We start from the raw sequence: 57,671 nt of genomic DNA, 5'->3' as shown, positions 1-57,671 counted from the left end.
TAACTTCACGTTCCTCGGATACCGCGAGTACGACCTCGTCAACGTCAACGGCGAGGACGTCCTGGAATTGCGCGAGGACAGCGGGCTTGGCCTGCTGCGGGATAAGGCGGGCGCCCCGCATCTGCAGCACCTGACCGAGGCCGGCCGGAAAAAAGCCCGCGAGAAGCGCGCGCTGGTTATCACGAAGGCGAACTCGCGGTCCACGGTCCACCGCCCCGCCTACCTTGACTACATCGGCGTCAAAAGCTTCGATGCTGCAGGCAACGTCAACGGCGAGCGCCGCTTTATCGGCCTGTTCGCCACCAGCGCCTATGCAGGGTCGGTCCGGGACATTCCCATCGTGCGGGAAAAGGTAGCTGCCGTGCTGGGAAGCGCCGGGTTCCCGCCGGATTCGCATTCGGGCAAGGACCTGCTGGGCATCCTGGAGACGTATCCGCGCGATGAACTGTTCCAGATCGAAGTTGAGGATCTGGCCGCGACTGCCGCCGGTATCCAGAGGCTGCAGGAGCGGCGGCGGACGCGGCTTTTCCTCCGCCCGGATATTTACGGACGGTTTATGTCGGCGGTGATTTACCTGCCGCGTGACCGGTACACCACCAATGTCCGGCTCCGCATCGAGGAGGAACTTCGTTCCACATTCAAGGCGGAAAGCATCGACTATGAGGCCAGGATGACGGAGTCGGCCCTCGCCCGGCTTTTCTACCGGATCCGCCTGCCGAAGGACGCCGACGTAAGCCACGTGAACACTGAGGAGCTCGAACGCAGGCTGGTGCGTGCGGCGCGTTCATGGAGCGAAGGCGTCGCGGAAGTCCTGCGAAGCGGTGCCGCCGGCCCGGAGTCGAAGGAGCTTGCGGGCATCTGGTCCGAAGCTTTCCCGGCAGGCTACCGAGTGGACTACGAGGTGGAGGATGCCCTGGAGGACATCGTCCGGTTCGAGAAATACGGTGCCGAGGCGGAGCGTGCCGGCGGTGCCCGGCAGGAACACCCCGGAGTCCACGTCTACTTGCCCAAGGGTGCGGGGCAGGACCTGGAGGAGGATGCCCGCGTCAAGCTGTACATGCTCGAACCCAAGAGCCTGAGCCAGATTCTGCCCTACTTCCACAACCTGGGCCTCGAAGTGCTGGACGAACGGCCGTTCGAAATCGAAACGGCAGACGGTCGGGACTTCTTCCTCTATGACCTCGGACTGAAGTACCCGGCAGGTGTCAGCCCGCTCGCCACCGGTGAACTGCTGGGGGACTCGTTCGGGGCAGCCGTCTCCGGCGCCATCGAGTCGGACAGTCTTGACCGGCTTGTCCTGCGCGAGGGGATGCATTGGCGCCAGATTACGGTGCTGAGGGCATACGCGCGCTACATGCGGCAAATGGGGAGCACCAACTCAATGGGCTTCGTGGCGGACACCCTGCTGGCAAATCCTGAGGTCACGAAGGCACTGACACGACTCTTTGCCGCGCGTTTCGATCCGGCCCTCTCCAGCGCGGACAGGCCCACCGCCCAGGAAGGGGTCCGTGCGGAGCTTTCGGCCGCTATCGACGAGGTGGCAACGCTCGACGCCGACCGTGTCCTTCGGACTTTCGCCAACCTGATCGAGGCCACGCTCCGCACGAACTTCTACCAGAACAAGCCGCACCTGAGCTTCAAGCTCGACCCCGCGATGATCGAGGGACTGCCGTTTCCGCGGCCCATGTTTGAAATCTGGGTCTACTCCCCGCGGGTTGAAGGAGTGCACCTGCGCTTCGGCAAAGTGGCCCGCGGCGGGCTGCGCTGGTCCGACCGCCGCGAGGACTTCCGGACGGAGATCCTCGGCCTGGTCAAGGCTCAGACCGTCAAGAATGCCGTGATTGTTCCTACCGGTGCCAAGGGCGGCTTCTTTGCCAAACGGCTTCCTGACCCCACGGTTGACCGGGCCGCGTGGCTGGCCGAGGGCGTGGAAAGCTACAAGACGTTCATCCGTGGCCTGCTGGACCTCACGGACAACCTCGTGGCCCGCGGTGGTTCGGAAACCATCGTGCCGCCGTCGGATGTGGTGAGGCACGACGACGACGATTCCTACCTTGTGGTCGCGGCGGACAAGGGGACGGCCACCTTCTCCGACATCGCCAACGGGCTGGCCGCGGATTACGGCTTCTGGCTCGGTGACGCGTTCGCCTCCGGCGGCTCCGTGGGGTATGACCACAAGGCCATGGGCATCACGGCCCGCGGGGCGTGGGAGTCGGTCAAACGGCACTTCAGCGAGCTGGACGTGGACACCCAGACCCAGGATTTCTCCGTGGTGGGCGTCGGTGACATGTCCGGGGACGTGTTTGGCAACGGCATGCTGCTGTCCCGGCACATCCGTTTGCTCGCCGCGTTCGACCACCGGCACATCTTCCTCGACCCGGCGCCGGACCCGGAAGCCTCGTTTAAGGAACGGCAGCGGCTCTTTGAGTTGCCGCGCTCCTCCTGGGACGATTACAACAAGTCCCTCATCAGTGAGGGCGGCGGTGTTTATCCCCGCCAGGTGAAGTCCATTCCGGTTTCGCCGCAGGTTCGGGCTGCCATCGGCCTGCCCGAGGGAACCAGCGAAATGAGCCCGCCGGAGCTCCTTCGCGCCATCCTGCTGGCTCCCGCCGACCTGCTCTACAACGGCGGGATCGGCACGTACGTGAAGGCAAGCACCGAAACCAACGCATCCGTGGGGGACAAGGCGAATGATGCCATCCGCGTGGACGGCAAGGACCTGAGGGTCAAGGTGGTGGGGGAAGGCGGCAACCTCGGCATGACGCAGCGCGGCCGCATCGAAGCGGCGCTGCAGGGTGTCATCCTGAACACCGACGCCATTGACAATTCAGCCGGCGTGGACTGCTCGGACCACGAGGTCAACATCAAGATCTTCGTGGACCGCATGGTGGCCGCGGGCAAGCTGTCGGCGGAGGAACGGGCCGGGTTCCTCGCGTCCATGACCGACGAGGTGGGGCGGCTGGTCCTTGAGGACAACGTCGACCAGAACATCCTGCTGCTGAACGACAGGCAGCGGGTTGCCGAATGGAGCCCCAGTTATGAGCGCCTGATGGACTGGCTGGAGAAGTCCGCGGACCTCAAGCGCGACCTTGAAGCGCTGCCGAGTACGGAGACCTTGCACGAGCGGCTGAGCCAGGGCCAGGGGTTGACGTCGCCGGAGCTTTCGGTGTTGGCTGCCTATGCAAAAATTGAGCTGGCTTCTGCGCTTCGCGACAGCAACCTGGCCGATGATCCTTGGTTCAGGGCCACACTCCGGGCGTACTTCCCGTTGCAGTTGCGGGAACGGTTCGACGCTGAACTGGACACCCATCCGCTGCGGCGCGAGATCATCGCCACGGTGGTGGCCAACGACATGATCAATTTGGGCGGCATCACGTTCGCGTTCCGCACCATGGAGGAAACCTCGGCCACGGAGGTAGCGGTGGCCAAGGCCTTCGTGGCACTCCGCGAAATTTTCGAACTGAACGTCATGGTGGACCAGTTGAACAGCCTGCCGGCGTCTTTCCCGACTGAACACTGGAGCGCGGTCCACCTGGACATCCGCCGCATCCTGGACCGGGCGGTCAGGTGGCTGCTGGCCCAGGGGGACAGTTCGCGTCCGATTGCGGAGACTGTCGCCGAGTTCAAGCCACTGTTGGATCCGATGCGGGGCAGGCTGCTTGATTACCTGCGCGGCGATGACCGCGAGCGGGTGGCCGGCTGGCTGGAGAAGGGACTCGGGTGGGAACTCCCGGAAGACCTCGCGATGCGGTGGGCCGAGCTCTTCGAGAGCTTTGTCCTGCTGGACATCGCCAAAATCGTGCACGCCCGCAAGGAGTCGGTGGAGGAGATCGCGGCGGTCTATTACACGGTGTTCAACCGGTTCCATGCCGATGCTCTTCTGGAACGGATCAGCAACCTTCCGCGACAGGACCGCTGGCAGGCCCTTGCGCGGGCAGCGCTGCGCGATGACCTGTACTCCACCGTTACGGACATGACGACGGCGGTGCTGGAGTCGACCGCGTCCGGGGACTCTGCCGAGAACCGGCTGAAGGACTGGGAGGGCCAGAACGCCGAGCAGTTGGGCAGGGCAAAGAGCATGTTCGACGAGGTTAACGCACTCGAGGCCGACGACATGGCCTCACTGTCGGTAGCATTGAGGCTCTTGAGGTCAATCGTCCGACGCTAGGAATCCTGGCGTCGCAACTGGAGGTGCAGTGGCAATCTTTACGGACCCTATCAGGGAACATGCTGATTTCGGGCCGGGCGATGCCGAATGGCTGCACCTCCTGGTGGGTGACTGGCAGATGGTTGCGGACCTGGCGTTCGCGGACCTGGCCCTGTGGTTCCCGCACCCGGACCATGGTTATGTTGCGCTCGCGCATGTGCGGCCCTCAACCACGCACACGGTGTTCCACGGTGACTTTGTGGGCGAACCTATCCGGGCCGACCTTCAGCCGCTGGTGGACAAGGCCTGGGCAAGCCGCGCCATCGAACGGTCCAGCGAGACCAACTGGAGCTCGGACATGGCGTTGCGGGTAGAGGCCGTGCCCATGGTCCGCAACGGCCGCACCCTGGCCGTGGTGACCACGCACATGGATCTGTCCAGTTCGCGGATGCCCTCCCGCCTGGAACTTACTTACCGCCAGTGTGCCTACGATCTTCTCCGGATGGGAACCCTGGGGCTGTGGCCGGACTTCGCGTCGCCTACGGGCTCGCGGCGCGGTGCTCCGCGCGTGGGGGACGGCCTGATCAGGCTCGATGCGGAGGGGATTGTGCAGTACGCGAGTCCTAATGGCGTATCGGCCTTCCGACGGCTCGGCGACGGGGAATCGCTTGAAGGAAGGTCACTGGCCGAAGTGACGGCGAGCCTGCTTAAGGACCGGCGCATGGTCGACGAAACGCTGCCGCTGGTGGTCACCGGGCGCATGCCGTGGCGGAGTGAGATTGAATCCCGGGGTGTGAGCCTGTCCTTGCGGGCCATTCCGCTGCGTGATGAACAGCAGCGGTTTGGTGCGCTGGTATTGTGCCGGGACGTCTCGGAACTGCGCCGCCGGGAGATGGAGCTGGTGACCAAGGACGCCACTATCCGCGAGATCCACCACCGGGTGAAGAACAACCTGCAGACGGTGGCGGCCCTGCTGCGGATGCAGTCGCGGCGGATGGTCAGCGATGAGGCCAAACAGGGGTTGGAACAGGCGATGCGCCGTGTGGCTACTATCGCCTTGGTCCATGAAACTCTTTCCCAGGGCCTGGCGCAGAGCGTGGACTTTGACGAGCTCATCGGCCGCCAGTTCAGGCTTTCGGCGGAGGTCGCGTCCCCTTCCCAGCAGGTCAAGACCGAGCGTGCCGGGCTATTCGGCGAACTGCCCAGCGATTTTGCCACGCCGCTGGCACTGGTGATTAACGAGCTGGTGACCAACGCCGTCGAGCATGGTCTGGAGGGGCGCACCGGAACGGTCTGGCTCATCGCGGACCGTTCCGAAGAGGAGGACGGTGAGGAACTGCTGACCGTGACCGTTGCCGACGACGGTGTGGGGCTGCCGGATACGCCTCACGTTGAGGGTCTGGGGCTGCAGATTGTGCGGACACTGGTCACCAGTGAGCTGGGCGGCACCATTCAGTGGCAACCCCGTGAGGGCGGCGGTACTGCTGTCCAGATCCGACTGAGCCTTGCGGCACGGTAAAGCTTTGAGTTAACGGCGATGGCCGCGACCCGGATTGGGTCGCGGCCATCGCTTTGCTCAAGCTAGCTGGTGCTTTTTCAAGGCAGGGCCCCTATTCCGGCGCCCGTATGCCTGTGCTTAATGTGTTGTGCCTAGGAAGCGCGGCGGGCCCTGGCGGCACGGCGCTTGAGGGCGCGGCGCTCGTCTTCGCTCATGCCGCCCCAGACGCCTGCGTCCTGGCCGGATTCGAGGGCCCACTGGAGGCAGGTGTCAACCACGGGGCAGCGACGGCAAACGCTTTTCGCTTCCTCAATCTGGAGGAGCGCCGGCCCTGTGTTTCCAACGGGGAAAAACAGTTCCGGGTCCTTGTCGAGGCACGCCGCGCGGTTACGCCAATCCATGCTGATCAGTTGCTCCAATTCTGGGAAAAGCCATTTGTGAAATTATTCACTAGGGGTTACAAAGGAAAAGGGCCCTGTGGGCCCCATCGGTCATCTTCATCAAGATTGTCATGTTAACGCTGTGTAAACAAGGGGTAATACAGCTTGAAATCCCCGGATTCCTGAGCGATACATCACATCCGTGTTGCCGACCCCCACCACTGTCCGACTATGTCGGGTAGGGTGCCAATGTGTCAAGAGCCCCCCGAGACCCCTTAGACCCGCTGCACGAACCCGACCACGGGAACGCAAGTTCGCCCGCCGGCGACAGGCTGGGACGCCGTGCCGGTGCAACTCCTGAGTCTTCCTCCGATACGGAATACCGAGGCACTCCCGAAGGTGTTCGAGGTGCGGCGCAGACGGGTTCCGCGCCATCCGTGCGGCCGGCCGGAATCCTGGTGATTGCAGTGATTGTCGCGGCAGAGGCCACAGCCCTTTTGGTTGCAGGGGGCTGGTATGCCTACGAGCTGGTGACGGGCGCGCCCGTACTTTCGTTCTGGGGCGCCATTTTCACTCTGGCCCTGTTGCTTGCCTTCTCGGCGTGGCTCTACTCAGTGGGACACTTCCTCTTCCGTGGGCGCCGGTGGACCAGGGCTGCTGCGCTGGTGGCCCAGCTGTTTGTCCTGACCATCGGCTTTCCCACGCTCTCCGCCGGGGTGGTGCTTGCCGGACTGGCGATGCTCGTGCCGGCGCTGACCGCCATTGTGCTGCTGTTCGATAAACGCGTCATCAGCTATGCATCCCGGACGGGCGGCTCGCCCCCCGCACTCTGAAGCCGTTTGGAAGTTGTTGTCCTGCCACCTTTGATGCTTCACGGGATTGTGTGGGGCGCTGTTGGCGGATTGTGGGTGAGCGCCCGTGGCGCGCACGTCTTAATCGGCGCTTAGCCCGGCGGTACCCAGCCAAGCTGGACGGGCACGGCGCGCCCGTTCTGGATGAGGACGCTGCGCCCCGGTGGAGGGTTTGGTTCTGCCTCAAACCGCACTCCGAAGAGGTCGCCGTCCAGGAACGTCCGCGGAGCGATCAGTACCCCAGTGCACTGGCTACGCGCGTGGAGTGCGAGGGGCACCCGTTGGGACAGTGTGGGGCTGAAACCTGCCGTTATGACCACAGTGATTCCGAGCATGTTCAGCTCCGCGAGTTGGCGGTTCACGTCGGACGGCAAGAGGTCCGCATCGTCCACCAAGGCCACGGATCCTTTAGCGAGACCGCCGGTCGAAGCCCGCTTGAGGATTTCAGGCCAATAGGCCGTCGGCGGGGTAGTCGATCCAGGTCTGAGCCAGGGACCCGCAGCGGGGTTGAGGGTCGGCAGCAGCCGGAGAAACGCTGATTTTCCGGACGCAGAGGCGCCCAGCACGGCCAGGACCCCGCCTGTAGGCGCCGTAACGGAGACCGGCTCGAGCTCGTCGCCGCCCACACCGATCAGGAGCAGCCCGGATTTTTGCCCGGCCTCGCCCGGCATCCCGTACGCCGTCAGGGCGGGCGCGTTATCCTGACCGGCTGTCCCGGCCTTCTTCAGCACGTAAGCCGCAGGAACCACCACTGGCAGTGGCTCAACGCGGAACGGCCTGCGGGAAACCGTAATCCTATGCCCGCCGCCTGGCCCCTCCACGTCGGGTCCGGCGCTGTAGAACTGGCAGACCGCTGTTTTTCCTGCCGACACTGTGCCCATCGCCACGGCCCGACCCGTGACGGACGGAGTCGCCGGCAGGTTCGGCCACGCAACCCGGCTCTCTTCGCTGGAACCGGCGGGGAAGTAGACCCGGCTGGGAATGGCGGCGAAGAATCTTGCGGTAACGAGTTCGCGTTGGCCGGAGATGATGACGGTGATTCCGGCCGTGCCGTCATCGCGAACAAGGTCGTGGACCAGATCCTCCGCCCACGCTAACGGTCCGGCACGAAAGGCCGACACCCAGGAACCCCAGGCTGAGATCACCAGCACGAGTGGCGTGGCGTCGGCAGCCGGATCGGCCAGTCTCCGCAATTGCTCCTTTGCCAGGCGCTCCACGATGCGCACGGCCCGGCGAAGCTCGTGCAGACCCGCTCTCGCTCCCACCCGGCAGTTCGAAGCGAGCCCTGCAAATGAACCGCCATGATCCAGGATGTACAGGTGTGATTCCCGCGGGTGGCAAGCGAGGCTACGAACGGCCAACCCGATTGCCTCAGCCGCACCTGATTCCGTTCCTCCCACCAGGGCCAGGTGCCCATGCCCGGCGGGTTCCCAGATCAGCGGCGCCGTCCTCTGTTCGGAAGGCAGGTCCATCAACCCGAGCCTGACTGACCAGCCGTTCCGTCTGGCGGAGTCCTGGTCCGGCGGGGCGGATTCCCAGGGCAGGACGCAGGGGAGCGGAGGAGAGACCGGTTTTCGGACCGGATCGCGATTCATGGCGTCCCACACGTCGGACAGTGCGGCGATTAGCGGCATGATTGCTTGCGCTGGTGTCCTTTCAGCGCCGGCGGCTGCTGGTTCGTCTCCCGTCGGAGGGCGGTCGATGTAGTCGGACGCCAAGTGCACCGAGAGCCTGGCGGGTGGTGACGTAATGCCTTCGGCAGTCAGGGAACCGGACTGGAACTCGATGGGAGACTCGGTGCCACGGGCCAGGTAGGCCCGCCCCGGATTATCCACGCTGATTCCGGCGGCGGCTTTTGAATTGATGATGTCCATCGACTCCATCTCCGACTGGACCCGCAAGGCGATGCTGGTGGTGACGTTGGCTCGGATGTCCGCTGTCAGTGCGCCCTGGGGTCGTTGTGTGGCCATAATGAGGTGTATCCCCAGTGAACGGCCAATGGCGGCAATTTTCATGAGTTCGTGCAGCGTCTCCGGGGCGTCCTCCACGAGCATGCGGAATTCGTCGATGACAATGACGAGGTGGGGGAGCGGCGACGCCAGCCCGGCCGGAGCCGCGCGGTAGGACGTCAGATCGGGTGCCTGCGCTGCTGCCAGAAGTTCTTCCCGGAATCTGATTTCGGCACCGAGCGACTGCAGGTACCGTTCAAGTTCGTGGCTGCTGAGATCGGTGAGCATGCCTACGCAGTGCGGCAGCCCGGTCAGGGGCCCCAAACCGGAGCCCCCTTTGAAGTCCACAAAAAGGAAGTTGACGCGGTCCGGCGGGTAGCTGAGAGCCAAAGCAACTGTCAGGCTGCGGAGCAGTTCAGACTTTCCCGAGCCCGTAGTTCCGGCAACCAAGAGATGCGGCCCGTCGGACTGGATGTCCAGGGCCTGCATGCCCCCCGTAGCTATCCCCAGAGGAACAACCAAACCGTGTCGACTTCCTAAGTTAGTCCAACGCCTTGCTACTTCGTCCGTGGAGGCTGGTAGAAGGTCCCATAATCGACAGGACATTGGGATGCTTTCGCTGGCCCTGCCCGGCTTGTCGGTATGTTTGGCAAGACGGCGGCAAAAGCCCTCGAATACGCCTGCGGGCGCAAGGTCCGGCAGGAATCGGATTCTTTCGGTTCCCGCGCTGAACTCGGAGCGGCGTTCACCCAATTGGATGTCGGCAGTGAAGGGGAGTTCGCCGTCGTTGTGGAAATGAATGACCTGCCACCCATGTTCCAGAGCCGTGTCGATGATCCCAGAGGTGTTCGAGGTGCCCAAAAGGACCAACACGCCATGCCGATGCGAGGGCCTGAACCCGCGCTGCAGCAGGGTCCTGGCGGCGGCGGGCCGGCTGGCCAAGGTTACGTTGTTGAGGAAACGCGCTGCGAGGGGCATGCGGTCCACGATTCCGTGGACCACGATGCGGCTATCGCTGCCGAGCGGGTAGCCGGCGAACTGCATGAGGAAGGAACGCGCCAGGCCATCCGCTAAGTCGCCAGGCCCGCTGATGCTCGTGAGCGGACGTGCAGGGTCGAGCGTGACCGGTAACATGCCTCCTGACGGGATGACACGGGCCGGATCCGGCGGCTCGAATGTGAGGTTGGCTGGTTGGACGGCTTGCCCCAGTCTCAGCCAGACACCGCTGCTTGAGTCGCGAGCATCCCGGTTCCTGCCTTTGCCACCGCCGATGGTGAGGGCGGACAGCGCCGGCGCGGCCCGCCGTCGTCGGCTCTGGTCTTTAGAGACAGCGGAGCAGACGGCCGCAGCGAGTTCGCGGCGCTGCCTGCGCCCGCCGATCACAGGCACCAGGACGGACACCGCGGAGACAGCGGTAAAGGCCAGGAACATCCACATTCCGGTGATGGCGGCAAGGCCTACACCAAGGAGTACGGGAAGGATGGCGGTCAGCAGGAGCGCCGCGCGGTTCGCCGGGTCCACAGGCCGGCGGAGGATAATCGGCTCCCGGACGTCAGCCCCTGCGTCATGCAGTTGGTTGTCGGGCTGCTCCAGGAGGACCAGCGACATGGTTGAGTTGCCGCACCGGATGGTGGAGTTGGTGGTGATGATGGCGTTCCTCTGGCGCGCGCCGTCCACTTCGGTGCCGTTGGCGCTGCCCAGATCCTCAATCATGATGGTGGTTTCGGTTACCACGAGGCGTGCATGCGCACGCGACATGTCGGGGTCGGGAATGACAATGTCGGCATCGTTGCGGCCAATGGTATAGCTGCCGCGCCGGAGCGGAACCACAAGGCCGGCCCCGGCGCCGCTATGCACAGCCAGTGCCAGGGAAGCCGGGGGTTCCGGCGGACGCTGCCTCGGGCGGCGGGCAGTCGTTCCGGCCGCATCGACCAGGATGGCGCCGTTGACCAGCGGCGGAAGCCCGAGCTGGAGCGAGCTCAGCTCCTGGTCATCGATGGAGACGCTGCCCGCGCCGAACGTGGACGTCAGTTCCTTCTGCAAGTCGGCCCCGGCCGCACCGTCCGGGCCCTCGATGGTGAGTTCCACGGGTGATTCCCGCAGGGCTGCCCGCGGACTTCGAACGAGTGTGCAGTGCAGGGGCATGATGTGAAAGTCCTAACGCTCAACGTGATTCCAAGCTAGCCATCGGGCGGCCAAGTGTCGCGGGAGGCGTTGCCGTATGTGGAAAAGCGCACGGGCTCCGTGGGGGCCTGTCACGGCAGGTACAGCTCGGTTAGAGTCAGTGGAACCACGCCTTACGCCGTTGCCGAGCAGCCCCAGCAGAAGGAGCGTCACTGTGATTTCAGTGGAAGCAAGCGCCGATGTTTCGGAAGACGCAGCCATCGGTCAGGGGGCGAAAATCTGGCATCTTGCGCAGGTCCGTGAAGGGGCGTCGCTGGGGGAGAACTGCATCATTGGCCGCGGCGCCTACATCGGCCCCGGCGTAAAGCTCGGCGACAACTGCAAGGTGCAGAATTACGCCCTGGTGTACGAACCTGCAGTCCTTGGCGTCGGGGTATTCATCGGGCCTGCCGTGGTGTTGACGAACGACGTTTTTCCCCGCGCGATCACGTCCGACGGGACGCTCAAAACCGAGGACGACTGGGACAAAGTGGGTGTCACGATCAACGCGGGCGCAGCCATCGGCGCCCGTGCAGTGTGCATTGCGCCGGTGACCATCGGCTCCTGGGCAACAGTGGCGGCCGGGGCAGTGGTGACGCGCGACGTGCCGGACTTCGCACTGGTGGCAGGCGTCCCCGCCAAGCGCATTGGCTGGGTGGGCAAAGCTGGACTGCCGCTGCGCGCGGACAACGGGACGTGGGTGTGCCCGCAAACGGGGAGCCGATATGGGGAGCACGACGGCGGCCTCCGCGAGCTGAGCGATTAGGCGGCGGCTTGGCCCTGCTTGGGTATCGGGGCGGCCTCCCCGGATTAGTAGGTCACGATGGGGTCTCGGGTAGGCTGGTTTAGCAGACAATGCGCACCATTGGGCTGCCCGCATTCGAACCAGGAGATTTTGTGACCGCTGACCTCGTCATCGTAGGGTCCGGCTTTTTCGGCCTGACAATCGCAGAACAGGCCGCCACCGAGCTCGGCTTGAAGGTGGTTGTTCTCGACCGCCGCCACCATATTGGTGGAAACGCCTACAGCGAGAAGGAAGAGCAGACGGGAATCGAAGTGCACCGTTACGGTGCGCACCTTTTCCACACCTCGAACGAACGAGTGTGGGATTACGTGAACCGTTTCACCACCTTCACAAACTACGTCCACAAGGTTTACGGCGTGCATAAAGGCGAGGTTTACTCGCTGCCCATCAACCTGGCCACGATCAATCAGTTTTTCCGCGCGAACATGACCCCGGGCCAGGCGCAGGAACTGATCAGGGAGCAGGCGGGCGAGCTCGCCGGAACCGATCCACAGAACCTGAACGACAAGGGCATCCAGCTGATCGGCCGGCCGCTGTACGAAGCGTTCATCAAGCACTACACCGGCAAGCAGTGGCAGACCGATCCGAAGGACCTGCCCGCCGGCATCATCTCGCGACTGCCGGTCCGCTATAACTACGACAACCGGTACTTCAACGACAAGTACGAGGGCCTTCCCACCAACGGCTACACGGCGTGGATCGAAAAGATGGCGGAACACCCGAACATCGAAGTACGTCTGAATACTGACTTCTTCGACGAATCGCACGAGTACAGCAAGAACAAGGTTGTCGGCAACATCCCAGTCATCTACACCGGTCCGGTTGACCGTTACTTCGACTTCGCCGAAGGTGATCTCTCCTGGCGCACCATCGACTTCGAAGAAGAGGTTCTCGACGTCGGCGACTTCCAGGGAACGTCCGTGGTCAACTACAACGACGATGACGTGGCTTACACGCGCATCATTGAGCCGCGCCACTTCCACCCCGAGCGCGAGTACCAGGCGGAAAAGACCGTCATCATGCGCGAATTCTCCCGCGCCGCCGAGAAGGGCGATGAGCCGTACTACCCGATCAACACGGCAGCGGACCGGGAACGGCTGCTCAAGTACCGTGACCTAGCAGCCGCAGAGAAGGATGTCCTGTTCGGCGGCCGGCTCGGCACGTACAAATACCTGGACATGCACATGGCCATCGGCTCGGCATTGAGTATGTTCGACAACAAAATCCGTCCGCACTTCGAAAGCGGCGCCAAACTGGAAAGCGGAGGAGTGGACGCATGAGTGCCGCGACAGAGACAACAACCGGCTATAACCCGATTCAGCGGGTCATCCTGCCCTCGGCGGATCAGGCCGACACCGTGCCCCTCTACGTCGATGCTGGTACGGCCAGCGGCATCCGGCTCCGCGAGAACGATGAATTCGCGCGCACGCCGAAGCTGCTCGAAGACAAGCTTCAAATGTTTAGCTCGCAGAGCCGCGAGGCACACTTCGAAGACCTCCTGGGCCGGCACTCGATGCGGGTGCGCTCGGGCGAGCAGGTTTCCTTCGGAAGCTACTTCAACGCCTTCCCGGCCAGCTACTGGCGCAGGTGGACGTCGGTGCGGGACGTCCGCCTAGTTGTCGAGACGAGCGGCCCGGGAACCGTCACTGTATATAAGTCCAACGCTCGCGGCTCGGTACAGCGCGTCGACGGCAGACACGTCGACGGTGAGGCAACCTCCACTTTTGACTTGTCTCTGACACCCTTCGGTGACGGCGGCTGGTACTGGTTTGACTTGGCAGCCAGCACGGATGACTTGATTCTCAGGAACGGTGAGTGGGAGACGGCGGCAGGCCCGTCCACCAAGGGTCAGGTCACCGTCGAAATCACCACCATGAACAAGCCGGATTTCTGCCTGAACAACGCTCGCATCCTGGCCGCGAACCCGGACGTCCTTGAGAATGTCAAAGAAATCCTTATCGTTGACCAGGGCACGCAGAAAGTTGAGGACCAGCCGGGCTTCGCGGAGGTCAGGGACGCCCTCGGGGGTAAGCTACGCATCATCAACCAGGCCAACCTCGGCGGTTCCGGCGGCTTCGCCCGCGGCATGTTCGAGGCCGTGGAGAACGGAAGTGACTACGCACTGCTGCTGGATGACGACATCGTAGTTGAACCGGAAAGCATCGTGCGGCTGCTCACGTTCGCCGACCACTGCCGCAAGCCCACCATCGTCGGCGGCCACATGTTCGATCTCTACAACCGCAGCATCCTGCACACCTTCGGCGAGGTCGTCGACCCGTACCGGATCGTCCCGGCCCTGCCACACGCCGACATGGAGACACGGCACGATTTCAGCGTCTCAAACCTGCGGCAGACACCATGGCTGCACCGTCGGGTGGACGTGGACTACAACGGTTGGTGGATGTGCCTGATCCCAACGACCGTGATTAAGGAAATCGGACTGTCCCTTCCGCTCTTCATTAAATGGGACGACGCCGAGTATGGACTTCGCGCGAGGGAGGCCGGGTTCGCTACCGTTTCACTCCCCGGTGCCGCCGTCTGGCATGTGTCCTGGATCGACAAGGACGACCTCGTCGGCTGGCAGGCATACTTCCACGCACGCAACCGGCTGATCACAACGCTGATCCACAGCCCGTACCCCAAGGGCGGCCGGGTACTGCGGGAATCGTTCCAGTCGGACGTCAAGCACCTGGTGTCGATGCAGTACTTCACTGAGCACGGCCGGATCGACGCGCTGCGCGACCTCCTGAACGGCCCGGACGATCTGCACAAGGTTTTGGGAACTAAGCTGCCGGAGATCAACTCCCTCAAGGCACAGTACCCGGACGCGCAACTGAAGGAAGACGTGGATGACTTCCCGGCACCGAAACTGGGCCGTGGACCCATGGGCGGCACCGTCGTCGGGCTACCAAGCAAGAAGCAGTTGATTCCTTGGGGAATCAAGACGGTGGCCCGCCAGCTCATCAAGGCGCCGGGGCCCGAAAGCGCCGAAAGGCCCCAGGGATATCTAGCCCACCGGGATAACCGCTGGTACCGGGTGGCGCACTATGACAGTGTCGTAGTCACAAACGCAGAGGGCACGGGAGCGTCGTGGTACCAGCGCGACCCGAAAAAGCTGAAATCGATGCTTACGGAAGCGGCCAAGTTGCATGCAAAGTTGTTCCGTGAGTGGGACAGCTTGGCCGAGCAGTACCGCCGTGCCGTGGCGGAAATCAGCTCAATCGACGCCTGGAAGAAGACATTTGAGATGCATTCGCAGGACGGCCGCTAGATGGCGGGTCAGGCCGACCAGCTCGTTAAACCCGGAAGTGGGCGCGGCCTTCTCGACGTGTTCAGCTACCGGTTCCTGCTGAAGCTGCTGGTACGCAAGGAAATCAAGGTGCGCTACCGGGGCTCGGTGCTCGGGTTGCTCTGGTCGTACGTCAAGCCGTTGGTGCAGTTTCTTATTTACTTCGTGGCGCTGGGCATCTTCCTCAACCTCCAGCGGGGCACGCCCAACTATGCGATCTACCTGTTCGCAGGCATCGTCCTGGTCAACTTCTTCACCGAGTCGCTGTCCAACGCCACACGCTCGATCGTTGACAACCGCGATCTGATCCGGAAGATCTACCTGCCTCGGGAGCTGTTCCCGGTCTCCACAGTCTGGGTGTCGGCGGCCCATTTCCTGCCGCAGCTGCTGGTCCTGATCGGCGCCTGCCTCGTGGTGGGATGGACGCCGTCGATCCTGCAGCTGGCAGCCGTGGTTCTGATCTTCATCATGGTTGCGGTTCTCGCCACCGGCCTAGGCCTGATGTTTGGGGCGGTCAACGTTTACTTCCGCGATTCCGAGAATATCGTGGACATGATCGTTATGATCGTGACTTGGGCGTCGCCGGTCCTGTACGTCTGGTCGATGGTCGAGCGCGTAATGGGGCCATGGTATTGGCTCTACCAGTTGAACCCGATGACGGTCGCGGTCGAGGTAATCCACTGGGCTTTCTGGGAGCCGACCCTCAAAGCCGACCAGCTCGTGTCCGATTCCATGCCGCCCGACCTGCTGACGCTGTGGCTCCCCGTCGCCATGTTGTTAACGCTCTTTGTGCTGTTTCTCGGACAGCTGACGTTCCGCCGGCTTGCCGTCCACTTTGCACAGGAGCTCTAAGATGACAGCCCATGGACACGTCGCGATCAGCTGCGAAAGCCTCCGGAAACAGTTTGTGCTGCGTCACACGCGGTCCCTGAAGGAAGCACTGGTGTGGCTCGTGAAGGGACGCAAGGGGGACCTGTCCAAGAAGTTTCTGGCGCTTAAGGACGTCTCACTCGAGGTCAAGCAGGGTGAAACGGTCGCCCTGCTGGGGCTAAATGGCTCCGGCAAGTCGACCCTCCTGAAACTGATCTCCGGCGTGCTGCAGCCCGACGGCGGGACCGTGCGGACCAGGGGCCGCGTTGCTGGCCTGATCGAAGTTGGCGCCGGCTTCCATCACGACCTTAGCGGCCGCGACAACGTCTATCTTAACGGCGCGATCCTCGGCATGACAGAGAAGCAGATCGATGAGAAGTTCGACTCCATCGTGGAATTCTCCGAAATTGGGGAGTTTATCGACACCGAGGTGAAGTTCTACTCCTCCGGCATGTATCTGCGACTCGCGTTCTCCATCGCGGTGCACACCGACCCCGAGGTCTTCCTCATCGACGAAATCCTCGCAGTGGGAGACGAGCCGTTCCAGCGCAAATGCATAGCCAAGATCAAAGAACTCGCAGATAAGGGCAAGACGCTGTTCGTCGTCAGCCATGACCTGGACCTGGTCGCGACCGTCTGCGAACGCGGCGTCCTGCTCGAACATGGCGAAATCGTCATGGATGGCGAAGTCCACCACGTCGTAGCTGAACTTCGCAGTCGGACGGCCGCTTAGAGTTCATATTCCTATGGAATTCAGTGGTCGTGGCAGATTCGGGAGCCCTTGGGGACACCATGGCTCTCGGGCCGTGCCCAGACTCCGACGGCGAGGCCCAGCATCGCGAGGCGTGTCGGGAGGACACACTAAAGGGCGTAGTTCCTGGTGTTTGAAGCGTTTCACGGTTTCTCATTGGATCCCGAAGATCAGGGGCAGGAATCGACCAGCGGGAGCCCTCCGGTCAACCCCTCCTTTCCCTGCTCAGTTGTCGCAGGCAGATATCCTGTACAGCCGGGCCTCCCCCTGGCGGTCCACGAGCTGTACACCCGGGTTGCGATCCAGGTCCTTGAGCCCCTGTGGAGTGTGATTTCCGCCGTGAATTTCCTTGGAACCAAAGTCGAGGACGTAAAACGCGTCTTCGTCCCGCACCGCGTCACATACTTCGGGGTCAGACGACACCATGCCGAGGTCTTGGTAAATAGTCTGCACTTCGGGCGAAACGTAACTCAGGATGTGCATTTGGGCAGACTTCCGGTCGCCGAGAGCATACGATAGCGCTGCGCCAGTATAAGGGTTTCCTAGAAGGATGCTGTCGGCAGGAACAGTCTTGGGGAGCCTGCGCATCAGTGTCATCTCGTCTGTCGACACCAGCGGTGACTCTTCAGTGAGTGCGTAGTGCGTAGCCGCCTGGTTAGCCTCCTGCTGGAGCCCACCTTGCTGCCCCAGAGCAATGGCTGCTACCAAGAGAATGCCAAATCCAGCTGCACGGCGGGAAAGCCATCCTCCGCTGGAATTGAGCCGGATAAACCTCCCAAGGAAGTTATGCGTGGGGCGTTGCCACAGTCGGTTCCGTAGTCGCCCGTCCGCCCAGGCCACTCCTATTGAGGCTAAGAGCACCCCGGAGACAGGGAGGAGGGCTGCGACGCGGTAACTGTCGTTGTACCAGACGCCTGCCAGGAAGTCTCTGAAGGGTGAAATCGGGAAACCTGCCACGACAACGAAAATCGCTGAGAAGATGACAAAAGCGGCGCCTGCCCAAGCGAAATTTTGCGGCCGCCTGAAGCAGGCCCAGAGACCGAGGAGTGCCAAAGGTGCCACCAGCCAAGCAGGGGCAAGTCCCATCGGTGACAGGAAGAGAGCTTCGCCCAACGACTGGGGGACCGTATGGTATGGCCCCCAGAAGGACGCCTCCTCCGGGGGCCTAAGGAACAGCCAGAGAACCACGACCACCAAAAAGTAACCGATGAAACCGGCCAAGGTCACGTTGACTCGGCGGCGAATTTTCGTCCGGTCACTCCACAGCCCGGGAACCATCTGACAGGCGTTGTATGCCACCATCGGCAGCGTCCACAAGAGCCACGCCATGAACGTCGTCGGATGGGCTACCGCTAGACCACACAGGGTCAACAGCAGCGCAAGGATCATGGGTAGACCTGATCCTTTGCCTGCTTTTGCTACGCCCAGGATTCGGGCAGCGAGGGCGATGCCTGCAGGAAGAACGCTGATCGCGAGCAGATTCGGGTAAAGAACGCCGAAGTCCATCATGAGGAGGGGAAACGCCCCTAAGGAGGCACAAGCAACGCCCGCGGTCAGCGTGGCAGACGTACAGCGGCCGGCAATCCACGTTGTCATTAGGATGCAACTCAAGGGCCAGAAGACAGATGCCAGAATGATGCTTGTGATATTCACCGCGACGGGAACGTCGGCACCTGTCGACGAGGCAACAAACGTGGCCACAGCGTTCCATCCTGCCGGATAGAAGCCACCCCCCGTCATGCTCCCAATGGTTAGGGAGGAGGCTTGCCCCGTATCCAGGGCGAACCGGACCGAGTTGAGGTGGAAAACGGCGTCGTAGGTCTGAGAAATCGACTCTGGCGTCCCAATGGCTTGGAAGGTCCTCCGCGCGATCAGCACGCAGGCGACGGCGAATGCAGCAAAGGGCACTACCTGTCGCCACCGCGAGGGCAATACTGTGCCGGGTGGCGTATGAACCAGCGGAATGAATTTAGTCACCCCGAGCCCTATACCTGCGAGCACGACTGTGGTGGCCGCTATTTGCAGCGGGCCAAAACGTAAGCCTAGGAAAGGCATCGTCGTCGACGCTACAACGAGGACGCCGACCGACAGTGCGGGCGCAAGAGCGAAGGCGTCAAAAGACCTAAAACGCAGGGATAGTGCGACGACTAGACCAGGGGCCAGCAAAAGGACGGCAGCGAGAAGAATCTGCGGAAGGACCGACAACCACATCTGGCCTACTACGGCTCCAGCAGTCCAAGAAGGTATGCTCCATACCCGCTCTTAACCAGGGGTTCGGCCCGTTGCCGGAGTTCATCGTCGTTGAGAAACCCATTACGCCAAGCGATCTCTTCCGGGGCGCCGATTTTCAGGCCCTGGCGGTTTTCTACTGTGCGTATGAAGTTTGAAGCATCGTTGAGATCGTTGAAAGTTCCGGTGTCCAGCCAAGCTGTGCCACGGGGCAGAATCTCAACGCGTAGCTTACCGGCCTCCAGATATGTGCGGTTGACATCGGTAATTTCGAGTTCACCCCGGGATGAAGGCTTGAGATTCTTGGAGATCTCCACGACGTCATTGTCGTAAAAGTAGAGTCCGGGCACCGCATAGTGCGATTTTGGCATCGCTGGCTTCTCTTCGAGTGAGATGGCCTTTCCCTCGCCGTCGAATTCGACGACGCCATAAGCCTTCGGGTCTTTGACCCAGTATCCGAAGACGGCGCCGCCGTCTATTTCGGCGTGCTTGCGGAGTTGCGTGCCCATTCCCTGGCCGTAGAAGATGTTGTCTCCAAGCACCAGAGCGACAGTTTCACCGCCAATGTGCTGTTCACCAAGAATGAATGCCTGCGCGAGACCGTCCGGTGAAGGTTGCTGGACGTAGGTGAGACTGATACCAAACTGTGAGCCGTCACCCAACAACCGCTGGAACTGCTCTGCGTCGTGGGGAGTCGTAATCACCAGGATGTCCCGGATTCCCGCGAGGATCAGCGTTGAAAGGGGGTAGTAGATCATCGGCTTGTCATATACAGGGACCAGTTGCTTGCTGATTCCATGTGTAATGGGATGAAGACGAGAGCCGGTCCCCCCGGCAAGAATAATTCCGCGCATGGACTCTATCCTTCCTTACGGCCGGTACTCAGCCAAACCGGGGCCTTGGGGGATCATGTACCGGGCTTCTTGCCGGTGAGCCCGCGTAGGCCATCTTTGACGCCCGCCAAGGCAGCAGTGAGCCTTGCACGCCGGCCAGGCGCGAGCATGGTCACAATAGCCAAGTGGCGTAAATCGGCAAAGCACCCTGCGGTAACCCAGGCAGGATGGCGGCGTGCATAATTGCGGCTGACCAGAAGCCGGTTCCTGAAGATGTAGTAGTACCTCCAGGAAGCCGCGATACGTACTTTGAGCGGTTGCCCGCCGAGGCGGATGCTTTGGCCGCCTATCCGGGCTTCAACGAAAGTTCCCAGTGAATGATCAAATTCCGCATCCGCGAGAACTGTAGGCCAGCCGGCATCTGTGGCGCGGAGGTAGTACTCGGTGTCGACCAGGTCGATGAAGAGTTCTTCGCGGAAGTCGCCAAGATCACTCAGGGCGTCCGTGGTGATCATTAGTCCGGATTGGATGGGTTCCTTAGCGAGCGCTATTCCGTTATGTGAACCCCGGGACATAACAGGATTACCGTGAATCCGCGCAGGACTGATGAGGCCCGGGACCAGGCCTCGGGCCCGCGCGGAGCGTTCCCCGGCAAGGAGTGACTTCACATAGCCCTGGGGGAGCAATGAATCTTGGTCCACCGTGATGATATATCGGACGCGACTGTCCTCACGCGCCTTCCGGATTCCGCTGTTCAAAGCGGCCGCGATACCGGAGTTTTCTGGCAGGCTTATTACTATTGCACCTGCGGCTGCGACGCGTTCGAATACGGATTCAAAACCGGGGCCGCCACCATCATCGACGACGACGACTGATCCGGACTGGGCCAGCAACGCACGAACGTTATCTACTAACTGTGGTGACGGATGGAACGCCGTCACCACACAGGCAACCTGCGGCAGCTGACTTGGCGGGACAGTCCCGGCGATTCCGTTGGCGTTATCTGCCGAGGGCATGCTTCACCAGGACCTTCAGAGTATCTTTTCTTCGGTGACGGAGAGCCAGAGGTATGAACAACAGCGCATGCGCCCGGGAGGTCAGCCGCAGATGTGCGGCCCGGCTTGCTTTGCGCCAGCCGTTGTTTTTGCACAGCTGCGATGCCAGGTCAAAGTAGTCCCGTTCGCCCTTAAAGCGCGATCCGTCCAGGAGTTTGGCAGAAGAGGCGCTGCTCGTATGCCGCCGGTACTCGAAACAGACCTCGGGCTCGATGAGAAGGACTGCACCGGCCAACACCATGTCCATGACGAGACCGAGATCCTGGATGACTGGAAGGCCATCGCGGAAGTCGAAATCTTGGATGCGGTTACGACGGAATACCAGCGACGGCCAGTAAAGCCAGTCTCCATGTAGGAGGCTTACTGCCAGTTGTTCGCCGGCCAGCATTCGGGGGCCTCGCCCCCGAGGTTTCACGAGGCGCTGTTTGACGATATCGGCCAGAGGGCTTGTCGCCCGTCCCGCTTCGTCGATGACCTGAACGCCGGGTTGGATAATCCAGGCTTCCGGGGCGTCGGCGGCCGTCCGTTGAATCACATCCACGAAGTTGGGCAGGAGCAGGTCGTCACACCCCATGATGACAAGGATGTCCTGAGTTGCAAGCGACACACAAGTCCGGAAGTTCTCCGTAATGCCTTGGTTGGTTTCCTTGCGTAGGTACGTGATGCGCCGGTCATCGAGTATTTTGACGTAGCGTTGCACCTCGTCCCCGGGGTAGGCATCGTCGACAATGGTCAGGAGCCAGTCGCCGTTGTCCTGGGCTAGGACACTATCCACCGCCTTCTTCATGTAATCGACGTCGCCCCAGTACGGAATGAAGATGTCTAATGGCATTCTCGCGACCTCCTTACTGGGAGCCTGGGGAATTTGCGTGATCGCCGTCGTGCGTTTCGGCTGCTGGCCGCTCTTCTATCAGTGCGCGTAGGATTGCAACCTCTTCCGCGAGAGACCGTGTTTCGTCCTCAACCACAGAGATTTCCCACGACAGGTGGAGGCAGACTCCGAGAAGGAGCAGGATGCTGATAATAAAGAGCAGGTTTGAGGGAAGCTGAACACCGGCTAGTTCGGTAACTATCGTTAGGAGCCGGGGGAACGCCGCGAGCACTAGCGTCGCGATGCCCACAATCAGCCAGAGGGCTGCGTATTTTTCGCGGATTTTTCTTCGCCGCAGCATCTCGAAGACGACACCGACAATTGCTAGCGAAAGAATAAAGGCAGCTCCATTTAGCATGACGCCGGCTCCTGACCCGTGACGCTGCCCGTTTGGATAGTTGACCTTTTTCGGGTCAAGGCGAAAAGAAGGGCAAAGATCGAACGGCCCAGGTATACAGCAGCCTTAATCGGATTGTGGCTTGGTGTTCCACCTTGGCGCGGCCGCATGGCGACGGGGATTTGAGTTACCGTACATCCTGATCGGACCGCAACAACGAGGGAATCAATGGTATCGCCCAGATATTCTGCGGGGTAGTGATCGAGGTACTGATTGATGGCTCGTTCGTTAGCTGCCCTGAAACCTGACGTGACGTCCGTCAATCGCGTTTTGGCAAGTCCTGAAATCACCCGCGCGAGGAATTGCATTGCCCACTTGCGAGGACCCTTTACTTCGTAGTCCCCGCGATCCGCGAAGCGGGCCCCGATCGAAATATCGGCATGCTCCAGACCGGCAAGGACCTCTTCGATGTTCTCGGGGTCGTGCTGTCCGTCCGCGTCTACTTGGATGACCCGGCGATAGCCACGACGCTGGGCGTATTTAAAGCCTGCCCGCATGGCCCCTCCAACGCCCAGGTTGTAGGGCAAATTCAGGACGGTCGCGCCGGCAGCGGCGGCAAGAACCGCAGTGTCATCCTTGGAGCCGTCATTTACCACGAGGACGTCGTAGGGCCGGCCCACTGCCAGAACCTCGCGGACTGTGTTTCCCACAGATTCCGCTTCATTCCACGCAGGCATGATGATGAGGACCCGAGCGGACTTGTCGTTTTTCATAGGTCTCCAATATATCAACGGGCCGAAACCCGATTGATGAGTTCCTGGCTGATGCGGCCCTGTTTACGCCGGCAGGAGTCCAAGAATCCTTCCCAAGCGGCGATGGCTAGGTATTTCCGGTCCGGACTAAATGAGAAGCGCAAAAGCTGGGCCTTGGACTCCTCGACCAGACGCCGAAGAATCCATCCGGGGTTGGACCGCCAGTATCGACGCACCAGAGTGGTTCCATTCCGCATGATGTAGTACATCCTGAACGGCGAGTAGTAGTTGAAGGATATTTGGAGACCACGCAATCGAACCGGCCGCCCCCAGAGCCTGGCGGGGATACGTGCTCCCAGACGGTGGCCTACTTCGCAGCCATGGCCGATAAGTACGCTGTAGCCCTCGGACCTCGCGCGAACCGTAAACTCCGAGTCTACGCAGTCGATAAAGAAGCCAGCGTCGAAGTGGCCGATGGTCGACAGAGTGGAAGAGGGAATGACGAAACCGGACTGCATCGGATCGAAAGCTTCCCGGAATCCGTTACTGATCCCTTGCGTGGGGACATTGTGGCCGCTGAAAGATTCCGCACAAATAAAACCGACCTTGAGACCGGATGCAGATGCGCGGTGATAGGTATCCAGTGCATGCTGAACATAATCTGCCACTGGAAGGGAATCCTGGTCAAAAGTTAGGACGAAGTCGGGTTCTTCGGAGAGCTCTGCCAACCCTCGGTTCAGAGCTGCAGCAATGCCGGAATTGTCGAGTTGATGAAACACGTGGATACCCTGCGCACGCAAGGCATCGAAGATCGCTTCAGAATCAGGTGAGGTGCTTGCGTCGTCCACAACCACAATTTCGTCCACCTGCTCTCTGATGGCGGAAGCGTTATTAGGGAGGTCGTCGTCGGGATTAAACGCTGCGATGACGGCCGCAACACGCCCGTTATGTCGATCAGTCACGCTGAAGATCCTACCCTTCGCGCTTTGCCGTCCGCGCCTTGGCGGGCAGGAGGGCCAACGCCGGCATCATCAGCCCGAGCAGAAGGACAGCCTCACTGACTGCCATTCCCAGGGCGATTCCGGGGACATTGCCACTCAATCCTGCCGCCACCATCAGCACTATCCCGCACACAGCAGATACGCCAGTCCATATCAGGACCGTGCGCTGCCGCCTCTCCGGGATGAGGATGTTCCTTATCAAAGGGGTTGACGAAGACAAGAAGAAAAACGAAAGACCATAGTAGAACGATGTCAGCGTGTCCGCGCGCAAAGCGTCACCGAAAATCAATCCGGAAACCCACGGGCCCAGCGCAGTGAGGAATCCTGCCCCCAGCGCACCGAGGAGAAGATGCGCACAAACGGCGGTGAGGTGCCGACGCCGGGGATTGGAGGCTCCGGGCTCAAGCGTCCAGCCCTGGAAGGTGTTACCGACCGCCACAATGCTGAAGAGTCCAAGCCTGTAGATGTTGTCCGCGGAAGAAAAGCCTGCCGTGGCGTTGGCCGAGGGAACTGTGGCCGTCGCGATGGGGACGGGAGAGGACGCATAAGCACTACCGGAGAAGCTGATTGCGGCCACTCCAGTGCTTGGCACTATTTCACGAACCACTGCAAGCGGATTCCGTGGGAGCCAAGAGCCCGCTTCACCGAACCGCCGCTGAAATGCCATCAGGGAACCCGTCGTCGTGAGCAGGGAAATCACCCCATACAGCCAGACCTGACCACTGGCAACGATGAGGGGGGCACTGATAACAGCGGCCAGGAATCGAGGAACGGTGTCGTAAATGGCCAAGATTCGGGGGTTCCCCGCACCGATTCCGTACCAGGCCGGGGAGAAACCAGTCAGGGCTGTAGCCCATGCCATGGTCACCGCGTCGATACGGAAACCTTCGTGGGCGATGAGCCACACGAGGAGCGTCATGAGGGGGAAAACCGCTGCGGCGATGACAATCCGGGTCCGCAAACTTTTGGCGTAAATCGAGGCCCGCTGGTGCTGGTCCGAGCTTCGCGCAATCTCTACCGGGCCTGAAATGTTCCAGTTCCAGAGAATTACGGTCGCCGCAAACACTCCGACCGCCTGGCCGGCCGTGATGCTGGACCATCCGGGCGCACCCACTACACGGGACACAACCGGTAGGAGGAGGAAAGGCAACACAAGAGCAAGAAGGGGAAGCAAAGTGAAGCCGGCCAGCCGAAGTACTACTTGTTTCATTCGCAGGTGGGTCCTAGGGCTGGAGGGCTTGACTGTTCGATGATACGCGATCGGTTGGTTCGGCTCCTTGTCACTTAGAGTTGTCAGCATGAACGACTTGACGCCGCAGGTGGAGCGGAAGACCCGAGTCAGCGTATGCATGGCCACGTACAAGGGCGAGCAGTTCGTCGTGGAACAGCTTGAATCGATCCTCGCCCAATTAGGTGCCGACGATGAAGTAATAGTTGTCGACGATGCCTCGCCGGACAGGACGGCATCGGTTGTCGCAAGCATCAATGATCCGCGCGTCAGATTAGTGAGAGCCGTCGATAACAAGGGTTACGTACGTACCTTTGAACATGCCGTCGGACTGAGCCGGGGTGACTACATCTTCCTTTCAGACCAGGATGACGTCTGGATTCCAGGCCGTGTGGAGGAGATGCTTAAAGCACTGTCGAGCCACATGGTGGTGGCCAGTAATTTCGACATGCACGGTTCGGCGCCGCGGCCGTGGATTCCCAGACTCCGCGCATCTGACTCCGCGAGGCATCTCGCCAACATCTTCGGCATCCTTGTGGGCTACCGGGCTTACTACGGCTGCGGCATGGCCTTCAGGCGGGACGCACTCGCTTACTTCACTCCAGTTCCCGCCTATGTCCCGGAATCGCATGATCTGTGGCTGGCCATCTGCGGCAACGTGGCAGGCTCCATTGCCCACCTCGACGAGGCTACAATCTACCGGCGCATTCACGATGAGAACCAAACACCGGCGGGCTTCCGTTCCCTCCCTAAAATTATCGCGGCCCGGGTCATGATGGTGCGGCTCATCGTGGAGGCCCTTTCCCGCAGACGCAGGCTCGCCAAGGCGTGATGCCTATGTTCGGTAGGCTGGGAACATGCAAAAACTCCTTGTCACCGGCGGTGCCGGCTTTATCGGTTCTAATTTTGTCCATTACGTGCTGGAGAACACGGACAACCAGGTCACGGTGCTGGATAAGCTGACGTATGCTGGCAACTTGGCCTCCCTCGAGGGCTTGCCGGAGGACCGGTTTGCCTTTGTCGAGGGTGATATCGCCGACGCCGACCTGGTGGACACGCTCGTGGCTGACACCGACGTGGTGGTCCACTATGCGGCGGAGTCGCACAACGACAACTCGCTGCACGACCCGCGCCCGTTCCTGGACACCAACATCATCGGCACGTATACGCTGATCGAGGCGGCCCGGAAGCATAAGAAGCGCTTCCACCACATTTCAACGGATGAGGTTTACGGCGACCTGGAGCTCGATGACCCGGAGCGGTTTACCGAGGACACCCCGTACAACCCGTCCAGCCCGTACTCCTCCACCAAGGCAGGGTCGGACCTGCTGGTCCGGGCGTGGGTGCGGTCCTTCGGGCTGCAGGCCACCATCAGCAACTGCTCAAACAACTACGGCCCTTACCAGCATGTGGAAAAGTTCATCCCGCGCCAGATCACCAATGTGATCGACGGGATCCGGCCCAAGCTCTACGGCAAGGGCGAGAACGTCCGGGACTGGATCCACGCCAACGACCATTCCTCGGCCGTGCTGGCCATCATCAAAAAGGGCCGGATCGGCGAAACCTACCTGATCGGCGCCGACGGGGAAAAGAACAACAAAGACGTCGTCGAGCTCATCCTCAAACACATGGGCCAGTCCCCGGACGCCTACGACCATGTCGTGGACCGGCCCGGTCATGATCTGCGCTACGCCATCGACTCCACGAAGCTCCGCGATGAGCTCGGCTGGGAACCGAAGTTCTCCAACTTCGATGCCGGCATCGAAGACACCATCGCCTGGTACCGGGCGAACGAGAACTGGTGGCGGCCCCAGAAGGCCCAGACCGAAGCCAAGTACAAGGAACAGGGCCAGTAGCCTCATGTCGATCGAGTTCTCCAAAAAGCTCACCGCCCATGAAACGCCGATCCCCGGCGTCGTTCTCTACGATCTCCCGGTCCACGGTGATAACCGTGGCTGGTTCAAGGAAAACTGGCAGCGGGAGAAGATGGTGGCCCTGGGGCTGCCGGACTTCCGCCCGGTGCAGAACAACATCTCCTTCAACGAAAAAGCCGGCACAACCCGCGGTATCCACGCCGAACCGTGGGACAAGTTCATCTCGGTAGCCACCGGCCGTATTTTCGGAGCGTGGGTGGACCTGCGCGAAGGTCCCTCATTCGGAGCTGTGTTCACCGCCCAGCTGGATCCAAGCCAAGCGATCTTCATTCCCAGGGGAGTGGGCAACGCCTTCCAGACCATGGAGGACAACACCGCTTACACCTACCTGGTCAACGATCACTGGTCTGCCGACGCCCAGGGGCAGTACACCTTCCTGAACCTTGCCGACGAGACCGCAGCCATCGCCTGGCCGGTCCCGCTGGCGGACGCTGAGCTCTCGGACAAGGACAGAGCCCATCCTCGTCTTGCTGAAGTGGTCCCGATGCCGGCCAAGAAGATCCTGGTGCTCGGCGCCGACGGCCAGCTCGGGAAAGCACTCAGGGAACTATACGCCGGCGAGGCCACCGTGGAGTTCGCCGGCCGCGCAGACTTCGACTTCACTAACGAAGCGTCCTTCACGGCCCGTAACTGGAAGAACTACTCCACCATCATCAACGCCGCCGCCTACACCGCCGTGGATTCCGCGGAAACACCGGAGGGCCGGGCTGCTGCGTGGGCCATCAACGTCACCGCCGTGGCGCGCCTGGCACGGACCGCCGTAGAGCACGACCTCACGCTAGTGCATGTTTCCTCCGACTACGTCTTCGACGGGTCCCGCGAGAGCCACGACGAGAATGAACCATTCAGCCCGCTGGGTGTCTACGGGCAGACCAAAGCCGCCGGCGACGCGATCGTCAGCGCGGTCCCGCGGCACTACATCGTGCGCACCAGCTGGGTCATCGGGGAAGGCAACAACTTCGTCCGCACCATGGCATCCCTCGCTGCCCGTGGCATCAGCCCCTCGGTGGTCAAGGATCAGGTCGGAAGGCTCAGCTTCACCCAGGACATTGCCGCCGGCATCCGACACCTGCTCGAATCCGCCGCGGACTACGGCACCTACAACCTCAGCAACTCCGGCGAACCCCAGACCTGGGCGGACATAGCCGCCGATGTCTACGAACTGACTGGTGCCGAGCGGGAAGCGGTCACCGGTGTGAGCACCGCAGAGTACTTTAAGGGAAAGGACGTGGCCCCGAGGCCCCTCGGCAGCGTGCTGCAGCTGAATAAGATCCATGCGGTGGGTTACGAACCGCCCGCCGCGTCCGGACGACTTAAGGCCTATGTGCGTTCTTTGGGTCATCCAGCGGTGGCGGCTTCCACGAAGGCTGAATCGCCAGGTGAATAGTACCTTTGCACCCCCAGCCCGACACCGAAGCAGCCTGAAGGCGAGTAGACCCAAAGGACCCAACCTTTTGTTGGCCGGGGCGGCTTTCGCTGCAACCTTCACTGGCATTCTTTTCCTCCGGCAGTCTGATGTCCTGGTCGGCAAGCAGGCAATTCTGGTTTTGGCAATTCTTTTGGTCATGGCACCGAGCTCCTCGTTGCTGTCGCGGCGGCTCTTTCTGAACCTGCTCCTGCTGATGGGGCTGGCCCCGCTGATCTGGTGGGTGCCTGAGCATGTCACCGGGATCGACCACGGTAGTTCTGTTTTAGCCATTGCCGGGGGACTGGTAGCAGCGTGTGTTTTTGCCGAGCCTTCGCTGCTCGGGGGAGTTCGACGTCTAGTTCCGAAGGTTCGATTTGTTGATTTGTTACCCCTTGCAGGGACCTTGTTGTCAGCGGCGGCGCTGTGGACAATGCTTTGGATTTCCAACGGCGAGGGTGCGTTGTCGCTGTTTCTCACAAGATGGGACTACCAGTCGCATTTCAACATTTTTGAAATGCTTCGGCAGCATGGCGCGGTGATACCGATGATTCCACGGATAAGCCCGGAAGTAGGGTGGGGCTTTGCGGAATATCCCCAAGGCTTCCATGCCCTCGTTGCAACATTGGCAGAGCTCCGGGAAAGGGGAGTTTCGTCACTGGAGCTTGAGTTAGCATCGTTCATGCAACTGCAGGCGCTCGTTGGCGTTTTGACCGTTGCGCTGGTTCTCACGGGGCTGTGTTCTCTGAACGTGGTCCGTCGGAGGGCAATGGTTCTGGCTCCTGTTCTGGCTGTTACGGCTGCCGTGTGGATCTACGGTCCCGGCAGTATCCCGATGTACGAAGGTTTTGCGAACTTCTACCTCGCGTGCGGAATGTCCGTGGCCGCCGTTGTAGTGCTGGTTATGTTCCATCAAAGAATGCCAGCCATCGGGATGGCTGCGTTATCTGCGGCAATTATCGGTGTATTCAACAACTGGTTTGTCCTCGCCACGCTATTTGCCGTTCCGATGGCTTTCTTCATCTGGCGAAAGCTCGCCGGCCCGCGCGTCGCGGCGCCTCGGCCGCTGGCCAAGGCCGCCTTGTGGTGCTCTGTTGGAGTCGTTGGTTCGGTATTGCCATTGGTGCAAGCGGGGCCAGTTATTGCGCAATCGGCAGTTGTTGTCAACGCACTTGGTGGCATAGCTGAGCCCGACATAGGCCTGGCGCTGGCCTCCATCTCCTTAGCCCTGTTTGCCGGGTTTTCTGCTGCGGGCCGCTTCGCTCGCATATCGACAAAAAGTGATCAGTTCCTTGCGTCTTTGTGCGCCATCGGGGTTCTTTTTCCAGTTCTTTTGAGTATTGTCCTAGCTATTTCGCAAATTCAGCAGAATGGGGAGATTGCCTACTATTTTTATAAGTATGTGGTAGCTGTCGTGCTCTTTGCATGGCCCGCGGCTGCTCTTGCTTTAGCCAGTCTGGCAGGCTCACAGAAAGGGGCGTATTGGTCGGCGCAGCCAAAGAGGAGCAAACTAGCCCTTGGTTTACTGGCGGCCTCTGCAACCCAAGTGTTCGGTTTTTCAGCGACAGGTCTCCAGGCTGTTGGCCTCGCTCCCACGGCATCTCCTGTCGTTCAGCTGCTGCAGCAGCAAAAGCATCTTGAAACTACCCCCGGGCATGTGACCCGGTTGATGAGGAGTGCCAACATGGTGCAGCCCGCGGACACAGTGTATATAGCCACGTCGCCTTCGATCGACCCTGTACTTGCCGCGCGTTGGCAATGGGGAATGCGCGCTGCCGCTACCCAGAAAACGACAGACATGTCGTCCTACCTGGGCAGGCTGCGAAAAGTGCCGGGTGATGATGCAAATGTGATTCTCGAACTTCTCAGCGCCAATGACGGTACCACCGTCCTGGTCGATGCTGAGCAGTATCCGCATCTAAAGAGCTTCCTTGACAGCAAAGGACTGGGTGAACGAATCCTCTCCGTCAGTTGACGGTGCGCGCCAAGGACCCAAATGCTGGTGGGCGACTAGCCGTCGTTGGTAGCGCTAGCCTGCAGACTTGGTGCACTGTTCAGGGTAGCTGGTAGCGACTGGCGTCAGGACTCCTGACGTGGCGATTTTTTTGGCACAGTTTAGGGTTTTTGATTTCGAATCGGACGATTCGGTGTGTGCCAGGGAGCGGGTTGGCTGGCAGTGAGACGGGTGAGGGAGCTAACGGATCGCGGGTTGCATGTTGGCTGGTCGCGGGTCGGGGCGGATGGTGAGGTAGCCGTTCTCGGGCGGTGTCGGTCCTGTTGGTGAGGGCTTGCGGGCTCAGGGTGTGAGCTTTGTCCTCGCCGGCGGTATAGCCAATGTTGGTCCGGATTTCCCTCGCCAGCGTTGGTGCGGTGTTGCGGCCATCCGGACGGCGTAGGCGAGGAGTTTTGTTTCGGTTTCCAGCTCCTGTTGATCCGAGGTTTGTCGGCTTGTATCTCTTCACGGTTCCCGGGGAATGGTCAGCTGAGATGTTTGCTCATGCTGCCATTCGGGCTCCACTTCTCAGGAGTGAGTATTTGAAGGTTTGGAAGCCACTCGATCTTGCCTTTTGGGGCCATTGATATTGCCGATGGGGGCCAGTGGCCGTGGTTGTGGGGGCCACCGGCTCCCACCGACGTTTTGTTAGTGCTTCATGGTGGCGTGTTGGCGCATGTTGTGGTTGCCGGTGTCGACCCAGATGGTGTTGTGTACGATGGGGTCCATGATCGCATCGGCGTGGACCCCGGAGTCGAGCCGCTGGTGACAGTCTTTCTTGGCGTACTGGGTGCAGAACCCGGTTGATGCTGTGTCGTACCGGCGCTCGAGCAGTTCCAGGAGCATGCTGCGCATGCCCTCGTCGGGGTGGTCGAGGAGCCATTCGTCGATCACGAGGAGGGTGAAGGCCGCGCACTTGTTCAGGAATTTGGTTTGTCCCTGTGGTTTGTCCTTCGCCAGCGCCCAGGCTTCCTCAAGGTCGGGCATCCGGACGTAGTGGGCCCGGATCCGGTGCTGACAGGCCTGCTTGGCCAGAGCGCACCCCAGGTAGGACTTCCCGGATCCGGTGAATCCCTGAAAAACGACGTTCTGCTGTCGTTCGATGAAAGAACACGTGCCGAGCTGGGCGATCACGTTCCGGTCCAGACCACGCTCGTCCACGAGGTCGAGCCGGCGCAGGTCTGCGCCCGGGTAGCGTAGCCCGGCCCGCCGGATCAGTCCTTCGACCTTGGCGTGGTTGAACCCGGAGTGGGCCTCGTCGACGACCAGCCGGAGCCGTTCCTCGAAGGCCATGCCGAGCACGAGCGTCTCGTCCTGGGCCTCGATGGCCTCCAGCATGGGGGCGGCACCCATCTCACGGAGCTTGCGTTTGGTTTCGATATCGATCCCGCTCACTTGGCACCGCCTGCGTAGTATTCGGCGCCGCGCACGTATCCGCCGTGTTTGTCCGGTTCATCCCGTGGTGGCCTGAGCCCGGCGGCTTTGTTCTGCTCTGTGGCCAGGATCGGCTGCAGATGCGCATACCGCGGGGACCGGACCCGGCCTGCCAGCGCAAGCCGACAGGCTGCCTCGACCCGTTCGGCCGAGTAACGCCGGGAGAGCCGCAATACGGACAGTGCCGCGTCCAGGCCCTGCTCGTCGACCGGGACGGACTCGAAGATCCGGTTGATCACGGTCATCGCTGCCGGGCCGATCCGTCCGGGCCATTACCGCACCCGGGCCGGGTCCCATTGCCGGTATTTCTCGCCGGCGGGCAGGTCGGCGTCGTTGGTGCGGTACTCGTTGGCCGCGTCCTCGGGCAGCAGCAGGTGGCTGGTCAGCCGTTCGCTCCCCTGGTATGCCTAAATTACCCGGTCGGTGATCCGCAGGTCTACTTTGGTACCGATATTGGCGAAGGGCACGGAGTAGTAGTTCTTCTCCCAGACCACGTGCCCGTTCCGGCCGACCCGGCGTCCGTAGGCCCATCTGCTGATCTCGTAGGCCGCCGCCGGCAAGCCCGTCAGCAGGGGCTGTTCCTCGGCTGCGAACACGGTGGCTCTGGACCCGGGCCGCTATTGGAACGGCTCCGCGTTGTAGGCTGCCACCCGCTCGATGATGGCGGCCCTGAGCTCCGGCAACGAGGTGAATTGCCGCTGGCGCAGCTCGGCGATGATCCAGGTAGCGACGTGGGCGACCGTGGTTTCGCCGCACACTGCGGCGGGCGGTGCGGACCTGCGCCTGATCTGGCGTATCGCGAACACTTCCCCGGGTGCTGACCAGGGGAAGTCTGCCAGGGTCTCGGCCGCTTTCCATGCACACGGGTATGCCATGAGCGTCGGTGTGGCTTGTCACGGCCAACAACCCGGGCCCAACGCCTTCGGTGGGGCCTTTCCGCCAAGTCACCCCGTCGAAGTCGTTCTTTGCCATATATTGGAAGATGGCCCGGGAGACCAGCCGCCAGTCAAACGGCCAGCGCAGGGCGCTTATCACCGGTGATGGTACGCACGGCGGACGAAGTTGGGGGATTTCCCAGCGCGGCAACAGGCCATGCCATGACACCTCCAGCACCGGGATCCGTTTTCCGCGGCCGCCAAGACTGGGAACTTCGACCTCGTCAAGAGGAGTCCTGCCAGCGGTGGCCCGGTCTACGTGCCGCGCTTCAACATGAGAAGGACTCTGTTACGGGCCCTTGAGAAGCTGGGGAACAGCTGTTTGTCGGGGAAAAGGAACTTATAAAAATAGGCGCCACCCGCAAGAACTGTTGCAGCAAAAAGTGCCGTCAACACTTCCCATGACAGCGGTGGCTGCCATGACGGTACCGTGAACATGGTTTGCCAGTTTCCCGCATCAGGAAGTCCGACAACATAGCGCCTTAGCGCGTAGAGATACGCATAAACGTGCGAGACACAAGCCGCGATGATCAGGACCCGCCCCAAGCGCTGGTGTGAAGGACTGAAACCTGTGAACTTCCTCGTCCTGAGTGTTAGTCCTGCCGAGATGGTTGCAATGATAAAGATAGGCAGGCTATAGCGTCCTTGCCAGATCATGCCACTTGTGTTGACGATAGCGGCCTGAACGAACGCCGGGACTGCCACCAACAGTCCAAGTGCAACCCAGAACCCAAGCTGGAGCCGGTATGGGCGGACTGTGAAAGCGAGGAGCATCATGGCGATCAGGACCATGTTCCAAAACATGTACACCCCTTGGGGCATTGGGGTGTCAAGCCATCCGGCAACCCCGATGTATTGACTTACGTAGTCGAATGTTCGATCCATCATGGTTAGGAATGCGTTGTAGGGCCGTACTTCTCCGTTGAAATTGGATATCCCCAAAGGAGCTTCTCCTGCCGATGCCGGCGCCCTCAGCATGAGGAAATTCCATGCAATGCCCAAAACCAAACCAATGGCGGTTATCGCGCACACTATGAGCACGGCTCGATCCCGGAATATCCGGGCGATATGATGCCGCCGGAAAAACATGAAGGCTGTTACGCCCCCGCACAGCAACCAGAGCAGCGAAACATTGCGTGTGTTAGCCAGCGTGGCAGCAGCCAATCCAACGGCGACCACGCCGGGCCGGGCCCTGCGTAATTGGTTGGAATTATCGAGGATGGATACAAGACCGCAGAAAGCAGCCGTGGCAGCCGCTACTTCCAGTGAGTTCGGATTTATCCCGCTGGCCAGGAACAGCACCATGGGCGTCACGGCAGCAGTAGCAGCAATCAGCGGCCACTGCGGTCTCCGTAGCCGTGAGAGTGCAGTGAATGCCGCCGCGTACGCAGCAGCGGACAGAAGCCCACTTGCAATTCTCATGGCATATATTGCCGGTGCGCCGGTCAACCACAAACTGGGCAACCCGACCAGCCAGTAGTACAACGGGTTGTACAGGCCGGCCGAAGTTACACCAATGGTGTCAGTGGTGTCGTCGAGGGGAATTTTAGGCGCACAATCCGCCGTTCTGTCCTTGAAAAAGGCAAAGCACATCTGCGATTCAACGTTGGCAATATACGAGGGAACCTTAACGTGGACGCCATGGCCAAATGACTGGCCCGGAGAAGGGAAAAACTGTCCACGTGCTACTGCCGCCGCTTTGATGGTGTGCGCCGGTTCGTCAGGGTAAGCCATCAGCGGCGTCGCTAGGATCCACAAAGTGATCAGCGTTGATAGCAGGGCAAACACAGGCAGGAAGAAACGCATCCCAGCCCTGGTGTCGGCGAAGAGGGCGCTTCCCGCGGCCGTGATTCTTGAACGACGGTCGGGCGTCCCCTGTTTAGGATCTTCTTTCTGGACCCCGGCTCCGGTGCTGCTCAACCTTTTGCCTCTATTTTCTCTATCCTTTGAGCCGATTTTTGAAGTGCGGCCTGGCTGGGGGAACTGACACTTCCGAAGTACATTGAGGCGATCTGCCCCTCGGAGCCGACTACGAAGAGTCCCCATGACTTGACGAGCTTGGCAAGCTGTTCATTGTCGTAGTTGTTGCAAAAAGCCTGATAGTTGACCATCCCAAATGGATAGCCGTAGGAACTGTTGGCCGGCAACGAGAACGTGACGCCGTTTGAGTCTTCGGCTACAGTGCCTTCGGCATTGGCAAGCGCTACAGAGTCCTTGGACTGCCGAATAAAATCTCCCCCAAAGGACAGCAGAGCGGTATCAAACCTGCTACCAATAGAAGCGACGTCCATGATGGCAATGGCCCCGGCTGTGTCGTTGACTTTCTGTGAAAGATCCTTGTACTTCCTGACCTCGACGCCATTCTCGGGAACCGGCATGGAGTTGGTCTTTTCGGAAGACCAACTCTGCCCAGAAGCCAGATATTCGGTAGCGGCCAGGGAGAGCGCGGACGGCTCCGTAGCCACGATGGGAACTATGTCCGCCTTCGGAAGCTTCGCACCCGGGTTTATCGCGACGATTGCTTCGTTGTCCCACCGCCTGATCTTGCCCGAAAATATGCCTCCGAGGACCGAGGGCGACAGCTTGAGCCCGGTGACGCTTGGCATATTGAATGCAACCGCCAGGGACGTGATGGCGACGGGTACGGAGAACGCGCCGTCGGGCCCGCAGGAGGCTGTTGTGCGCATCCGTTCGGAAGATGAAAGGGGTGAGTCCAGCGCAGCGAAGTATGCCTGGCCCGTTGCGAGTGCCGTCACTCCGACAGCAGATCCGTCAGGCGAGTAGTTCAGGGAGGTGGCCGTGTTCTTCTTCCTCCAGGCGTTGCTCCAGGCCGCGATTGGTTCGCTTTGCACAGGGCTGCCGATTGCCGTCAGAGCACCCAGCACTTCGTTTCCGGCATTGCTGTGCGAGCAACCGGAAGCCAGGACGCTAATGAGAAGGCCGCCGGCGACTACTGCATGCTTTGACCAACGGCGCAACGAGAACCCTTTCGCAACATTTGCAACCTTTACCGGTACAACCCTAGCGGGTCCGGCTCTATGGGGGCCAAAGCAGCTAGTCGTGTACAGGAGTTCGCCGATGCCCGCTAAGACGTCAGAACGTCAGAGACTTGCAGCCCAGGAGAGGGTTTCCCGCGCCGAACTCGGCAATGGTGATTCCATAGGCACAGACACTATAGGGTCCTCGTTGAGTCAGAGGTAAGGCGGCGGAGTACCCGTGATTTCCAGTGATTCCGAATGCCTGGTTGACGTCCAGTCGCGAGCGGTCGGCTGTGAAGGGGTACGCCTTGCGGGTTCCGTCTGGATAGGTCACGTAGATATGTACTGGGTTAGAAGTGCCGGGAACGGCGGGGTCAAAGGTCCAACCGTCAGCTAGAAGGCTAGTTTGTCCGTTCAACGTCCGGACTTTCACACTGTCCAGGTATCCCGTCGGACCTGGCGTCTGTACCACAGTTACAGCGCTACACCCCAGCGTAGTGTTGCCCGCTGCGAGCGGCGCGAGTGGTATCGCGTAGGCGCAAACCGTGTAAGTGCCCGTCCTGTCGATATCGATCTGTACGTTGTACCCGTGGTTTCCAATTGTGCCCAGCGCCTGGTTAACGTCGGGGCGGGGCTGGCCTGCCGTGAAGGCATATCCTGCGGTGGAACCATCGGGCGAGTGCACATAGATGTGCACGGGAGTGCTCGTCCCGGGCACGGCGCGGTCCAGTGTCCAACCGGTGACTTGAAGCCGCGCGGATCCAGGTGCCTGCACAACTCCTGCAGTGTCATAGGAACCTATCGGTGCAGGATTGGTTTCCACCGTGAATTTTTTGCAGCCCAATGGAGTGTTGAAATTTATTCCAATCGAGTGGACACAAACTGAATACGTCCCGGCTATCGATACCTTTATTTGGGTGTCGAAGCCGTGGTTGGTGCCGAGCCCGGTTGCAGCATCCACGTCCGGGCGCGATGTGTTTGCGGTGAGACGATAACCCGTGGTGCTTCCATCCGGCCCGGTGATGTAAGCGTCAGCGAAGGTAGCAGCAGCAGGATTGGCCAGGTCAACCGCCCAGCCCCTGACCTGCAGCGAGACCTTGTCTGCTGAACGGACCTGTCCCAGACTGTCAAATGATCCAGTGGGTGCTGCGACGCCCGTAGCAACAATCGTTTTACACCCGAGGGCTGTATTGCCGAAGGAGCCGATGGAATAGGCGCATGCCTTATAGGTTCCAGATTTGGTTATGGTTATGCGACCGTCGAACCCATGCGAGGCGCCGTAGCCGAATGCTTGATTCACATCGAGCCGGGAAGTATTTGCCGTCCAGGCGTAACCGGTGGTGACTCCGTCGGGAGCGGTTACATAGACGTGCGTCTGATTGGAAGCGGGAATGTTGGCAAGGTCAACCGACCACCCGCGCGCCCTGAGGGCGACTTCGCTGCTACCGCGCTCCACCGCAAGGTCGTCAAAGCTTCCCGTCGGAAAAGCGGCGCCTGCAAATCGCTGCAGTGAAGCGTAATCGCCATTCCACACGTTCGAGTCTCCGGCGAACGGTCCTGTGCTGCTGTACTGCCATATGCTGTAGCTGTCCCAGCTTCCGGTAGGTACTGGCCCGGCATTGTTTGTGGCCGAGCTAGGATAAGCCGCGGTCCACAGCGGAAAGTCTCCGAAGCCGGCAGGATTGCCCAGGCACTGATTCCACCAGCTTGTGTTGGTGTAGATAACCGGGAGCCTGCCCGTCAATGACTGCATGGTGTTTCCAAAGTCTCGCACCCAGGAACTGAGCTGGGCGGGGGACATGTTGTAGCAGGTGTTGCCAAAATAGAAGCCATTTATGGTGCGGCCCTCGTAGGGGTTGAACTCGAAGTCAAGAACAGGCGGCATGGTGTATCCGTCAGCGGACCAACCTCCCCCGTTGGCAACGAAATATCGGGCCTGATCCGCGCCGGAAGACCAGTTGGGGATGGCGAAGTGATAGGCGCCGCGGAGCATCCCGACGCTGCGAGAGCCTTGATACTGCGAGTTGAAGAGCTCATTGGTGTAGTAATTGCCTTCAGAGGCTTTTACATACGCGAACCTAGCACCCATGTTCCATTGTTGCTTCCAGTCAACGCTGGGCTGGTGGGCGCTGACGTCCAGCCCCTGGACGCCAAAGGTCGGCATCCATGTACCTTCGGCGCTGAATGACTCGGTACTCAGTTTTTGAATCGCAGACGAAGGGGACGCGGCTGTTACCCGTTTTGAACGCTGACCCATCTCCGCCCCGCCGGCCCCGGCAGCTTCGGCCATTGTTTGCGTCGCGGCCGACGTAGGGGCAATTGATTGGGCTGCGGACTGGGAGGATGCTGTGGGGGCAGGAGCCGGGCTTGCGCTTGGCGACGCCGGAGGTGTGGGCGCCGCAGGGGGTTGGGACTGCGAAGCTGACGCCTGGGGCGGCGTCGGTGTCGGACCCGGTTCCACCGCGGACGCGACCCCGGAAAGGCCCGGCCCACCCATCAGCGAGACGGCCAAGAGGGCAGCCCAGAGGGACTTGACGAGTGGGCTACGGGACTGAGACGGGTTCCGTTTCATATTGGCTCCGGAGACAATGAGGCGCTCCCAAGAGCCCTCATAGGGGTTGCTGTTCGGGCAAGTTCCCCAGGAACAGGCCGGCCAGGTGATTGACGCTTAACGCGCTCACCTTAGCACCGTGTTGCTGGTGGAAACAGTGGTGCTGGTGATACCCATGGTGATCCTGTGGTGATCTTGCCCTGTACCACACATACGCAAGTGAGCGGTTGGAGCGCTGCTCGCTCCCTAAATGTATTACCCACGGCGGGTGGTCCCGGGCTTGGTGTGGGCGGCTGACCCTTGATTTACCTGGGGCCTCGGCTGTGATGGTAGAGGTGCAGGCAGGCTTGGAACGCGGTAACACTCCCGGCCGCTGAACCAATGGGCCGGGCGAGGCGCGCCGAGCATGGTGTGGTTGAACCGTTCAACTTTGCCCTTGGTCGTGCCCGGTAGGTCGGGTTCGTTTGGGCTTGATCGTTGGATCCAGAGCGTCTTGAACCCTTTTTCTCGTCGGCAGGATCTCGGTGTCGGCGAACGCGGAATGGTTATAGACCGTGCTACGCAGATAGGCGTAGTCGGGGCGCCTGTTGGCGGCGGTGCGCTTTTGCCCAGTTGCCAGGGGTCCGGCTAATGACGCGGCGCCCGTCGCCTGTAGGGATCCGGCCCAGTTTCTTGATGTCGGCGCGACGAGGTCCGCCGGGTTTAGAGTGCTCGTACCGAAGGGGCATCCGCTCTGTGGCCCGGTCCAGCCAAGACAATTACCATCGTTGGCTGCGTGGGATCCGCCCCGTCAGTGCGGATCTTCTTTTAGCTGAATGCAAGCTTCGAACAGAACGTGAAGTGGCCCTGTCTGACGGCGTCAGGCGGGGCCACTTCAGCTGGTGTTATTTGAGACTTCAGCTGTTATTTGAGTTGGTATCCGGCGATGTCGGCGATCACATGGACTGTTGAGCCTGCGCCGATCTCAGTGTTCGCGATCGTGACCTTCCCGTCCAGCCCGATGGGCAGGTACGCCATGTTAGGGACAGTCTGTCCGGTGGCGTAGTTCACGTTCGAGGAGCCTGGCCTCGCGCTTCCGGAGGCATACCCGGTGAGGTAGCCGGCGGAAGTCGATTGGGTGACGGTGAGGTTGGCCCAGACTCCGGCTGCGTTCGCCGGCACCCCGGCCACTCCTGCGGCCTGGAAGGAGACCGTACCACCGGCCGGTACAGGGCCGGACGAATTGCGGGTGTCCAGGACGCGGGCGGGATTGACCGGCCCGAACGTCCCCGAGCCGGTGGGAGCCCCTTGCAGGAAGTACCCAGAGACATCGGCGACGACCTGCGCGCTTGACCCGGATCCGGTCTCGGTGTTGGAAATCGTCACCTTGCCGTCGGGTCCCACCGGGACCACGGCCAAGTTCGGCACGGTCTGCCCGCCGGCGTAGTTCACATTCGACGTACCCGGCTTCGCTGATCCGGAGGCGTGGGCGGTGAGGTAGCCTGCCGAAGTCGGCTCGGTTACGGTCAGGTTCACCACGACGGCTGAAGCGTTGGCGGGGATCCCACTAACGCCGCCGACCTGAAACGACACCTTCCCGCCCGAGGCGACCGGACCGGACGATGAGCGCGTGTCCAGGAACCGTGTCGGTGCCAGCGGGGCGAAGGCACCTGCCGCCGTGGGCGTTCCACCGCGGTAGTAGGCCGAGACGTCGGCGATGACCTGCGCGGAGCCTGACGAAGTGTTGGCGATCGTGACCTTACCGTCTGGTCCCACCGGGACCACGGCCAGATTCGGTATCGTTTGCCCGGGTCCATAGTTCACGTTCGACGCGTTCGGCTTCCCGGCACCCGAGGCATAGGCGGTCAGGAACCCCGCCGACTGGGTTTGGGTAGTCGTCAGGTTCACCACCACCGCGGAAGCATCTGCGGGAACACCATTCAGCCCTCTAGCCTGGAACGACACCGTACCGCCGCCCGGCACCGGACCCGACGACAAACGCGTGTCCAGGAAACGGGTCGGGGTGATTGCGGTGGAGCCGCCGGCAGTTCCCGTCGGCGGAGCAGTCCCGGTTATCGCCTCGACACCCTGGCGGACGGTGACCATGGGCAGGCCGCTGTTCTTTACGGCCGCCATGTGAGCATCGAGCACAGCCGTGTCCGTGTGGTAGATATCCAAGCCGATGCTGGCTCCTACTTCGTGGTACACCAGTACCAGCCAGGTATTGGTGGTCTTGGCCTCGTTAACCCACTTTTGCATGATGTCAGCCGTTGTCGTGGAATCGACGTTCTGCACAAGGATGTTAGATGGATCGAAGCCGGTTGCGGCGTTGAATCCACCATCTGTGTTGCGCTGCGTGGCGTAGTAATTCTTCACCGCAGCCGTGGTCGTCGGGTTGTACGCGCCGTAGGGCGAAGCGAAATCAATCGCGGCGGAGGGACCAAACATTTGCTGCAGCGTGGCCTTGCTCTGCGAAAGCTCGGTATCGAGCTGAGCAGGCGTCAGGGTGGTCAGGTCCGCGTGGGTGACGGTGTGGGACGCTATCTCGTCGCCGCGGTCGGCGAACGCTTGGATCTGGGCCTGCGTCATGTAATCCGGTACACCATTAATGGCTTGCGTGTAGATGTACATCGTGGCCGGAACGCCGTATTTGTTCAGGACGGGCAGCGCGTTGTTGAACTGGCTGGCCCAACCATCATCGAACGTCACACTTATCATCCCACCAGTCGCGGCATGGGCAGTCGGTATAGTCGCAAGAGACGTTCCCCCAAGGGTCAGAACAAAAGCGAGCGGAACCGCAAACCATCTTCCCGGCGGTCGTTTTCCGGCTCTTCTGGCCACCCAACGAGGTCGCAGGAAACGCGCGACATCATGCCGTACAGCGTTACCCAGTAAACTGACTCTATTTATAATTTCCATCTCGCACTCGCTCCTTGAGGAACCTGATGTTGGCGGACGGAACTAGCTGGCCCGACAGTTACCCTCGCCATCGGCGATCACAGGCTCCAAGATCCGCACTCGCGCAGTGCCGTTACCCTAACCTTCACCTGAACTGCCCGGCCAGAGTAGGAAATACCTGTATTACCAGTTGCTGGCTACCTGTGCGGGAGGGGAACGCTATCCAGATGTGCAGAACCCAGGCGTACGCACACTCTGAGCATTTCGCGTATGAATGAAGCCCCACCGTTATCCACAACCGGCCAAATTTGACTTGGCTTGATGCTTCACCTTCCCTAGGCTGTACCCAGTTGAACTGCCTCCACCGGGGGCGGCAGTTGTATTGGGGAACTTATGGATGCCGTGCGCATCGTGGAAGACGAAGTCCGCGAACTGATCCGCCGTCGGGGCCTGGACCCGATGCGTCAGGCCGGCGAGGTCCGCCGCCTGGTGGATGCGGCGGTCAGCGATTACGACGAGCGAGCCCTGATGGGTCCGCTGCCTCCGATTGGTCCGCTGGAGACCGCACGGAGGTTTGTCTTCGATGCTGTTGCAGGCTTCGGCGTGCTACAGCCGCTCCTGGATGATCCCTCCATCGAGGAAGTGTGGATAAACGCGCCCAACGAAATTTATGTCGCGAGAGACGGCGAGTCGGAACTAACGTCCTTAAGCCTCACCGAACAGCAAGTGCGCGATCTGGTGGAGCGCATGTTGAAGAGCTCCGGCCGTCGCCTGGACATGTCATCGCCCTTCGTCGACGCTGCCCTGCCCGATGGCTCCAGGCTCCACGTTGTCATTCCGGATGTTACCCGCCGCCATTGGGCAGTGAACATCCGCAAGTTTGTGGTGAAGGCCAGCCGCCTTGAGCACCTGATCGAGTTGGGGACTCTGACGCCGCAGTCCGCCCGGTTCCTTGGCGCGGCCGTTTCCAGCGGACTGAACATTCTTGTTTCTGGCGCCACCCAGGCGGGCAAGACCACCATGCTTAACTGTCTGGCGGCGAGCATCGGCAGCCGCGAGCGGGTGATCACCGTTGAAGAGATCTTTGAACTCCAGTTTCCGCTTCGGGACGTGGTGGGTCTCCAATGCCGCCAGCCCAATCTCGAAGGCGAAGGGGAGATTCCCTTGCGCAGGCTGGTTAAAGAGGCGCTCCGGATGCGGCCGGACCGTCTTGTGGTGGGAGAAGTTCGCGAGGCCGAGAGCCTGGACATGCTGATCGCCTTAAATAGTGGCCTGCCAGGGATGTGTTCCGTTCATGCGAACTCTGCGCGTGACGCCGTGACGAAAATTTGTACACTTCCTCTGCTGGCCGGCGAGAATATCTCCTCGGCGTTCGTCGTGCCAACGGTGGCATCCTGCATCGACCTTGTGGTGCACTGCAGCAGGCACGCCAACGGGCGAAGGCAAGTTACCGAGATACTCTCTCTCGGCAAGCGAGTGGAGAACGGCATCATCGAGTCGTCAATGGTCTTCGCGCTGGCGGACGGACAACTGCAGCCGCGGGCTAGCGCGATGCCGGCTGCCGAAAAGTTCGCCCGGGCAGGCTATGACGTCGCGGCGCTGCTGGAGCCGCGCTGATGGCGCCGCTATTCGGGGTGCTTGCCGGCACGGGTCTGTTTCTTATCTGGTGGTCGTTCTGGGAAAAGCCAACGTTGGTGAAGCGTCGACCGAGGGTCAGCCGCATCGGTGACCTCCTGGCTGCCGCCGGGATCGAGAAAGTCACTGCCGGTGGACTCGTCGCCTCCTGTTTGGGGCTTGGCATTTTTGTGGCGCTGGTCTTCGTCCTAATTTCCAGGTCGTGGCCCATGTCCGTTTGTTTCGGGCTGTTTGGCGCTTGGCTTCCCATCAGTGTCGTGCGCTGGCGCGCGCATAAGAGGACTGCTGTGTTGCGCCAGCTCTGGCCGGACGTGGTGGATCATCTTCGATCTGCCATCCGCGCCGGTCTTTCCCTGCCCGAGGCTCTCATCCAGCTGGGAGAAAACGGGCCGGAAGAACTCCGCCACATATTCCGGGACTTCGGCGCCGATTACCGTGCGGGGGGCCAATTTGAGGGCTCTCTTAACAGGCTCAAGGACCGCCTGGCGGATCCTGTCGCGGACCGGATCATCGAGGCCCTTCGACTGACCCGCGAGGTGGGCGGTTCAGACCTGGGTAAGCTACTGGGCACACTTGCCGAATTCCTTCGCGAGAACGCCAGAACCCGCAGCGAACTGGAGGCCCGGCAGTCCTGGACAGTCAACGCCGCCCGGCTGGCAGTTGCGGCACCTTGGATTGTCATGCTCCTTTTGGCCACCCGCCCGGAAGCCGTCAACGCTTACAACACACCCATGGGGGCAGGAGTCCTCCTGGGCGGTTTGGTGGTCTCCCTCGTCTGCTACTCCATCATGTTGCGCATCGGCGCCCTTCCCCAGGATCAGCGGGTGCTCCGATGAGTGGCCAGCTGGCAGCAGCTATGGTTTGCGGCATAGTCCTCGGCGTTGGATTGTGGCTGGTGTTCGTCAGGTTGCCATTCATGCGTCCCCTCACCTTCGTAGAGCGCATTGAACCGCAGTTGAAGTCGCAGAACCTTGAATCCCGGCTGCTCCGGCCCAGTAGCCAGAACGCCACTCCTTTCGGTCCTTTGGAACGGATCGTGCGTCCGCTGCTTCACGATGGATTCACAGCCCTCGGCAGGCTCAACCTTGGGTCAAGAGCACTGATCCGCCGGCTGGCGCAGGCCGGAATCAATAAATCGCCAGTCGATTTCCGGGCAGAACAATTGCTCTGGGCGGCCGCCGCGTTTGTGACAGCGCTGGCACTGGTAGTTCTCTCCGCTGCGGCCGGGCGCTTTAGTCCGTTCCTTGCGGTGGTGGCCGTACTGGGGAGCGGCCTTAGCGGATTCCTCCTCAGGGACTTTTGGTTGGGCGTCCAGATCAGCAGGCGTCAGGCCCGGATGATGGCTGAGTTTCCCAGCCTGGCAGAGCTGATGGCGCTTGCTGTCGGTGCCGGAGAGAGCGCGACGGGAGCCTTGGATCGCGTCTGCCGCAGTGCAAACGGGGAACTGGCCAAGGAATTTTCCAAGATCCTCGCTGAGACCAGGGCGGGCAAACCCCTGGTTGAAGCGCTTCAGGAGTTCTCCGCCCAGACAGACCTTGGCCCGCTCGTGCGATTTGTCGATGGCATCGTCGTCGCGGTGGAGCGTGGAACACCTCTGGCTGATGTCCTGAGAGCACAGGCCCAAGATGTCCGGGACACGGCAAAACGGGACCTGATGGAATCGGCCGGCAAGAAAGAAATCGCCATGATGATACCTCTCGTTTTCGGGGTCCTTCCCTTAACCGTGGTGTTCGCAGTGTTCCCGGGCATCGCTGCCATAAGCCTGGGGCTGTAGCCATGACTGTTACTCAACTGTCAGATATCAACCACGACGCTTTGCCTACTCGATCGCCGCGTCACTTACAGAATGGGACCGAAATGAAAAAACTGGGACTTTCCATCAGCTTGTTATTTCTTACCTTGCTGGCCGGCTTCGGGTCGTGCGACAGCCCTGCAGTGCGATCGAGACGCCGCTCCCGGAAGCCGATCCATCCCCGGGCCGCGGAGCCTACGGCTGACGAACGGCGACGCCATTCAACTGACCATCCTGAACGGGGCGACGTCCCCGGCTGGGTCATGATCACGCTGATGTCCGCCGTTCTTGTGGCGGCCTTGCTCGCCCTGGCGGGACCGGCCCTGGAAGCGATGTTTAATCAGGCCATGGAGAAGGTCGGAAACTAAGGCATGCTCGTCGCTGGCCCCGGCAGTTCCGGTCGGTTTTCTCCCGTCGCGGGAGGCGACCGGCGCGCGGCGGAACGAGGATCCGCCATAGTGGACTTTGTCCTGGTAGGCGGCCTGCTCACCATGTTCTTCCTGGGCATCATCCAACTGGCGTTGGTCCTGCACGTTCGCAACACCCTGATTGATGCGGCGGCGTCCGGCGCACGTTATGGAACACTCGCAGACCGCGGCGCCAGCGACGCGCAGGAACGCGCTGCCCACCTGATCGGCACGTCGCTGAACGGCGAATTCGCTCAGGACATCAGCACCGCCGAAGTGATGTTTCAAGGCATGCGAACCCTCGAGATCACCATTAGGGCGCCGATGCCCGTCATCGGGCTAATCGGCCCGCGGGACCTTCTGGAGGTAAAGGGCCATGCCGCCATCCAGCCGTAAAGATCGCCGGTCCCGCGCATACGCCTGGATCCGTCTCAGCAGGAGATTACAAGTGGCCCTAGGCGAGGAGGACAGGGAAGAGGGGAGTGCCGTCGTTGAGTTCACGTTTCTGGCGTTGCTCCTGATGGTGCCTTTGGTGTATTTCATTATCACTGTGGGCCAAATCCAGGGCGCATCCTTTGCGGTAGTGGGTGCTGCAGACCAAGCCGCAAAGGTCTTTGTTGCCCAGCCGAACGCCGATTCAGCGCAGGCCGCAGCCGAGCAGGCCGTACTCCTCGCCCTCGCAGACTTCGGTCATGACACCACGGCGGCCCGCGTCTCAACGCGATGCGATCCCGCGGACTGCCAAGCCGCTGGAACGGCAGTGACAGTCACTGTGAATCTGAGCGTGGCGTTGCCATTCGTACCCTTTAACGAAGACTTCAGGCTAGAGGCCAGTGAAGTTGAAGCATCATCCACTCAGCTGGTCGGCAGGTTCAGGTGACGGCAGCATGAACACTCCCACTGCCTCCGGGACGGTTCCGAGCGGAGCCACCGCGACCAGCCTTGACCCGCCAACACAAGACGGACAAATGACCGTGATGATTATCGGCTACGTGACGCTCGCCTTGCTTGTGGTCAGTGTCGTCATCGGAATCTCCAGCGTCTATCTCGAACACAAGAGGCTGCTGTCCTTGGCCGACGGCGCCTCGCTTGCTGCCGCGGACAGCTACACACTGGGTGAGGTTGGGGGAGCGGGCGGAAGCCCTTCGGCCTTCCTCGGTTCCGAGCGCGTCCGCAATGTGGCCTCGGACTTCGTCGCCCGTTCCCCGGCGTCAGCCCGCTTCGACGGGCTGGCCGTGACGCAGGCGACCGGCAGCCCTGACGGTTCCACCGCTGTAGTCGTGCTCAGTGCCATGGTCCATCCGCCTGTGGTGAATTTTTTAGTGCCGGACGGGATCCGGATCCAAGCTGCATCCACCGCGCGTTCCCGTCTCAGCAGGTGAGGCGCTGCTGCGAACCGGCCGGGTACCCGGCACTCCCGGCCGCATAGCGTAGGCTTAAACGACCATGGCCAATATTGATTTTTCCGCAGAAATCCGCGCCCTTCGCGCCACATACAACTCCATCGAACGCGTCAGCGATGTCGAGGCACTGAAGGAAGACATCGCCGAACTGAGCGAACGAGCTGGAGAGCCTGACCTGTGGGATGATCCTGCCGCCGCCCAGAAGATCACCTCCCGGCTCTCGCACAGGCAGTCCGAGCTGGAACGGCTGAACAAGCTGGTCTCGCGGATTGATGACCTGGAAGTTCTGGTGGAACTCGGCCAGGACGAGGACGACGCCGACTCCATGGGCGAAGCGGCCGCCGAACTTGAGTCGATCCGGAAGTCCCTTAAGGAACTGGAAGTGGTGACGCTGCTTTCAGGTGAGTACGACGAACGCGAGGCAGTAGTGTCCATCCGGGCCGGAGCCGGTGGAGTGGATGCCGCAGACTTCGCCGAAATGCTGATGCGCATGTACCTTCGCTGGGCTGAACGGCACGGGTACCCCACCACGGTAATGGATACTTCCTATGCCGAAGAGGCGGGCCTTAAATCCGCAACATTCGAAGTCAAGGCGCCGTACGCGTTCGGGACACTCAGTGTCGAAGCCGGAACGCATCGACTGGTGCGGATCAGCCCCTTCGACAACCAAGGCCGCCGGCAGACTTCCTTCGCCGCCGTCGAGGTCATTCCGCTCATCGAGTCCACGGACTCCATCGACATTCCGGACAACGAGATCCGCGTGGACGTGTTCCGCTCCTCGGGCCCCGGCGGTCAGTCTGTTAACACCACTGACTCCGCCGTGCGCCTCACTCACATCCCCACCGGCACCGTGGTGTCCATGCAGAACGAGAAGTCCCAGCTCCAGAACCGGGCAGCCGCCATGCGCGTGCTGCAGTCCCGCCTCCTTCTGCTGAAGAAGGAGCAGGAGGACGCCGAGAAGAAGGCCTTCGCCGGAGACGTCAAGGCATCCTGGGGCGACCAAATGCGCTCCTACGTCTTGAACCCTTACCAAATGGTCAAGGACCTCCGCACCGAACACGAAGTCGGCAACACGTCCGCGGTTTTCGACGGCGAGATTGACGACTTTATCGACGCGGGGATCCGCTGGCGGACCGACAACCGCAACGCCGCGAAATAGCACCTGGCCGCCCCAGGCCGTCCGGCACCGCCGCCGCCAACCCGCGACACACCCCTGAAACCCCCGAAATCCAGCAAACGGACTGCGTATAGTCAAGGGGCCGGGGCCTCTAATTCCCCAAACGAATGCCCGCGCGCCGGCTGCAGATCTGGGCTGCACTAGCGGTGCCCTGCAGGGTAATTAGGGCCATGATCCGATTCGATAATGTCACCAAGGTCTACGACCAGACGGCCCGGCCTGCGCTGGACGACGTCAGCCTGGAAATAGACCGAGGTGAATTCGCTTTCCTCGTGGGCGCTTCCGGATCCGGGAAGTCCACCTTCCTCCGGCTGGTCCTTAAAGAGGACCGGGCCTCGTCCGGTGCCGTCTACGTGGCCGGACAAAACGTCGCTAAGATCTCCAGCTGGCGCGTGCCCAGGCTCCGGCGCGGAATCGGCGTGGTCTTCCAGGACTTCCGCCTGCTCCCGCAAAAGAACGTGTTCGCCAACGTCGCCTTCGCCATGCAAGTCATCGGCAAGAGCCGCAGCGTCATTCGCGACACAGTGCCCGAGGTCCTGAAAACCGTGGGTCTGGACGGCAAGGAAAACCGCCTTCCGCACGAACTCTCCGGCGGCGAGCAGCAGCGTGTGGCCATTGCCCGCGCGGTCGTCAACCGCCCGGGCATCCTTCTCGCCGATGAGCCCACAGGTAACCTGGATCCCACCACCTCAATGGGGATCATGGGCGTGCTGGACAAGATCAACCAGAACGGCACAACGGTGGTCATGGCCACCCACGATGATGACATCGTCAACGAGATGCGCAAACGCGTGGTCGAGCTCAAGAACGGCGTCGTCATCCGCGACGAGGCCAAAGCACTGTACACCTCCATGATTCCCGTGGTGGGACAGTCACGCAGGCTGCGGGACGCCAGCGGCCGGGACGAAGTGCCGCCTGCCGCAGGGGACCGCCAGCCAGGTGAAGGGGAGGGACCGCGATGAGGCTGGCCTTTATCCTCGGCGAAATCGGCAGCGGCCTGCGCCGCAACGTCTCCATGGTGGTCTCAGTCATCCTGGTCACCTTCGTGTCCCTGACATTTGTGGGTGCCGCCGGCATGCTGCAGCTGCAGATCAACCAGATGAAGGGCTACTGGTACGACAAAGTCCAGGTGGCAATTTTCCTCTGCAGTGACGGTTCGACGGCGGCCGGTTGCGCTACAGGGCCCGTCACCCCCGAGCAGCAGGAAAACCTGCAGACCCTGCTGAAATCACCCGCGGTTGCCCAGTACGTCAACGACTTCCAGTTCGAGTCCAAGGAAGAGGCCTACAAGCACTTCAAGGACCAGTTCTCCAACTCACCGATCGTTGATTCGGTCACGCCGGACCAGCTTCCGGCTTCCTTCCGGATCAACATGAAGGATCCGGAGAAGTATCAGATCATCAGCGAGACCTTCTCCTCTCAGCCGGGCGTCGAAACGGTCATCGACCAGCGACAGCTGCTGGAGAGGCTGTTTTCAGCGATGAACGCAGCCTCCCTCGTGGCGGTCAGCATCGCCGGCGTCATGATCGTTTGCGCCATCCTCCTGATCGCGACCACCATCCGCCTTTCCGCCTTCAGCCGGCGCCGGGAAACCGGAATTATGCGTTTGGTGGGCGCCTCCAAGATGGTCATCCAGCTGCCGTTCATCCTCGAGGGCGTGATCGCTGCCGTCATTGGCGCGGCTCTGGCCTCCGGAACGCTGTGGGCCGTTGCCCATTTCTTCCTCGGCGAGTATCTGTCCAAGCAGTATCCCGACACCGCGTTCATCTCGCCCGGACAGACCCTCATTCTTGCGCCGGCCCTGCTGATCCTTGGCGGATCTTTGGCTGGAATTTCGTCTCTCTTGACCTTGCGCAGATATTTGAAGGTTTAGGCTGTGCAAACCGACCAAGGAATCCTGATGAACGTATTGCACCGAACTGCGCCCCGCCACCGGGCCGAACAACCGGCAGGCACAGTCCGGGCACAGGCACGTCGCCGCACCGGCTTGATGAGCAGCGTTATGGTACTGCTCCTGGCGGTCAGCCTCGGCGCGTCAGTACCCGTCGCGCACGCCGACGAGCTGGACGACAAGCGCGCCGCCCTCGAAGCCGAGGCGGCCCGTGTGCAGCAGTCGCTGGAGTTCGTGGATTCCCGCATCGCGAAAGCAGCAGGGGACCTGGTGATTTACCAGGGACAGCTGCCCGGAGCCCAGCAGGCACTCCTTGATGCCCAGGGCCGCGTGGCGGGTGCGGTCAAGGAGGTTGAAGCCCTGACCGCGCGGGTGGACCTGGCTCAGCAGAACAAAGCCAAGATCACACAGCAGCTCGACGCGGACAAGCAAAAGATTGCTGACACCAAAAAGCTGATCGGCCAGATCGCCACCCAGGCGTACAAGTCGGGGGGAGTGCCATCGAACCTGACCCTGTTCTTCGGGGCCAACAACGGCGGCAGCCTCACCCAGACCATGGACCTTGCGGACCAGGCAATGCGCAGCCAAAACGCCGCCATGGACAAACTGTCACAACAGAGTGCCACGAACGTGAACTCACAGGCGAGGCTTGAAGCTGTCGAAGGCGAGATCAGGGACCTCAAAGCCAAAGCCGATGCCGCCCTGGAACGGGAAAAGGCCGCCCGCGATGAGGCTGAAGCGAAGAAGGCGCAGGTTGATCAGCTGATCGCCGACACCACACGCCTCGACGCGGAACTCCAGGCTGCCAAGCCTGGCATCCAAAGCCAAATGGCTGCAGTTTCGGCCAGCCAGAATGCTGTAGCCAACGAGATCGCCGAACGCGACCGCAGGCTCCGCGAAGCCTGGGAGGCGGAGCAGCGCCGGATCGCCGAAGCCGCAGCCGCGGCTGCCGCCGCCAAGGCCGCCGCGCAGGGACAGGCCCCGCCTCCGCGGGTACCGTACGCACCGGTGACCGGTTCGCCGTCGGCCTTTGGCTTACGGCATCCGTTCTCGGGTGATGTGCCCATCACCTCCGGCTTCGGCTGGCGCTCAACCCCGCCCGGCACCATCGACTTCTACGGACAGGGAGGCTACGTCCACACGGGCATCGACTTCGGCGCTGCCTGCGGCACCCCCGTCTACGCTGCGGCCGCGGGCGAGGTCTTCTCCTCAGGCTGGAATTCCGCGGACGGCGGCGGCTGGCGGGTGAAGATCTCACACGGTGTCGTTCAGGGCAACTCCCTGACCACGATCTACTACCACAACAGCAGCATCGTCGTCTCGAACGGCCAGCAGGTATCGCAGGGGCAGCTCATCGCCTACTCCGGCAGCACCGGAAACTCAACCGGCTGCCACGCGCACTTCGAAACATGGCTCAACGGCGCTGCTGTCGACCCTATGCGCTTGCTGTAACCATAGTCCGCGCCTGCCGTACACTGGTATGACTCCGCGCCGGACCGGCCGGAGCCAACCAGGATCCAAGAACTGAGGAGTTCCACCGTGCCCAAAGAAAGTGGCCGTAAAGTGGTGGCCACCAACCGCAAGGCCCGGCATGACTATCTCGTGCTTGACACGTATGAGGCCGGAATTGCCCTGATGGGCACCGAAGTGAAGTCCCTGCGCGAAGGCCACGCATCCATGGTGGACGGGTTCTGCACCTTCTACAACGATGAGTTGTGGATGGAGGGAATTCACATCCCTGAGTACAACCAGGGCAGCTGGACCAATCACGCAGCCCGGCGCCGGCGTAAACTCCTGCTCCACAGGGAGGAGCTCATCAAGATCTCCCACAAAGTCAGGGAGTCCGGTTTTACCATCGTTCCCCTCCAGCTCTACTTCGTGGACGGCCGGGCCAAGGTGGAAATCGGCGTTGCCCGCGGTAAGCGTGAATACGATAAGCGGCAGACGCTCCGGGAACAGCAGGACAACCGGGAAGCACTGCGCGCGATGCGGGAACGCAACCGCCGGTAGCGGGCGGTCAGGCTGGAATGATTTGTGGGGGACATGCGTTATGATAGATAGTCCGGCAGGGATGGTGTTCACACCTACCAGCCGGTTTGGTAACAAAATACGGGGATGATCGGTTTCGACGATGTTAGTCGCGACAGGTGAAGCGGGCCGAGGATGCAGAATTATCTCGTAAACGCTGTCTGCAAAACAATAAGTGCCAAATCTAACGATCGCACTGACTTCGCTCTTGCTGCCTAAGCAGTAAGACAGTCCGTCAGCCCGAGGTTGCTATTGCCCCGGAACCTGGCGTCATTTAGATAGCCACTGCTGCTTACCCCCGTCATCGGGGTGAGCGGGACTCTTAGATGACTGGGCCCGGATCGGCCAGCTGTTTGCAGCGTGGCCGGGGCCGAGAAAATCCGACGCAAACTGCGCCCGGAGAAGCCCTGACAACACGACATCGGACGGGGGTTCAATTCCCCCCATCTCCACATTTTGAAATGTCGCAAGACATTGCCTGAAGACTCGGACCTTGTGTCCGGGTCTTTTGGTTTTAATAGCCCTTAGGAACAGCTCGGGGCTGCCGCCGTTGGACCTTCCCCGACCCGTCCACAGCAGGGATCTGTTCACCCACGGCGTAGCCGGCGCGGGACTACGGAAACCCCAACCGTGGTTGTCCCCAATAGGACCCGGCAGCACCAAAATCCGGCGGCCGGACTGAACACAGGCAGCCAGGAGGTGCGCCATGGAACCGGCCCGTGAACCCCGCAATGAAGAGTACGACGACGGTGCGCTGGATGCGTATTCGGCCACAGTGATGCGCGTGGCCGAGACCGTCACACCGCACGTTGCGGCCATTGAGATGACCAGCAACCGGCGGAACGGCCGTTTCCGTGTGGGCGCGGGCTCGGCAGTGCTGTTCACCGAAGACGGTTGCCTGCTGACAAATTCGCACGTGGTGGCAGGCACCCATCAGGGCCATGCCGCTTTTGCCGACGGTAGCCGGACGGACCTTGAACTGGTGGGAGCGGACCCGTTGTCCGATCTTGCAGTGGTCCGCGGACGGGCGCCAAAAGTGGCGCCGGCACAGTTCGGAGACGCGGAAACGCTGCGAGTGGGTCAGCTGGTCATCGCCGTCGGAAACCCGCTCGGACTGGCAGGTTCAGTGACCGCGGGCGTGGTCAGCGGCCTGGGCCGGGCCATCCCGGTGTGGCAAGGCAGCAACCGCCGGGTGATTGAGGATGTCATCCAGACAGACGCCGCACTCAATTCGGGAAGCTCCGGCGGAGCACTCGCTGATTCGCACGGACGGATCGTGGGCATCAATACCGCAGTAGCTGGCGCCGGGCTGGGCCTGGCAGTACCCATCAACTCGACAACGCGGCGGATCATTTCTGCGCTGCTGAAGGACGGCCGCGTCCGGCGTGCCTATCTGGGCGTGGTGAGCACTCCGAGCAGGCTGAGTGCCAGTGCCGTGATCAGGACCGGTCAGCGGGACGGGCTCAGAGTGGTGGAAGTCCTGGCCGGATCCCCTGCCGACCGCGCCGGCCTGCAGGCGGCCGACATCATCATGACAGCCGGAAGCCGCCCCGTCAGCAACGCTGAAAGCCTGCAAAAGCTGCTGTTCGCTGATGCGATCGGCAAGCCGCTGCCGGTCAGCGTGCTGAGGGACGGCAAGGAACTGGACTTGGTGGCCGTACCGGAAGAAATGGCGGATAACGGATGACCGCTACCGGCGCTTCTTCAGGTGCGCCACGGGATCCTGTGCGCCTTCAGGATTCTTGGCCTTCTTCTCGGCCCGTTTTTCCTTGATCGTCTTAACAGGCTTTTTGTTCAGCTGCTGGTGCGGTGTTTTGTCCGGCATGGCGTGCTCCTTACGACAGGGGGACGGGCTACGTCCCACTTCGTAAAATACGCCTTATCCGGGCGGAAGGAAATGCCCCGGATCAGGCCGGAGCGGGCACGTCTGCGATACCCACAAAGCGGGTGCCGACGCCGTCGAATTCGCTCCTGATGAAGCCTGCCTGAGCCTTCGGCACGTCGGCAGGGGAGTGATGTTCGCACACAACGTAGGTGAACTCCGGCCACCATTTCTTGGGCCGGGCAGCTTCCTCATACCCGCAGACGGCGCATTCCAAATGGACCCAGACGGGGCGCTTACCGGTGCGGTTGGCCCGCGACTGGACCAGCCATGCCGGCGGGTTGTCCAGGATCTCGCCCAGCTCGGCCTCGGAAAGGCGTTTGGGGATGCCATGGCGCTGCGCCATTTCCATCGGTACATCAAGGGCAATTGCCGCGTCGCGTCTGCTAATCATCAGAGTCAACAATACGGGACCGCGCCAAACCGGACGCCGTTCGCCATCGACGCCAAGGGTGCAGCCCGCCTATGAAGCCAGGGCTATGCCCACTGCCGCCGCAGCAGCGCCGGCGGCCAGATTGGCACCGATGTTGAGGGCTGCGGCACCAAACCGTGCTTCACTCAGGAGGCGCACGGTCGCAGTGGTCCAGGAACTGAACGTGGTCAGGCCGCCCGCAAACCCGGTAGCGACGGCGGTCTGCCACTCCGGTGCCATGCCAAGCTTTCCGGTGACGCCGATGGACAGTCCGATGATGAGGCATCCGACGACGTTGACCACCAACGTGGCCCATGGCCAGTGCCGCGGTGTGCCGGTGCTGCCGATGGTCTGAAGGTGGGTACGGTGGGCGAACCAGCTGTCGACGGCGAAACGCAGCAGCGCACCTGCCACACCAAATACTCCCACCAGGAGCGCCCCGGTCACAGGAGCGCCCCGGTCACAGGAGCGCCCCGGTCACGATGCCACCCGGTCTGCCACGAGCCGGCCCGTCCGCCAGCCGCCGGCCGCAGCCCCCAGGCCAAGCAGCAGCGACAGTCCCAGATAGACCAGCCACACGGGATGCTCCCCGGCCCGTGACAGGTGGTCAATCGAGAAGACCACTGCCGAGAACGTGGTGAAGGAACCCAGCAGCCCGGGGCCCAGACCGGCCCGGAGCCAGAACGCCGTGTGCGGGCGCGCCATCCACAAAGTGGTGAGGGCAGCCAGGACAAAGCTCCCGGCGACGTTGATGGCCAGCGTGGTCCACGGTACGGCTCCGGCAGCGTCCGGAAACGCGAGCCCCAGGCCGTAGCGCAACTCGGTTCCCACAAGCCCTCCCGCGCCCACGGCCAGCCACGCGCGCCATTCAGGCACCCCGCCCTGCTTCACTCAGCGGTCACCGAGGCTTTCACCGAGGCTGCAGCCGGCGTGGGGCCGGTCGGTGTGCACCCACAGTGCGGCCGTGATTTCGTCCGCGAGGTCGTAATCCCGCGACCTGCCTCCGTTTTGGATCCGCACCACCAGTGCCCCGCCGAACGGCTTGCGCCCCATGACCTCCACATCGGCGTCGAGGTCGATCTCCTCTGCCGCAAGATAGCGGAGCAGGTCGGGGTTGTCGTCACTAATCCGGATGATGCGGCCGGTATGACCGGGATCGAGTTCACCGAGCAGGTGCGCCTCCGGCATCAGGACGGCGCCGTCCGCCGTCGGAATGGGATCACCGTGCGGGTCACGCTCCGGGTTGCCCAACTTCGCTGCCATCCGTTCGATAAAGGTGTCCGATACGGCGTGCTCGAGGAGTTCGGCTTCGTCGTGGACTTCGTCCCAGCTGTAACCGAGTTCCTGGACAAGGTACGTCTCGATGAGGCGGTGGCGGCGGACCATGGCCAGCGCCAGACGGATCCCGGCGGGGGTAAGCGTGACGGAGCTGTACGGCTTGTGGTCCACGAGCCCCTGGTCCTTGAGCTTGCGGACCATTTCCGAGACGGAGGAGTTGGCCACACCCAGGCGCTGCGCCAGCTGCGAGGATGTGATGGGCTTGTCCTGCCACTCCGTGAAACTGTAGATGACCTTGACGTAGTCCTCGATCGAGGAGGAGGGGGCGCTGGTCTTCACGACGTCAAGCCTACCCGGTGGCCCGAAGGCGTCACGCCTTTACCGCCCGCCACGTCAGGGTCAGGTAAGGCAGCCTGACGTCCTCTCCGGTGCCGTGCCCGAGATGCTCGTGGAGGTACCAGTCGAGGTTGGCCAGCACTTTCGCCCGGGTGGCCTCACCGGCACGCAGATAATAGCTGCGCGACTTGGTCAACTCCATAATGTCCGTGGTGCTGAGGCTGTCCTCCCACCGGGTCACATGGCTTTCCAACCCGGTAAGTTCCGGGCCCACCACAGGCCGGAAACCCGGTTTGTAGACGTCCCCGGCGTGCATGATGCGCGATAACCTGTGCACCCAGGGAACCGACGTATCCAGCTGGTTCCAGATCAGTCCCAGCGTCCCGGCCGGCCGCAGAATCCGCGCGAGCTCGGTGCTGGCCGGCAACGGATCGCACCAGTGCCAGGCCTGGGCAACGCTTACGACGTCGAACGCTGCCTCCGGGAGGCCTGTCGCCTCCGCAGTTCCCTGGGTGGCCGCCACCCCGGGATAGTGCGCCCGGAGCTGTTCGAGCATGTCAGCGGACGGGTCAACCGCGGAGACGGTGAGGCCACGCTCCAGCAGCAGTGCGGCGAATTTCCCGGTTCCGGCACCCACATCCACGGCGTCCCGGGCCCCTGCCGGGACGAGCCAGTCCGCCGAATCGGCAGGGTAGCCCGGACGCACGCGCTGATAATGCTCGCCGCCGTCCTGGAAGCTCTGTCCGAGCTCCAGGCGGCGGCCGTGGTCAAGCCTGGGGCCGCCCCGTGCCACGCGTGATCTCCTTCAGCTGATTTCCCTGGGTATTCTGCGGATTTAAAACTACCTGATGCCGGCGGACCGCCGCCGTTGCAGCGGCGGTGTTTACTGGAAGAGTGAGTTTCCCTCCGGTGACACGCGTTCAGAGACTGGTCCTTTGGATCTCGGTCCTTGCGTCCTTCGTATCCTTTCTGGACAGCAGTGTCATCAACGTGGCCCTGCCCGCCATCTCCCGTGACCTGGGCGGCGGCCTGACCACCCAGCAATGGGTGGTGGATGCCTACCTGATCACTCTGGGGTCCCTGATCCTGCTCGCGGGCTCGCTCTCAGACGTGCTCGGACGGATCCTTATTCTCCGGGCCGGGCTCCTCGGATTCGGGCTGACGTCACTGATGTGCGCATTTGCCCCCACCGCCGAAGTTCTGATCATTTCCCGGGCGCTCCAGGGCATCGCCGGGGCCCTGCTCGTCCCCAGCTCGCTGGCCCTCATCACCTCGCACTTTGACGGGCCGTCCCGGGCCCGGGCCATTGGACAGTGGACCGCCGGTACCACTGTTGCCTTCATCGCCGGGCCGCTCGTGGGTGGACTCCTGGTGGATTCTGTCGGGTGGCGCTGGGTGTTTGGCATCAACGTTGCACCGATTGCAGTGACGTTGTATCTCCTGGCGGTGCTTCGCACCCGTGATGTCCGCGAGGCCGGGGTGCGGATTGACTATGCCGGGGCCGTGCTGTGCGTGCTGGGTCTTGCCGGGCCGGTCTATGCCTTGATCGAACAGGCCACCCAGGGGTGGAGAAGCCCGGGCATAGTATGGCCCCTGATCCTGGGAGGCCTCTGCTTTGCGGCGTTCATCTGGCGCCAGGCACGGGTCAAACAGCCGCTCATGCCGCTGAACCTGTTCGCCGTCCGGAACTTTGCGGCAGGAAACCTGGCTACGACGTTCATCTATGCCGCGCTCTCCATCGGCGGATTCATCGTTGTACTTTTCCTGCAGCAGGTGGCCGGATACTCGGCGACCCTCGCCGCGCTCGCGCTGTTGCCGGTCAGCCTGCTCAGCATCTTCCTGTCTTCCTGGTTCGGTTCCCTCGCCGGCCGCCATGGCCCGCGGTGGTTCATGGCTCTCGGACCTGCCGGCGCGGGCCTCGGCTACTTCCTCATGGTGTCATCGCAAACACCGGTCAACTACTGGTCCCAGCTGCTGCCCGGCATCGTCCTCTTCGGGGTGGGGCTCTCGGCAACAGTTGCGCCGCTGACCGCGGCGATACTGGGCTCGATCTCTGAACAGCAGTCAGGCATCGGCTCAGCAGTAAACAATGCAGTCGCCAGGGTGGCGGGCCTGGTGGGCATCGCTCTCGTCGGACTCATCGCCGGGAAGCAGCTGGACCTGGACGGATTCCACCGGGTGCTGATCGCCACCGGCATCCTGCTGGTCATTGGTGGTGCGGTCTCGGCAGCGGGCATCAGAAACCCGGCGCGGACCGCGGCGCCTACAGGCAGCGCCGCTGCCCAGGCCCAGCCGTAGGGCCCGGACGTAGGAG

General features: G+C 61.6%; 50 protein-coding genes, 1 other RNA gene and 1 pseudogene (1 of these 52 cut by a window edge). 27 read left to right on the top strand and 25 right to left on the bottom strand.

What is annotated here, in order from left to right:
- A protein-coding gene (locus tag SBP01_RS12605; protein WP_320535996.1) for an NAD-glutamate dehydrogenase crosses the window boundary here: on the top strand, positions 1-4,168 show its 3' portion. It extends 686 nt beyond the left edge of the window; 4,168 of the gene's 4,854 nt are visible here — the last part of the coding sequence; its start codon lies off the left edge, out of view; the stop codon is at positions 4,166-4,168.
- 28 nt (positions 4,169-4,196) lie between these two features.
- Entirely contained in the window at positions 4,197-5,666 is a 1,470-nt protein-coding gene (locus SBP01_RS12600) for a sensor histidine kinase (RefSeq protein WP_275212456.1), read from the top strand.
- A gap of 131 nt (positions 5,667-5,797) precedes the next feature.
- Here SBP01_RS12600 and SBP01_RS12595 read toward each other — a convergent pair whose 3' ends face one another.
- Positions 5,798-6,046 carry a WhiB family transcriptional regulator gene (locus tag SBP01_RS12595; RefSeq protein ID WP_003804966.1) on the bottom strand — a complete coding sequence of 83 codons (249 nt, stop codon included), beginning with the start codon at positions 6,044-6,046 and terminating at the stop codon, positions 5,798-5,800.
- A 440-nt stretch (positions 6,047-6,486) separates the two neighbouring features.
- On the opposite strand from SBP01_RS12595, the gene SBP01_RS12590 reads away from it, so the two are divergent.
- Entirely contained in the window at positions 6,487-6,858 is a 372-nt protein-coding gene (locus SBP01_RS12590) for a hypothetical protein (protein ID WP_414004299.1), read from the top strand.
- A 110-nt stretch (positions 6,859-6,968) separates the two neighbouring features.
- Here SBP01_RS12590 and SBP01_RS12585 read toward each other — a convergent pair whose 3' ends face one another.
- The gene (locus SBP01_RS12585) at positions 6,969-10,913 is read right to left on the bottom strand and encodes an FtsK/SpoIIIE domain-containing protein (RefSeq protein ID WP_320535995.1); all 3,945 of its coding nucleotides are present in this window, start codon (positions 10,911-10,913) and stop codon (positions 6,969-6,971) included.
- A 250-nt stretch (positions 10,914-11,163) separates the two neighbouring features.
- On the opposite strand from SBP01_RS12585, the gene SBP01_RS12580 reads away from it, so the two are divergent.
- The 5 genes from SBP01_RS12580 to SBP01_RS12560 all read left to right on the top strand — a co-directional run bounded on the left by SBP01_RS12580 (position 11,164) and on the right by SBP01_RS12560 (position 16,685).
- Positions 11,164-11,754 (top strand): acyltransferase, encoded by a 591-nt coding sequence (locus SBP01_RS12580; RefSeq protein WP_320535994.1) that lies wholly within the window; start codon positions 11,164-11,166, stop codon positions 11,752-11,754.
- A gap of 131 nt (positions 11,755-11,885) precedes the next feature.
- A complete protein-coding gene (gene glf / locus SBP01_RS12575; RefSeq protein ID WP_320535993.1) occupies positions 11,886-13,073 on the top strand; it encodes a UDP-galactopyranose mutase in 1,188 nt (395 codons plus the stop codon).
- Positions 13,070-15,064 (top strand): glycosyltransferase, encoded by a 1,995-nt coding sequence (locus tag SBP01_RS12570; RefSeq protein ID WP_320535992.1) that lies wholly within the window; start codon positions 13,070-13,072, stop codon positions 15,062-15,064. The genes glf and SBP01_RS12570 overlap by 4 nt, the downstream gene beginning before the upstream one ends.
- The gene (locus tag SBP01_RS12565; RefSeq protein WP_320535991.1) at positions 15,065-15,934 is read left to right on the top strand and encodes an ABC transporter permease; all 870 of its coding nucleotides are present in this window, start codon (positions 15,065-15,067) and stop codon (positions 15,932-15,934) included.
- A gap of 1 nt (position 15,935) precedes the next feature.
- On the top strand, positions 15,936-16,685 hold the full coding sequence (locus tag SBP01_RS12560) for an ABC transporter ATP-binding protein (RefSeq protein ID WP_320535990.1): 750 nt from the start codon (positions 15,936-15,938) through the stop codon (positions 16,683-16,685).
- A gap of 243 nt (positions 16,686-16,928) precedes the next feature.
- Here the strand turns inward: SBP01_RS12560 and SBP01_RS12555 are convergent, their stop codons facing one another.
- The 9 genes and pseudogenes from SBP01_RS12555 to SBP01_RS12515 all read right to left on the bottom strand — a co-directional run bounded on the left by SBP01_RS12555 (position 16,929) and on the right by SBP01_RS12515 (position 24,847).
- Positions 16,929-18,914 (bottom strand): DUF6541 family protein, encoded by a 1,986-nt coding sequence (locus tag SBP01_RS12555; protein WP_320535989.1) that lies wholly within the window; start codon positions 18,912-18,914, stop codon positions 16,929-16,931.
- Positions 18,915-18,922: 8 nt separating this feature from the next.
- Positions 18,923-19,786 (bottom strand): glucose-1-phosphate thymidylyltransferase RfbA, encoded by an 864-nt coding sequence (gene rfbA / locus SBP01_RS12550; RefSeq protein ID WP_320535988.1) that lies wholly within the window; start codon positions 19,784-19,786, stop codon positions 18,923-18,925.
- A 53-nt stretch (positions 19,787-19,839) separates the two neighbouring features.
- On the bottom strand, positions 19,840-20,280 hold the full coding sequence (locus SBP01_RS12545) for a hypothetical protein (RefSeq protein ID WP_320535987.1): 441 nt from the start codon (positions 20,278-20,280) through the stop codon (positions 19,840-19,842).
- 195 nt (positions 20,281-20,475) lie between these two features.
- A pseudogene (locus tag SBP01_RS19785) lies at positions 20,476-20,781 on the bottom strand (glycosyltransferase); the annotation flags it as partial.
- On the bottom strand, positions 20,765-21,652 hold the full coding sequence (locus SBP01_RS12535) for a glycosyltransferase (RefSeq protein ID WP_320535985.1): 888 nt from the start codon (positions 21,650-21,652) through the stop codon (positions 20,765-20,767). The gene SBP01_RS12535 and the pseudogene SBP01_RS19785, both read right to left, overlap by 17 nt.
- Before the next feature lie 13 nt (positions 21,653-21,665).
- Positions 21,666-22,049, bottom strand: a complete 384-nt coding sequence (locus SBP01_RS12530; RefSeq protein ID WP_320535984.1) for a DUF2304 domain-containing protein — start codon at positions 22,047-22,049, stop codon at positions 21,666-21,668.
- Complete coding sequence (locus SBP01_RS12525) at positions 22,043-22,801, bottom strand: glycosyltransferase family 2 protein (RefSeq protein ID WP_320535983.1); 759 nt, start codon at positions 22,799-22,801, stop codon at positions 22,043-22,045. The genes SBP01_RS12530 and SBP01_RS12525 overlap by 7 nt, the downstream gene beginning before the upstream one ends.
- A gap of 14 nt (positions 22,802-22,815) precedes the next feature.
- The gene (locus tag SBP01_RS12520) at positions 22,816-23,742 is read right to left on the bottom strand and encodes a glycosyltransferase (protein ID WP_320535982.1); all 927 of its coding nucleotides are present in this window, start codon (positions 23,740-23,742) and stop codon (positions 22,816-22,818) included.
- A 10-nt stretch (positions 23,743-23,752) separates the two neighbouring features.
- Entirely contained in the window at positions 23,753-24,847 is a 1,095-nt protein-coding gene (locus tag SBP01_RS12515; protein ID WP_320535981.1) for a polysaccharide biosynthesis protein, read from the bottom strand.
- A gap of 232 nt (positions 24,848-25,079) precedes the next feature.
- Here SBP01_RS12515 and SBP01_RS12510 point away from each other — a divergent pair, with 232 nt between their 5' ends.
- From SBP01_RS12510 to SBP01_RS12495, 4 genes are all read left to right on the top strand, one after another.
- Positions 25,080-25,841, top strand: coding sequence for a glycosyltransferase (locus tag SBP01_RS12510; protein WP_320535980.1), 762 nt, complete (start codon positions 25,080-25,082; stop codon positions 25,839-25,841).
- A gap of 25 nt (positions 25,842-25,866) precedes the next feature.
- On the top strand, positions 25,867-26,865 hold the full coding sequence (rfbB, locus tag SBP01_RS12505; protein WP_320535979.1) for a dTDP-glucose 4,6-dehydratase: 999 nt from the start codon (positions 25,867-25,869) through the stop codon (positions 26,863-26,865).
- A 4-nt stretch (positions 26,866-26,869) separates the two neighbouring features.
- Entirely contained in the window at positions 26,870-28,330 is a 1,461-nt protein-coding gene (locus SBP01_RS12500) for a bifunctional dTDP-4-dehydrorhamnose 3,5-epimerase family protein/NAD(P)-dependent oxidoreductase (protein ID WP_320535978.1), read from the top strand.
- A 70-nt stretch (positions 28,331-28,400) separates the two neighbouring features.
- Entirely contained in the window at positions 28,401-30,323 is a 1,923-nt protein-coding gene (locus SBP01_RS12495) for a hypothetical protein (RefSeq protein ID WP_320535977.1), read from the top strand.
- Positions 30,324-30,989: 666 nt separating this feature from the next.
- Here SBP01_RS12495 and SBP01_RS12490 read toward each other — a convergent pair.
- From SBP01_RS12490 to SBP01_RS12450, 8 genes are all read right to left on the bottom strand, one after another.
- The gene (locus SBP01_RS12490; RefSeq protein WP_320535976.1) at positions 30,990-31,736 is read right to left on the bottom strand and encodes an ATP-binding protein; all 747 of its coding nucleotides are present in this window, start codon (positions 31,734-31,736) and stop codon (positions 30,990-30,992) included.
- Positions 31,733-32,020, bottom strand: a complete 288-nt coding sequence (locus tag SBP01_RS12485) for a hypothetical protein (RefSeq protein WP_320535975.1) — start codon at positions 32,018-32,020, stop codon at positions 31,733-31,735. Before SBP01_RS12485 ends, SBP01_RS12490 begins: the two co-directional genes overlap by 4 nt.
- A 162-nt stretch (positions 32,021-32,182) precedes the next feature.
- Complete coding sequence (locus tag SBP01_RS12480; RefSeq protein WP_320535974.1) at positions 32,183-32,371, bottom strand: Mu transposase domain-containing protein; 189 nt, start codon at positions 32,369-32,371, stop codon at positions 32,183-32,185.
- A 21-nt stretch (positions 32,372-32,392) separates the two neighbouring features.
- Complete coding sequence (locus SBP01_RS12475) at positions 32,393-32,650, bottom strand: hypothetical protein (protein ID WP_320535973.1); 258 nt, start codon at positions 32,648-32,650, stop codon at positions 32,393-32,395.
- A 315-nt stretch (positions 32,651-32,965) separates the two neighbouring features.
- Positions 32,966-34,630, bottom strand: coding sequence for a DUF2142 domain-containing protein (locus SBP01_RS12470; protein ID WP_320535972.1), 1,665 nt, complete (start codon positions 34,628-34,630; stop codon positions 32,966-32,968).
- The gene (locus SBP01_RS12465) at positions 34,627-35,688 is read right to left on the bottom strand and encodes a substrate-binding domain-containing protein (protein ID WP_320535971.1); all 1,062 of its coding nucleotides are present in this window, start codon (positions 35,686-35,688) and stop codon (positions 34,627-34,629) included. Before SBP01_RS12465 ends, SBP01_RS12470 begins: the two co-directional genes overlap by 4 nt.
- A 115-nt stretch (positions 35,689-35,803) precedes the next feature.
- Complete coding sequence (locus tag SBP01_RS12460; protein WP_320535970.1) at positions 35,804-37,852, bottom strand: lysozyme; 2,049 nt, start codon at positions 37,850-37,852, stop codon at positions 35,804-35,806.
- Positions 37,853-39,142: 1,290 nt separating this feature from the next.
- Positions 39,143-40,927, bottom strand: a complete 1,785-nt coding sequence (locus tag SBP01_RS12450; RefSeq protein WP_320535969.1) for a polysaccharide deacetylase family protein — start codon at positions 40,925-40,927, stop codon at positions 39,143-39,145.
- A gap of 582 nt (positions 40,928-41,509) precedes the next feature.
- On the opposite strand from SBP01_RS12450, the gene SBP01_RS12445 reads away from it, so the two are divergent.
- The 14 genes from SBP01_RS12445 (at position 41,510) to SBP01_RS12380 (ending at position 53,136) form a co-directional block, all read left to right on the top strand.
- Positions 41,510-42,733 carry a CpaF family protein gene (locus tag SBP01_RS12445; RefSeq protein WP_320535968.1) on the top strand — a complete coding sequence of 408 codons (1,224 nt, stop codon included), beginning with the start codon at positions 41,510-41,512 and terminating at the stop codon, positions 42,731-42,733.
- Entirely contained in the window at positions 42,733-43,587 is an 855-nt protein-coding gene (locus SBP01_RS12440) for a type II secretion system F family protein (RefSeq protein WP_275214318.1), read from the top strand. Before SBP01_RS12445 ends, SBP01_RS12440 begins: the two co-directional genes overlap by 1 nt.
- Positions 43,584-44,525 carry a type II secretion system F family protein gene (locus SBP01_RS12435; RefSeq protein ID WP_320535967.1) on the top strand — a complete coding sequence of 314 codons (942 nt, stop codon included), beginning with the start codon at positions 43,584-43,586 and terminating at the stop codon, positions 44,523-44,525. Before SBP01_RS12440 ends, SBP01_RS12435 begins: the two co-directional genes overlap by 4 nt.
- A gap of 191 nt (positions 44,526-44,716) precedes the next feature.
- Positions 44,717-44,911, top strand: a complete 195-nt coding sequence (locus SBP01_RS12430; RefSeq protein ID WP_320538342.1) for a hypothetical protein — start codon at positions 44,717-44,719, stop codon at positions 44,909-44,911.
- 123 nt (positions 44,912-45,034) lie between these two features.
- On the top strand, positions 45,035-45,346 hold the full coding sequence (locus SBP01_RS12425) for a TadE family protein (RefSeq protein ID WP_320538341.1): 312 nt from the start codon (positions 45,035-45,037) through the stop codon (positions 45,344-45,346).
- Between the two features lie 52 nt (positions 45,347-45,398).
- Positions 45,399-45,830 carry a hypothetical protein gene (locus SBP01_RS12420; protein WP_320535966.1) on the top strand — a complete coding sequence of 144 codons (432 nt, stop codon included), beginning with the start codon at positions 45,399-45,401 and terminating at the stop codon, positions 45,828-45,830.
- Positions 45,831-45,837: 7 nt separating this feature from the next.
- Positions 45,838-46,332, top strand: a complete 495-nt coding sequence (locus SBP01_RS12415; protein ID WP_320535965.1) for a pilus assembly protein TadG-related protein — start codon at positions 45,838-45,840, stop codon at positions 46,330-46,332.
- A 64-nt stretch (positions 46,333-46,396) separates the two neighbouring features.
- Positions 46,397-47,512: a peptide chain release factor 2 gene (prfB, locus tag SBP01_RS12410; RefSeq protein ID WP_275214323.1), complete on the top strand. Its 1,116-nt coding sequence runs from the start codon at positions 46,397-46,399 to the stop codon at positions 47,510-47,512.
- A gap of 188 nt (positions 47,513-47,700) precedes the next feature.
- A complete protein-coding gene (gene ftsE, locus SBP01_RS12405; RefSeq protein WP_320535964.1) occupies positions 47,701-48,492 on the top strand; it encodes a cell division ATP-binding protein FtsE in 792 nt (263 codons plus the stop codon).
- Positions 48,489-49,403, top strand: coding sequence for a permease-like cell division protein FtsX (gene ftsX, locus SBP01_RS12400; RefSeq protein ID WP_320535963.1), 915 nt, complete (start codon positions 48,489-48,491; stop codon positions 49,401-49,403). Before ftsE ends, ftsX begins: the two co-directional genes overlap by 4 nt.
- Positions 49,404-49,430: 27 nt before the next feature.
- On the top strand, positions 49,431-50,873 hold the full coding sequence (locus SBP01_RS12395; RefSeq protein ID WP_320535962.1) for a peptidoglycan DD-metalloendopeptidase family protein: 1,443 nt from the start codon (positions 49,431-49,433) through the stop codon (positions 50,871-50,873).
- An 87-nt stretch (positions 50,874-50,960) separates the two neighbouring features.
- Entirely contained in the window at positions 50,961-51,431 is a 471-nt protein-coding gene (gene smpB, locus SBP01_RS12390) for an SsrA-binding protein SmpB (RefSeq protein WP_255768224.1), read from the top strand.
- A gap of 101 nt (positions 51,432-51,532) precedes the next feature.
- Positions 51,533-51,904, top strand: a transfer-messenger RNA (tmRNA) gene (gene ssrA, locus SBP01_RS12385).
- A gap of 251 nt (positions 51,905-52,155) precedes the next feature.
- Entirely contained in the window at positions 52,156-53,136 is a 981-nt protein-coding gene (locus SBP01_RS12380; protein ID WP_320535961.1) for a S1C family serine protease, read from the top strand.
- Between the two features lie 3 nt (positions 53,137-53,139).
- Here the strand turns inward: SBP01_RS12380 and SBP01_RS12375 are convergent, their stop codons facing one another.
- The 6 genes from SBP01_RS12375 to SBP01_RS12350 all read right to left on the bottom strand — a co-directional run bounded on the left by SBP01_RS12375 (position 53,140) and on the right by SBP01_RS12350 (position 56,150).
- Positions 53,140-53,274, bottom strand: coding sequence for a hypothetical protein (locus SBP01_RS12375; RefSeq protein WP_275214329.1), 135 nt, complete (start codon positions 53,272-53,274; stop codon positions 53,140-53,142).
- An 82-nt stretch (positions 53,275-53,356) separates the two neighbouring features.
- A complete protein-coding gene (locus SBP01_RS12370) occupies positions 53,357-53,725 on the bottom strand; it encodes a hypothetical protein (RefSeq protein WP_320535960.1) in 369 nt (122 codons plus the stop codon).
- A gap of 69 nt (positions 53,726-53,794) precedes the next feature.
- Positions 53,795-54,190, bottom strand: coding sequence for a CrcB family protein (locus tag SBP01_RS12365; RefSeq protein ID WP_320535959.1), 396 nt, complete (start codon positions 54,188-54,190; stop codon positions 53,795-53,797).
- 30 nt (positions 54,191-54,220) lie between these two features.
- Positions 54,221-54,619, bottom strand: coding sequence for a fluoride efflux transporter FluC (locus SBP01_RS12360; protein WP_275214332.1), 399 nt, complete (start codon positions 54,617-54,619; stop codon positions 54,221-54,223).
- Between the two features lie 15 nt (positions 54,620-54,634).
- Positions 54,635-55,360, bottom strand: coding sequence for a metal-dependent transcriptional regulator (locus SBP01_RS12355; RefSeq protein ID WP_320535958.1), 726 nt, complete (start codon positions 55,358-55,360; stop codon positions 54,635-54,637).
- Between the two features lie 31 nt (positions 55,361-55,391).
- Positions 55,392-56,150 carry a class I SAM-dependent methyltransferase gene (locus tag SBP01_RS12350; protein ID WP_320535957.1) on the bottom strand — a complete coding sequence of 253 codons (759 nt, stop codon included), beginning with the start codon at positions 56,148-56,150 and terminating at the stop codon, positions 55,392-55,394.
- Between the two features lie 116 nt (positions 56,151-56,266).
- Here SBP01_RS12350 and SBP01_RS12345 point away from each other — a divergent pair, with 116 nt between their 5' ends.
- Positions 56,267-57,655 (top strand): MFS transporter, encoded by a 1,389-nt coding sequence (locus SBP01_RS12345; RefSeq protein WP_320535956.1) that lies wholly within the window; start codon positions 56,267-56,269, stop codon positions 57,653-57,655.
- Positions 57,656-57,671 lie beyond the last annotated feature (16 nt).

Origin of the sequence: Pseudarthrobacter sp. IC2-21 (assembly GCF_034048115.1) — a bacterium.
Taxonomy (GTDB): domain Bacteria; phylum Actinomycetota; class Actinomycetes; order Actinomycetales; family Micrococcaceae; genus Arthrobacter; species Arthrobacter naphthalenicus.
This window is presented reverse-complemented; position numbering and strand designations above follow the sequence as displayed.

Coding starts and splice junctions, on each gene's coding strand:
- SBP01_RS12595 (WP_003804966.1), bottom strand. CDS start 6,046: ATGGATTGGCGTAACCGCGCGGCGTGCCTCGACAAGGACCCGGAACTG.
- SBP01_RS12570 (WP_320535992.1), top strand. CDS start 13,070: ATGAGTGCCGCGACAGAGACAACAACCGGCTATAACCCGATTCAGCGG.
- SBP01_RS12565 (WP_320535991.1), top strand. CDS start 15,065: ATGGCGGGTCAGGCCGACCAGCTCGTTAAACCCGGAAGTGGGCGCGGC.
- SBP01_RS12560 (WP_320535990.1), top strand. CDS start 15,936: ATGACAGCCCATGGACACGTCGCGATCAGCTGCGAAAGCCTCCGGAAA.
- SBP01_RS12555 (WP_320535989.1), bottom strand. CDS start 18,914: ATGTGGTTGTCGGTCCTTCCGCAGATTCTTCTCGCTGCCGTCCTTTTG.
- rfbA (WP_320535988.1), bottom strand. CDS start 19,786: ATGCGCGGAATTATTCTTGCCGGGGGGACCGGCTCTCGTCTTCATCCC.
- SBP01_RS12545 (WP_320535987.1), bottom strand. CDS start 20,280: ATGATCACCACGGACGCCCTGAGTGATCTTGGCGACTTCCGCGAAGAA.
- SBP01_RS12535 (WP_320535985.1), bottom strand. CDS start 21,652: ATGCCATTAGACATCTTCATTCCGTACTGGGGCGACGTCGATTACATG.
- SBP01_RS12530 (WP_320535984.1), bottom strand. CDS start 22,049: ATGCTAAATGGAGCTGCCTTTATTCTTTCGCTAGCAATTGTCGGTGTC.
- SBP01_RS12525 (WP_320535983.1), bottom strand. CDS start 22,801: ATGAAAAACGACAAGTCCGCTCGGGTCCTCATCATCATGCCTGCGTGG.
- SBP01_RS12510 (WP_320535980.1), top strand. CDS start 25,080: ATGAACGACTTGACGCCGCAGGTGGAGCGGAAGACCCGAGTCAGCGTA.
- rfbB (WP_320535979.1), top strand. CDS start 25,867: ATGCAAAAACTCCTTGTCACCGGCGGTGCCGGCTTTATCGGTTCTAAT.
- SBP01_RS12500 (WP_320535978.1), top strand. CDS start 26,870: ATGTCGATCGAGTTCTCCAAAAAGCTCACCGCCCATGAAACGCCGATC.
- SBP01_RS12485 (WP_320535975.1), bottom strand. CDS start 32,020: ATGACCGTGATCAACCGGATCTTCGAGTCCGTCCCGGTCGACGAGCAG.
- SBP01_RS12475 (WP_320535973.1), bottom strand. CDS start 32,650: ATGGCATACCCGTGTGCATGGAAAGCGGCCGAGACCCTGGCAGACTTC.
- SBP01_RS12460 (WP_320535970.1), bottom strand. CDS start 37,852: ATGCCGACCTTTGGCGTCCAGGGGCTGGACGTCAGCGCCCACCAGCCC.
- SBP01_RS12445 (WP_320535968.1), top strand. CDS start 41,510: ATGGATGCCGTGCGCATCGTGGAAGACGAAGTCCGCGAACTGATCCGC.
- SBP01_RS12440 (WP_275214318.1), top strand. CDS start 42,733: ATGGCGCCGCTATTCGGGGTGCTTGCCGGCACGGGTCTGTTTCTTATC.
- SBP01_RS12435 (WP_320535967.1), top strand. CDS start 43,584: ATGAGTGGCCAGCTGGCAGCAGCTATGGTTTGCGGCATAGTCCTCGGC.
- SBP01_RS12425 (WP_320538341.1), top strand. CDS start 45,035: ATGTTCTTCCTGGGCATCATCCAACTGGCGTTGGTCCTGCACGTTCGC.
- SBP01_RS12415 (WP_320535965.1), top strand. CDS start 45,838: ATGAACACTCCCACTGCCTCCGGGACGGTTCCGAGCGGAGCCACCGCG.
- prfB (WP_275214323.1), top strand. CDS start 46,397: ATGGCCAATATTGATTTTTCCGCAGAAATCCGCGCCCTTCGCGCCACA.
- ftsE (WP_320535964.1), top strand. CDS start 47,701: ATGATCCGATTCGATAATGTCACCAAGGTCTACGACCAGACGGCCCGG.
- ftsX (WP_320535963.1), top strand. CDS start 48,489: ATGAGGCTGGCCTTTATCCTCGGCGAAATCGGCAGCGGCCTGCGCCGC.
- SBP01_RS12395 (WP_320535962.1), top strand. CDS start 49,431: ATGAACGTATTGCACCGAACTGCGCCCCGCCACCGGGCCGAACAACCG.
- SBP01_RS12380 (WP_320535961.1), top strand. CDS start 52,156: ATGGAACCGGCCCGTGAACCCCGCAATGAAGAGTACGACGACGGTGCG.
- SBP01_RS12375 (WP_275214329.1), bottom strand. CDS start 53,274: ATGCCGGACAAAACACCGCACCAGCAGCTGAACAAAAAGCCTGTTAAG.
- SBP01_RS12370 (WP_320535960.1), bottom strand. CDS start 53,725: ATGATTAGCAGACGCGACGCGGCAATTGCCCTTGATGTACCGATGGAA.